General features: G+C 70.3%; 47 protein-coding genes (1 of these 47 running past the window's edge). 23 read left to right on the plus strand and 24 right to left on the minus strand.

The window, feature by feature from the left end:
- Window positions 1-207: 207 nt before the first annotated feature.
- The 5 genes from AC07OC_RS22660 to AC07OC_RS22680 all read right to left on the minus strand — a co-directional run bounded on the left by AC07OC_RS22660 (window position 208) and on the right by AC07OC_RS22680 (window position 5666).
- Window positions 208-975, minus strand: coding sequence for a class II glutamine amidotransferase (locus AC07OC_RS22660; protein WP_218296735.1), 768 nt, complete (start codon window positions 973-975; stop codon window positions 208-210).
- Window positions 976-1004: 29 nt separating this feature from the next.
- Window positions 1005-2501, minus strand: coding sequence for a DHA2 family efflux MFS transporter permease subunit (locus AC07OC_RS22665; protein ID WP_218341185.1), 1497 nt, complete (start codon window positions 2499-2501; stop codon window positions 1005-1007).
- A 180-nt stretch (window positions 2502-2681) separates the two neighbouring features.
- A complete protein-coding gene (locus AC07OC_RS22670; RefSeq protein WP_370627859.1) occupies window positions 2682-2888 on the minus strand; it encodes a 4-oxalocrotonate tautomerase in 207 nt (68 codons plus the stop codon).
- 24 nt (window positions 2889-2912) lie between these two features.
- Entirely contained in the window at window positions 2913-3191 is a 279-nt protein-coding gene (locus AC07OC_RS22675) for a cysteine-rich CWC family protein (protein ID WP_218341186.1), read from the minus strand.
- Between the two features lie 264 nt (window positions 3192-3455).
- Window positions 3456-5666, minus strand: a complete 2211-nt coding sequence (locus tag AC07OC_RS22680) for a malate synthase G (protein WP_218341187.1) — start codon at window positions 5664-5666, stop codon at window positions 3456-3458.
- A gap of 232 nt (window positions 5667-5898) precedes the next feature.
- Between AC07OC_RS22680 and AC07OC_RS22685 the strand changes: the two genes are divergently transcribed.
- The 3 genes from AC07OC_RS22685 to AC07OC_RS22695 all read left to right on the plus strand — a co-directional run bounded on the left by AC07OC_RS22685 (window position 5899) and on the right by AC07OC_RS22695 (window position 9686).
- Window positions 5899-7824: an acyl CoA:acetate/3-ketoacid CoA transferase gene (locus AC07OC_RS22685; RefSeq protein WP_218341188.1), complete on the plus strand. Its 1926-nt coding sequence runs from the start codon at window positions 5899-5901 to the stop codon at window positions 7822-7824.
- A gap of 132 nt (window positions 7825-7956) precedes the next feature.
- Window positions 7957-8880, plus strand: coding sequence for a LysR family transcriptional regulator (locus tag AC07OC_RS22690; protein WP_218296741.1), 924 nt, complete (start codon window positions 7957-7959; stop codon window positions 8878-8880).
- 161 nt (window positions 8881-9041) lie between these two features.
- Window positions 9042-9686, plus strand: coding sequence for a LuxR C-terminal-related transcriptional regulator (locus AC07OC_RS22695; RefSeq protein WP_218296742.1), 645 nt, complete (start codon window positions 9042-9044; stop codon window positions 9684-9686).
- 217 nt (window positions 9687-9903) lie between these two features.
- On the opposite strand, the gene AC07OC_RS22700 is transcribed toward AC07OC_RS22695, so the two are convergent.
- Entirely contained in the window at window positions 9904-12585 is a 2682-nt protein-coding gene (locus tag AC07OC_RS22700) for a hybrid sensor histidine kinase/response regulator (RefSeq protein ID WP_218296743.1), read from the minus strand.
- A 234-nt stretch (window positions 12586-12819) separates the two neighbouring features.
- Here AC07OC_RS22700 and AC07OC_RS22705 point away from each other — a divergent pair, with 234 nt between their 5' ends.
- Window positions 12820-14175, plus strand: coding sequence for a dicarboxylate/amino acid:cation symporter (locus AC07OC_RS22705; RefSeq protein ID WP_218296744.1), 1356 nt, complete (start codon window positions 12820-12822; stop codon window positions 14173-14175).
- 115 nt (window positions 14176-14290) lie between these two features.
- Here the strand turns inward: AC07OC_RS22705 and AC07OC_RS22710 are convergent, their stop codons facing one another.
- Both AC07OC_RS22710 and AC07OC_RS22715 read right to left on the minus strand, forming a co-directional pair.
- The gene (locus tag AC07OC_RS22710; protein WP_304505099.1) at window positions 14291-16549 is read right to left on the minus strand and encodes an IPTL-CTERM sorting domain-containing protein; all 2259 of its coding nucleotides are present in this window, start codon (window positions 16547-16549) and stop codon (window positions 14291-14293) included.
- A 67-nt stretch (window positions 16550-16616) separates the two neighbouring features.
- Window positions 16617-17645 (minus strand): IPTL-CTERM sorting domain-containing protein, encoded by a 1029-nt coding sequence (locus AC07OC_RS22715; RefSeq protein WP_218341189.1) that lies wholly within the window; start codon window positions 17643-17645, stop codon window positions 16617-16619.
- A gap of 157 nt (window positions 17646-17802) precedes the next feature.
- Between AC07OC_RS22715 and AC07OC_RS22720 the strand changes: the two genes are divergently transcribed.
- The 5 genes from AC07OC_RS22720 to AC07OC_RS22740 all read left to right on the plus strand — a co-directional run bounded on the left by AC07OC_RS22720 (window position 17803) and on the right by AC07OC_RS22740 (window position 26821).
- Window positions 17803-18507, plus strand: a complete 705-nt coding sequence (locus AC07OC_RS22720) for a response regulator (RefSeq protein WP_218341190.1) — start codon at window positions 17803-17805, stop codon at window positions 18505-18507.
- Entirely contained in the window at window positions 18470-20446 is a 1977-nt protein-coding gene (locus AC07OC_RS22725; RefSeq protein ID WP_218341191.1) for a sensor histidine kinase, read from the plus strand. Before AC07OC_RS22720 ends, AC07OC_RS22725 begins: the two co-directional genes overlap by 38 nt.
- A gap of 159 nt (window positions 20447-20605) precedes the next feature.
- Window positions 20606-23869 (plus strand): IPTL-CTERM sorting domain-containing protein, encoded by a 3264-nt coding sequence (locus AC07OC_RS22730; protein ID WP_494602312.1) that lies wholly within the window; start codon window positions 20606-20608, stop codon window positions 23867-23869.
- A gap of 157 nt (window positions 23870-24026) precedes the next feature.
- Window positions 24027-26282, plus strand: coding sequence for an IPTL-CTERM sorting domain-containing protein (locus tag AC07OC_RS22735; protein WP_494602314.1), 2256 nt, complete (start codon window positions 24027-24029; stop codon window positions 26280-26282).
- 83 nt (window positions 26283-26365) lie between these two features.
- Entirely contained in the window at window positions 26366-26821 is a 456-nt protein-coding gene (locus AC07OC_RS22740; RefSeq protein WP_218296750.1) for a DUF2214 family protein, read from the plus strand.
- Window positions 26822-26869: 48 nt separating this feature from the next.
- Here AC07OC_RS22740 and AC07OC_RS22745 read toward each other — a convergent pair whose 3' ends face one another.
- Complete coding sequence (locus AC07OC_RS22745; RefSeq protein WP_218296751.1) at window positions 26870-27199, minus strand: PsiF family protein; 330 nt, start codon at window positions 27197-27199, stop codon at window positions 26870-26872.
- Between the two features lie 109 nt (window positions 27200-27308).
- On the opposite strand from AC07OC_RS22745, the gene argS reads away from it, so the two are divergent.
- The 9 genes from argS to AC07OC_RS22790 all read left to right on the plus strand — a co-directional run bounded on the left by argS (window position 27309) and on the right by AC07OC_RS22790 (window position 36073).
- A complete protein-coding gene (gene argS / locus AC07OC_RS22750; protein ID WP_494602316.1) occupies window positions 27309-29018 on the plus strand; it encodes an arginine--tRNA ligase in 1710 nt (569 codons plus the stop codon).
- 9 nt (window positions 29019-29027) lie between these two features.
- Window positions 29028-29672 carry an SPOR domain-containing protein gene (locus tag AC07OC_RS22755; protein ID WP_218296753.1) on the plus strand — a complete coding sequence of 215 codons (645 nt, stop codon included), beginning with the start codon at window positions 29028-29030 and terminating at the stop codon, window positions 29670-29672.
- Window positions 29673-29751: 79 nt separating this feature from the next.
- The gene (locus AC07OC_RS22760) at window positions 29752-30408 is read left to right on the plus strand and encodes a thiol:disulfide interchange protein DsbA/DsbL (protein ID WP_218296754.1); all 657 of its coding nucleotides are present in this window, start codon (window positions 29752-29754) and stop codon (window positions 30406-30408) included.
- Window positions 30409-30618: 210 nt separating this feature from the next.
- The gene (gene lptA, locus AC07OC_RS22765; RefSeq protein WP_218341195.1) at window positions 30619-31275 is read left to right on the plus strand and encodes a lipopolysaccharide transport periplasmic protein LptA; all 657 of its coding nucleotides are present in this window, start codon (window positions 30619-30621) and stop codon (window positions 31273-31275) included.
- Window positions 31272-32057, plus strand: a complete 786-nt coding sequence (gene lptB, locus AC07OC_RS22770; RefSeq protein WP_218296756.1) for an LPS export ABC transporter ATP-binding protein — start codon at window positions 31272-31274, stop codon at window positions 32055-32057. Before lptA ends, lptB begins: the two co-directional genes overlap by 4 nt.
- An 88-nt stretch (window positions 32058-32145) precedes the next feature.
- Complete coding sequence (locus tag AC07OC_RS22775) at window positions 32146-33735, plus strand: RNA polymerase factor sigma-54 (RefSeq protein WP_218296757.1); 1590 nt, start codon at window positions 32146-32148, stop codon at window positions 33733-33735.
- A 91-nt stretch (window positions 33736-33826) separates the two neighbouring features.
- The gene (locus tag AC07OC_RS22780) at window positions 33827-34309 is read left to right on the plus strand and encodes an acyl-CoA thioesterase (protein ID WP_218341196.1); all 483 of its coding nucleotides are present in this window, start codon (window positions 33827-33829) and stop codon (window positions 34307-34309) included.
- Entirely contained in the window at window positions 34306-35598 is a 1293-nt protein-coding gene (locus AC07OC_RS22785; RefSeq protein WP_218341197.1) for a THUMP domain-containing class I SAM-dependent RNA methyltransferase, read from the plus strand. Before AC07OC_RS22780 ends, AC07OC_RS22785 begins: the two co-directional genes overlap by 4 nt.
- On the plus strand, window positions 35588-36073 hold the full coding sequence (locus AC07OC_RS22790) for a putative toxin-antitoxin system toxin component, PIN family (RefSeq protein ID WP_218341198.1): 486 nt from the start codon (window positions 35588-35590) through the stop codon (window positions 36071-36073). Before AC07OC_RS22785 ends, AC07OC_RS22790 begins: the two co-directional genes overlap by 11 nt.
- A 333-nt stretch (window positions 36074-36406) precedes the next feature.
- Here AC07OC_RS22790 and AC07OC_RS22795 read toward each other — a convergent pair whose 3' ends face one another.
- Genes AC07OC_RS22795 through AC07OC_RS22805 form a run of 3 tightly spaced genes read right to left on the minus strand, consistent with a single transcriptional unit; the run spans window position 36407 to window position 39388 of the window.
- A complete protein-coding gene (locus AC07OC_RS22795) occupies window positions 36407-36835 on the minus strand; it encodes a GNAT family N-acetyltransferase (protein WP_218341199.1) in 429 nt (142 codons plus the stop codon).
- Between the two features lie 13 nt (window positions 36836-36848).
- Window positions 36849-37649, minus strand: coding sequence for a BUD32 family EKC/KEOPS complex subunit (locus AC07OC_RS22800; RefSeq protein ID WP_218341200.1), 801 nt, complete (start codon window positions 37647-37649; stop codon window positions 36849-36851).
- A complete protein-coding gene (locus tag AC07OC_RS22805) occupies window positions 37646-39388 on the minus strand; it encodes an FMN-binding glutamate synthase family protein (protein WP_218341201.1) in 1743 nt (580 codons plus the stop codon). Before AC07OC_RS22805 ends, AC07OC_RS22800 begins: the two co-directional genes overlap by 4 nt.
- A gap of 157 nt (window positions 39389-39545) precedes the next feature.
- Between AC07OC_RS22805 and AC07OC_RS22810 the strand changes: the two genes are divergently transcribed.
- Window positions 39546-40370: a YecA/YgfB family protein gene (locus tag AC07OC_RS22810; RefSeq protein WP_218341202.1), complete on the plus strand. Its 825-nt coding sequence runs from the start codon at window positions 39546-39548 to the stop codon at window positions 40368-40370.
- 111 nt (window positions 40371-40481) lie between these two features.
- On the opposite strand, the gene AC07OC_RS22815 is transcribed toward AC07OC_RS22810, so the two are convergent.
- Window positions 40482-42359, minus strand: coding sequence for a patatin-like phospholipase family protein (locus AC07OC_RS22815; protein ID WP_218341203.1), 1878 nt, complete (start codon window positions 42357-42359; stop codon window positions 40482-40484).
- Window positions 42360-42578: 219 nt separating this feature from the next.
- The gene (locus AC07OC_RS22820; protein ID WP_218341204.1) at window positions 42579-43472 is read right to left on the minus strand and encodes an alpha/beta fold hydrolase; all 894 of its coding nucleotides are present in this window, start codon (window positions 43470-43472) and stop codon (window positions 42579-42581) included.
- Between the two features lie 437 nt (window positions 43473-43909).
- On the opposite strand from AC07OC_RS22820, the gene AC07OC_RS22825 reads away from it, so the two are divergent.
- The gene (locus AC07OC_RS22825; protein ID WP_255591576.1) at window positions 43910-45181 is read left to right on the plus strand and encodes an IPTL-CTERM sorting domain-containing protein; all 1272 of its coding nucleotides are present in this window, start codon (window positions 43910-43912) and stop codon (window positions 45179-45181) included.
- Window positions 45182-45321: 140 nt separating this feature from the next.
- Here AC07OC_RS22825 and AC07OC_RS22830 read toward each other — a convergent pair whose 3' ends face one another.
- The 4 genes from AC07OC_RS22830 to AC07OC_RS22845 form a co-directional block, all read right to left on the minus strand.
- Window positions 45322-45849, minus strand: a complete 528-nt coding sequence (locus AC07OC_RS22830; RefSeq protein ID WP_218341205.1) for a CinA family protein — start codon at window positions 45847-45849, stop codon at window positions 45322-45324.
- Window positions 45846-46376, minus strand: coding sequence for a phosphatidylglycerophosphatase A family protein (locus AC07OC_RS22835; RefSeq protein WP_218341206.1), 531 nt, complete (start codon window positions 46374-46376; stop codon window positions 45846-45848). The genes AC07OC_RS22830 and AC07OC_RS22835 overlap by 4 nt, the downstream gene beginning before the upstream one ends.
- Window positions 46377-46540: 164 nt before the next feature.
- Entirely contained in the window at window positions 46541-48217 is a 1677-nt protein-coding gene (locus AC07OC_RS22840; protein WP_369643602.1) for a DUF4139 domain-containing protein, read from the minus strand.
- Window positions 48218-48284: 67 nt separating this feature from the next.
- The gene (locus AC07OC_RS22845; protein WP_218296769.1) at window positions 48285-49169 is read right to left on the minus strand and encodes a LysR family transcriptional regulator; all 885 of its coding nucleotides are present in this window, start codon (window positions 49167-49169) and stop codon (window positions 48285-48287) included.
- 135 nt (window positions 49170-49304) lie between these two features.
- Between AC07OC_RS22845 and AC07OC_RS22850 the strand changes: the two genes are divergently transcribed.
- Window positions 49305-50345, plus strand: a complete 1041-nt coding sequence (locus AC07OC_RS22850; RefSeq protein ID WP_218341207.1) for an NAD-dependent epimerase/dehydratase family protein — start codon at window positions 49305-49307, stop codon at window positions 50343-50345.
- Window positions 50346-50384: 39 nt separating this feature from the next.
- Window positions 50385-51563, plus strand: a complete 1179-nt coding sequence (locus AC07OC_RS22855) for an Acg family FMN-binding oxidoreductase (protein WP_218341208.1) — start codon at window positions 50385-50387, stop codon at window positions 51561-51563.
- 120 nt (window positions 51564-51683) lie between these two features.
- On the opposite strand, the gene AC07OC_RS22860 is transcribed toward AC07OC_RS22855, so the two are convergent.
- From AC07OC_RS22860 to AC07OC_RS22880, 5 genes are all read right to left on the minus strand, one after another.
- Window positions 51684-52037: a hypothetical protein gene (locus AC07OC_RS22860; RefSeq protein ID WP_218296772.1), complete on the minus strand. Its 354-nt coding sequence runs from the start codon at window positions 52035-52037 to the stop codon at window positions 51684-51686.
- 95 nt (window positions 52038-52132) lie between these two features.
- Window positions 52133-52684 (minus strand): RNA polymerase sigma factor, encoded by a 552-nt coding sequence (locus AC07OC_RS22865; RefSeq protein ID WP_218341209.1) that lies wholly within the window; start codon window positions 52682-52684, stop codon window positions 52133-52135.
- 135 nt (window positions 52685-52819) lie between these two features.
- A complete protein-coding gene (locus AC07OC_RS22870; protein WP_218296774.1) occupies window positions 52820-53023 on the minus strand; it encodes a YgaP family membrane protein in 204 nt (67 codons plus the stop codon).
- Between the two features lie 126 nt (window positions 53024-53149).
- Window positions 53150-54133, minus strand: a complete 984-nt coding sequence (gene thiL / locus AC07OC_RS22875; RefSeq protein ID WP_218341210.1) for a thiamine-phosphate kinase — start codon at window positions 54131-54133, stop codon at window positions 53150-53152.
- A gap of 109 nt (window positions 54134-54242) precedes the next feature.
- Entirely contained in the window at window positions 54243-55139 is an 897-nt protein-coding gene (locus AC07OC_RS22880) for a LysR family transcriptional regulator (protein ID WP_218296776.1), read from the minus strand.
- 338 nt (window positions 55140-55477) lie between these two features.
- On the opposite strand from AC07OC_RS22880, the gene AC07OC_RS22885 reads away from it, so the two are divergent.
- On the plus strand, window positions 55478-55879 hold the full coding sequence (locus tag AC07OC_RS22885) for a tautomerase family protein (RefSeq protein ID WP_218341211.1): 402 nt from the start codon (window positions 55478-55480) through the stop codon (window positions 55877-55879).
- Window positions 55880-55897: 18 nt separating this feature from the next.
- Here AC07OC_RS22885 and AC07OC_RS22890 read toward each other — a convergent pair whose 3' ends face one another.
- Window positions 55898-56108, minus strand: the 3' portion of a protein-coding gene (locus AC07OC_RS22890; RefSeq protein ID WP_218341212.1) for a YbdK family carboxylate-amine ligase. The gene runs 914 nt beyond the window's last position; 211 of the gene's 1125 nt are visible here — the last part of the coding sequence; its start codon lies off the right edge, out of view — the gene reads right to left on this strand; its stop codon occupies window positions 55898-55900.

The following is a 56108-nucleotide window of genomic DNA, read 5'->3' on the forward strand; positions in this document are numbered from 1 at the left end:
GTGAAAGTAGGTCATCGTCAGGCTCTTACAGCCCAGAAAACCCCAGTCAGCAATGACTGGGGTTTTTTGCTTTGGGGAACGGCGAAAAGCACGTTGTGGGTAGTGCGTCTTCCGTGACACCACTGGCATTTATCGAAGCTAAGTCCGGCAGGCGCGGGCGGTACACCCCGAGGTTCGAGGGAAGGGCCTGCACGAAAGCCCGGTGGCTCAACCGCCTTGCCGCTGTCCGTCCACGAACACCAGCAGTTCTTCCTTGCCGAAGGCCGTCCACTCCTCATTGGTGGTGAGGGGGGCCGTCACGATCACGGCCACGCGGTCCGTGGCCGTGGTCCGGGTGGCGAAGTCGATGCGCACGTCCTCGTCCGACAACTGTGCCTCGCTGAACGGGTGTTTGCGCTCGATGTAGTACAGCCCTGTGGATGCATGGGCCCACAGCGCCTGGCCGTTGGAGAGCAGGAAATTGAAGGTGCCATGCGGCGCGATGCGCGCGGCCAGCTCTTTCAAGGTGATGGTCAGTTCGGCAATGCTGGGCACGCTGGCATGGGACTTGGCCAGCTCCTGCATGATCCAGCAGAAGGCGTGCTCGCTGTCGGTATCCCCCACCGGATGGAAATGCGCATGCAGGCGGGGCCGGAAGTCCTTCAAGTCACCGTTGTGGGCGAACACCCAGTACCGGCCCCACAGCTCGCGCACGAAGGGGTGGCAGTTCTGCAGGCTCACCACACCCTGGGTGGCCTTGCGGATGTGCGCGATCACGTTGCGGCTCTGGATGGGGTAGCGGCGGATCAACTCCGCCACGGGCGAATTCACGGCGGGCAGATGGTCCACGAAGTGCCGCAGTCCCCGGTCTTCGAAAAAGGCGATGCCCCAGCCGTCGGCATGGTCGGCCGTGTTGCCGCCGCGCTGTGCGAAACCGGTGAAGCTGAAAGTCACGTCGGTCGGCGTGTTGCAGTTCATACCGAGCAGTTGGCACATGGTCGAGCGAAGTCCGGATCAATCGGCCATCAGGCCGGGGGTGAAGGGGAGGATGTATCGGCCGGCGCCGCAGGTGCTTCGCGCAGTTGCCACGCGGCCACCAGGGCCAGCAGGCACAGCGCGGTCAGCATCAGAAAGGTCTCGCCAAAGGCGTCGATGCGGGCCGTGTTGCTCGCGCCCGCGGTCAGCGACGCACCATGCGCCCCCAGGCGCCACTCCAGCACGATACCGCACAGGCTCACGCCGGCGGCTCCGCCGAGCATGCGCAGGAAGCCGATGGCGCTCGATCCCTGCGAGATCAGCGACTTGTCCAGCGGCCGCATGGCCCCCAGGTTGAGCGACGGCAGGATGAAGCCGAGTCCGATGCGGCCCAGGATCGCAAAAGCCACCAGCATCCACAGTGCGGAGCCCAGGCCCACCAGCACCATGAGCCCGAACGACAGGGCCAGCAGGGCCAGGCCGATGCTCACCAGCAGGTGCGTGGGCTGCCTGTCGGCCAGCCGTCCCACCAGGGCGATGGTGATGGCCAGCACGAAGCCCGCGGGCAGCATGATGGTGCCCACGTGCGAGGCCGAGAGCGACAACCCCAGTTGCATGAACACCGGCAACAGGTAGGTGGAGCCGAACAGCGCCGTGCCATAGATGAACGCCACGATGCTGCCCATGGCGAACTGCCGGTACTGGAACAACCGCAAATCCATCAGCGGCTTGCGCCCCTGCCGCAGCTGCCGGCGTTGCCAGCCGATGAACAGGCCCGTGGCGACCACGGCACCGGCCAGCAGCAGGATGGCCTCCGATGCGGTGCCCCCATGCAGTGCCACCAGCCCATTGAGCAGGCACAGCGTCCCGGCCGTGCCCAGCGCCAGGCCGCGCCAGTCGAGCGCCTCGCCCTGGCGGTTGGCGGCCACGCCGCCCGGCGCGGTGACGGGCACGAATTTGTAGGCGAGCCAGAGGGAGGCCAGGCACAGCGGCACGACCATGAAGAAAATGGAGCGCCAGCCGAACCAGTCGACCAGCAGGCCGCCGATGCTCGGTCCGATGGCGGGCGCCAGCACCACGCCCATGCCGAAGATGCCGCTGGCGCGGCCTTGCTCGTGGGGCTGGAAGGCGTAGAGGATGATGACGGCGGGAATGGGCTGCACGACCCCGGCCGCCAGCCCCTCGGCCACCCGGGCGGCCAGCACCAGGCCGAAATCACGGGCCAGCCCGCCGCCGATGCCGCCGGCCAGCAGCAGGAGCATGGCGCCCACATAGGTGGCGCGGTAGCCATAGCGGGACAGGAGCCACGGCGTGGTCAGCATCGAGACCGTGGTGGCCACCATGAAGCCCGAGGTGACCCATTGGGCGCGCTCCTGACCCAGGGTGAAGTAGTGGCTCATGTCGGGGATGGCCACGTTCACGATGGTCGACGACATGATCGACGCCATCGTGCCGACCATGACGGACAGCAGCAGCAGCCAGCGGTAACGTTCGCCATGGCGTTCGCGCAGGGCGGCGAGGGAACCAGAAGAAGGCTGTGTTGTCATGGATCGGTGGGCTGGCGTTCAGTTGCGAAGAAGCACGGGCTCTTCAGTGGGCTGGCGCAGTCCCAGGCCAGCGCAGTCAGGGACGGGCCGCCCCGCACCGAGGACCGGGCCCTCCCTTTCTCGGATTGCTGCAAAGCAATTCGAGAGCAGGGGGCAGGCGCCCAGTGCCTCGGGGGGATGTCAGCTCCTCTCCGACCAGAGCTTGCCGCCCGTGGCCCAGTTCTCCCGCTTGACGTCGGTGATCAGGATGTCCACCGACTCGGGCGAACCGCCGAGCACCTCGACGGAGACGCGGGTGATCTCTTCCACCAGCTTGCGCTTTTGCTCGACCGTGCGGCCTTCCATCATTTCGACGTGGTACGTGGGCATATCAGCCTCCTTGGAGATAGTTGCAGAAAACAAAAGCGGAAATCATATCGGCGCCGGCGCCGGCGCGTCTTCAGAGGCGCCGGGCCGGGGCGCCGGTGGAGCGCCCCGCGCGCCGCACGCAGGACAGATACACACCTGGCCCCGTGCTGGGGCCGGCAGAGCCGCCAGCGCTTCCGGGTTGATCACCCGCGCCATGCACCAGCAGCTCTCGGCGGGCTGGCCCGCCGCGATGGCGCACTGGTTCGGCTGGCCGCACAGGGGGCAGCTGGAGGAGGGGGAGGAAGACGGCGCAGCGGATGGCGGGGCACTGGAGGGCGGCATGATGGCGGGCGGCACGCGCCCGCTGTGGATGGGAGGCGGCTGCGGGCCCAGTGTAAGGCGCCTGCGGCGTCCCGTCTTCCGCGCAGCGGGAAAGCCTGGGCGCTGGTGCCATGCGCCGCGGGCGGTCCGTGCCGCGCACCACTGACACGTGGCCCGCCGCAGCCAGGGCAATCCATAAAAAAACAGCTGCCAGCGCTTGATGGGCAGGCGCTGGCAGCTATCAATAGGTGAGCGTGGCGCGCTTTGCGCGCGGCGTTCCCGGAATCAGGTGGCCTGTGCGGCCTTGAGCTTCAGGCGCCAGGCATGCAGCAGGGGTTCGGTGTAGCCGCTGGGCTGCTCCTGGCCCTTGAAGACCAGGTCGCAGGCGGCCTGGTAGGCCATGCTGGTGGCGAAGTGGCCCGCCATCGGCTGGTACAGCGGGTCGCCCGCGTTCTGGCCGTCCACCACCGCGGCCATGCGCTCGAAGGTCTCGCGCACCTGCGCTTCGGTCACCACGCCGTGCAGCAGCCAGTTGGCCATGTGCTGGCTGCTGATGCGCAGCGTGGCACGGTCTTCCATCAGGCCCACGTTGTGGATGTCGGGCACCTTGGAGCAGCCCACGCCCTGGTCCACCCAGCGCACCACGTAGCCCAGGATGCCCTGGGCGTTGTTGTCCAGCTCCTGCTGCTTCTCGGCGTCGCTCCAGTTGGGGGCGGCTGCCACGGGCACGGTGAGCAGGCCGGTCAGCAGGTTGTCGCGCTCGGCGTTCACGTCGGTCTTCTCCAGGCCGATCTGGATCTCGGCCACGTTGACCTGGTGGTAGTGCAGCGCGTGCAGCGTCGCGCCGGTAGGGCTGGGCACCCAGGCGGTGTTGGCGCCGGCCTTGGGGTGGGCGATCTTTTGCTTGAGCATCTCGGCCATCAGGTCGGGCATGGCCCACATGCCCTTGCCGATCTGTGCCTTGCCGCGCAGTCCGCAGGAGAGGCCCACCAGTACGTTGTTCTTCTCGTACGACTGGATCCAGGCGCTGGTCTTCATGTCGCCCTTGCGCACCATGGGGCCGGCGTGCATGGCGGTGTGCATCTCGTCGCCGGTGCGGTCCAGGAAGCCGGTGTTGATGAACGCCACGCGCGCCGATGCGGCGGCGATGCAGGCCTTGAGGTTGACGGAGGTGCGGCGCTCTTCGTCCATGATGCCCAGCTTGACCGTGCTGTCGGGCAGGCCCAGCAGCTTCTCGACGCGGCCAAACAGCTCGGCGGCAAAGCCCACCTCGGCGGGGCCGTGCATCTTGGGCTTGACGATGTAGACGCTGCCCTTGCGGGAGTTGCGGATACCGTTCGCGCCGTGGCCTTGCAGGTCGTGCAATGCGATGGCCGTTGTGACCACTGCATCCATGATGCCTTCTGGGATCTCGCGCTGGGCGCCCTGCGCGTCGGTCCAGAGAATGGCCGGGTTGGTCATCAGGTGGCCCACGTTGCGCAGGAACATGAGCGAGCGGCCGTGCAGGCGCACCTCGCCACCTTGCGGGCCCGTATAGATGCGGTCAGGGTTCAGCCCGCGCGTGATGGTCTTGCCGCCCTTGGCGACCTGCTCGGTCAGCGTGGCCTGGATGATGCCCAGCCAGTTGCTGTAGCCCAGCACCTTGTCCTCGGCGTCCACGGCGGCCACGGAATCTTCCAGGTCCAGGATGGTGGAGAGCGCGGCTTCCAGCACCAGGTCGCTCACGCCCGCGGCATCGGTCTGGCCGATGGGCGTGGAACGGTCGATCTGGATGTCCAGGTGCAGGCCGTTGTGCTGCAGCAGCACCGACGAAGGTGCCGCGGCGTTGCCCTGGTAGCCCTTGAACTGCGAGGGATCCTTCAGGCCCGTGGTGCTCCCGTTGGCGAACGAGACGACCAGCTGGCCGCCTTCCACCTTGTAGCCCGTCGAATCCTTGTGCGAACCCGCAGCCAGCGGCGCGGTGTCGTCCAGCACCTGGCGCGCGAACGCGATCACCTTGGCGCCGCGCACGGGGTTGTAGCCCTTGCCCTTTTCGGCGCCGCCTTCTTCGCTGATGGCATCCGTGCCGTACAGCGCGTCATACAGGCTGCCCCAGCGCGCGTTGGCGGCGTTCAGCGCATAGCGGGCGTTCAGGATGGGCACCACCAGCTGCGGGCCGGCCTGCGTGGCCAGCTCGTCGTCCACATTGGCGGTGGTGGCCTTCACATCGGCGGGCTGGGGCACCAGGTAGCCGATCTTTTCCAGGAAACCACGGTAGGCCACCATGTCCTTGATGGGGCCGGGATTGGCCTTGTGCCAGGTGTCCAGCTCGGTCTGCAGGCGGTCGCGCTCGGCCAGCAGGGCGATGTTGCGCGGGGCCAGGTCGGCCACGATGGCGTCAAAGCCCTTCCAGAAGGCGGCGGCATCGACACCCGTGCCGGGCAGCACCTTGTCTTCGACAAAGCGGTACAGGGAGGTGGCCACTTGCAGGCCGTGGACTTTGGTGCGATCGGTCATGGGGTGCCTAGAAAGTTGTGCAAACGTGGATCAATGAAAAAGAAAACGGGACCTGCATGAGCAGGCCATGGACAGACTGTATTGCAAATATTTGCCCACATAAATACGCTGAAAATCTCTAAACCAGTGACTTTTACGCACAACTGGTGGCCGTCCGTAGTCGCCCGGAATGGTGCTTTGGCCGGTTACCCACTACGCTGCGCACACAACAAACCCACCGGGAGACAAACCCATGCAGGCACCCCTGGCCGCTGGCGCGCTGAACGCAGCCTACAAGAACAAGATCGTCAGCGCCGCCGACGCGGTGTTGCTCATCCACGATGGCGACACCGTGGCCACGGGCGGCTTCGTCGGCATCGGCTTTGCCGAGAGCATCGCCGTGGCGCTCGCCCAGCGCTGGGAGGCCACACAGACCCCGCGCGACCTCACCCTGGTCTACGCCGCAGGCCAGGGCGACGGCAAGCAGCGCGGCCTCAACCACCTGGGCCATGCAGGCCTGCTCAGGCGCGTGATCGGCGGGCACTGGAGCCTGGTGCCGCGCATCCAGAAGCTCGCGGTGGACAACCAGATCGAGGCCTGGAACCTGCCGCAGGGCGTGATCACGCACCTGTTCCGCGACATCGCCGCGGGCAAGCCCGGCACGCTCACGCGCGTGGGCCTCGACACCTTCGTGGACCCGCGCCACGGCGGTGGCAAGCTCAACGCACGCACCACCGAGGAGCTGGTGCGCGTCCTGCCCATCGACGGGCAGGACTACCTGTTCTACAAGGCCTTCCCGATCCACGTCGGCATCATCCGCGCGACGACGGCCGACGCGGACGGCAACCTCACCATGGAGCGCGAGGCGCTCACGCTCGAAGCGCTGGCCATCGCCATGGCCGCGCGCAACTCGGGCGGCGTGGTCATCGCGCAGGTCGAGCGCATCGCCGAGCGCGGCACGCTCAACCCCCGGCAGGTGAAGGTGCCCGGCGTGCTGGTGGACGCCGTGGTGCTGGCCACCGAGCCCGCGCACCACCACCAGACCTTTGCCGAGCCCTACAGCGCCGCGTTCGCGGGCGAATTGCGCGTGCCCGTGGACACGCTGGAGGCCATGCCCCTGACCGAGCGCAAGATCATCGCCCGCCGCGCGGCGCTGGAGCTGCGCCCGCACCAGGTGGTGAACCTGGGGATCGGCATGCCCGAGGGCGTGGCCAACGTGGCGGCCGAGGAGCGCATCATCGACCTGGTCACGCTCACGGCCGAGCCCGGCGTGATCGGCGGCATCCCTGCCGGGGGCCTGAACTTCGGCGCGGCCGTGAACCCGCAGGCCATCATCGACCAGCCCAACCAGTTCGACTTCTACGACGGCGGCGGCCTGGACATCGCCATCCTGGGCCTGGCGCAGGCCGACCAGCACGGCAACCTCAACGTGAGCAAGTTCGGGCCGCGCCTGGCGGGTGCGGGCGGCTTCATCAACATCAGCCAGAACGCCAAGACCGTGGTGTTCGTCGGCACGTTCACGGCGGGGGCGCTGCAGGTGGAGGCGGTCGACGGCCACCTGCACATCCTGCACGAAGGCGGCGCGCGCAAGCTGGTGCGCGAGGTCGAGCACCGCACCTTCAGCGGCGCCGAGGCGCTGCGGCGCGGCCAGCGCGTGCTGTACGTCACCGAGCGCTGCGTGTTCCGCCTGGTGCCCTCGGGGGAGGAGGGCGGTGGCGGCGCGCTGGAGCTGATCGAGCTGGCGCCCGGCATCGACCTGCACCGCGACGTGCTCGCCCACATGGCCTTCACGCCGCGCATCAGCCCGGGCCTGCAGGCCATGGACATGCGCGTGTTCGAGCCCGGCCCGCTGGGCCTGCGCGAGCAGCTGCTCAACCGCCCGCTGGTGCAGCGCTTCGAGCTCGACGCCGCGCGCAGGCTGCTGCACATCGACTTCTCGGGCCTGCAGATCAACACGGCCACCACCATCGACGCCATCGAGCACGAGGTGCGCCGCCTGCTGGCACCGCTTGCCGCCCAAGGCGAGCGCGTGGAGGCCATCGTGAACTACGACCACTTCACCATCGCGCCCGACCTAGCGGATGCCTACACGGCCATGGTGCAGGGGCTCACGCGCGACCACTACGCGGACGTCAAGCGGTATGGCACGGTGGGTTTCCTCAAGTCGCGCCTGTTCTGAATGCTATAAAAACAATAGCTATTGGCGCAATGCCCCCGGGCGCTGGACGCTGTTTTTGCTTCAAGGCCGGGGGCGTAAGGCCCGTGCGGCGCCGGGCTTGCATGCCCTCGGATGTCTCCATAATCACTGCCCATGGACAAACTCAAGGCCTTCGAATCCTTTGTGTCGGTGGCCACGCGCGGCAGCCTCACGGCCGCCGCCAAGGCCGAGGGCGTGGCGCCCGCCATCATGGGGCGGCGGCTCGACGCGCTGGAAGAGCACCTGGGCGTGAAGCTGCTGGTGCGCACCACGCGGCGCATCAGCCTCACGCACGAGGGCAGCGCGTTCCTGGAAGACTGCCAGCGCCTGCTGTCCGACGTGGCCAATGCCGAGGCCAGCGTGTCGGAAGGCGGGGTCAAGGCCACGGGCCATTTGCGCATCACCGCGCCCGCGGGTTTTGGCCGCCGCCATGTGGCGCCGCTGGTGCCGCGTTTTCGCTCGGCGCACCCGGACGTGACCATCTCGCTGAACCTCAGCGACCGCGTGGTGGACCTCGCGGGAGAAGGCTTCGACTGCGCCGTGCGCGTGGGCGACCTGCCCGACTCGTCGCTGGTGAGCGTTCGCATCGCCGACAACCGCCGCCTGTGCGTGGCCACGCCCGAATACCTGGCCCGGCGCGGCACGCCGCGCGCGCCGGCCGAACTCGTGCAGCACGACTGCCTCACGCTCTCCAGCGACGCATCGCAGACGCGCGGCTGGGCGTTCCGGGTGCCCCTTGCGGATGGCGCCACGGAGGTCATGCATCTGAAGCCCGGCGGGCCGCTCGACTGCTCCGACGGCCAGGTGCTGCACGACTGGTGCCTGGGCGGCTGGGGCATCGCCTGGCGCAGCACCTGGGAGGTCGAGGCCGAGATCGCCGCTGGTCGCCTGGTCGCGGTGCTGGAGGACTTCGCCGCGCCGCCCAACGGCATCTACGTGGTGTTCCCCCAGCGCAAGCACCTGCCGCTGCGCGTGCGGCTGTGGATCGACTTCCTGAAACACCAGTACGCGCAGCCCGCGTTCTGGAAAGGCGAATGACTTCCCTGGGCCGCTGCGCGCCTTCCTCCGACGCGAAGCGGGATGCCTTCGGGGGCCAAGCCGGTTCCACGGTAGCGCTGGCCTTGGCGCGCCCCATGCGTTGGCCCGCTCCGTGCGACGTGTGGTGCTGATGGACCGCCCCGTGGCAGACTGCGCACTCCATGGCCGAGCCCACGCTTCTCGTCGCTGACGACCACCCGCTGTTCCGCGCCGCCGTGCTGCACGTGCTGCATGAGCGTCTGCCGCAGTTCCGCACGCTGGAGGCGGCCAGCGCCGCCACGCTGGGCACGGCGCTGCAGGAGCACCCCGAGGTGGAGCTGGTGCTGCTGGACCTGAGCATGCCCGGCGCGCGCGGCTTCTCCTCGCTGCTGCACGTGCGCGGCGAGTACCCCGAGCTGCCGGTGGTCATCATCTCGTCCAACGACCACCCGCGCGTGATCCGCCGCGCGCAGCAGTTCGGCGCGGCCGGTTTCATCCCCAAGTCCGCGCCGGCCGAGGCCATGGGCGAGGCCATCGAGGCCGTGCTCGACGGCGGCAGCTGGTTCCCGCCCATGGCGGCCGAGCGCTCCGAGGCCGACGCCGAACTGGCCGCGCGGCTCGCGCAGCTCACGCCCCAGCAGTTCCGCGTGCTGCTGTGCCTGGCCGACGGCCTGCTCAACAAGCAGATCGCCGCCGCGCTGGGCCTGGCGGAGAACACCGTGAAGGTGCATGTCACGGCCATCCTGAAAAAGCTCGCGTGCTACAGCCGCACGCAGGCGGCGGTGCTGGTGAAAAGCCTGGAGACGGAAGACGGCGTGTCTTCCTGAGGTCGGGATCTGAATCAAAACGGCCGCTGTCGCCTATTCATCAAGCGCTGGCAGCTACTAAAAGCGTAGCAATGAGCGCAGCCTCCCCAACCGGGCGCAGCACCATGTGCGAGACGCCGTGCGAGGGCCGCCAGCACACGGTGCCTGCACTGGCGTCGTCCCCCTTCCCGTAGCGCGCAGCGCGCAGAGAGAAAGAAGGGGGAAGCCGCGCAGCGGCTCAGGGGGATGCTCCCTGTCTCAGCAGCGTCTGGCTCACCAGCGCCCGCAGCGCCGGCGCCCGCACCGGCTTGGCCAGAAAGCCCCAGCCGCGTTCGGCCGCCTGCCGGCGCAGCGTGGCGTCGTGCTCGGCGGTGACCAGGATCACCGCTGGGGCCTGGCCCCAGCGTTCGCACAACTGGGCGTAGACATCGGGGCCATGGTGGCGGGCGCCCAGGTGCACGTCCAGCAGCACCAGCTGCGGCGCCTGGCCGCGTTCGGCCTGGGCCAGCGCCTCGGGCGCGCCGCCGGCCAGCGGCACCTGGCAGCCCCAGCGCTCCAGCAGGGCGCGTGTCGCGGCGCAGGTGGGCCCGTCGTCCTCGATCACCCAGGCGCTGCTGCCCTGCAGCGGGGCGTCTTCCTGCGGCTGCCGTGGAGCGGCCGTGGCGGCGGCGGCTGGCTGTTGCCGCGCGGCGGCGGGGTCGCCCAGCGGCACGCGCACCCAGAACACGCTGCCGCGCCCCAGCTGCGAGCGCAGCCCGATCTCGTGCCCCAGCAGGCGGCCCAGGCGCTCGACGATGGCCAGGCCCAGGCCCGCGCCCCGGTCGTCGGCGCGGCCTTCGTCCAGGCGGCGGAACTCCTCGAAGATCTCGCGCTGCAGCGCCTCGGGGATGCCCGGGCCCTGGTCGTGCACCTCGATGCGCAGGTGGTCGCCGGCCCTGCGGCAGCCCACCACGATGCGCCCCTGCCGGCTGTAGCGGATGGCGTTGGAGACGAAGTTCTGCAGGATGCGGCGCAGCAGGTTCTCGTCGGTGCGCACCACGGCGCGCGTGGGCACGCAGCGGAGCTGCAGGCCCTGGCCCTCGGCCAGCACGCCGAAGTTGTGGGCCAGCACCTGCAGCAGCGGGCCCAGGGCCACGTCGTGGATGTGCACGTCCAGTTGCCCCGACTCCATGCGCGAGATATCGAGCAGGCTGCTCAGGATCGCGTCCTGCGAAGCGAGCGCGCCGTCGATGCTGTCCACCGTGCGCCGCTCGGCGTCGTCCTGCAGGTGGCTGCGCAGCAGCGAGGTGAACATGCGCGCGGCGTTCAGCGGCTGCAGCAGGTCGTGCACGGCGGCCGCGACGAAGCGGGTCTTGTAGCGGTTGGCGCGCTCGGCCTCGCGCCGCGCGGCGTCCAGGTCGCGCGTGCGGTCGGCCACGCGCTGCTCCAGCGCATCGGCGAGGCTGCGCAGTTCGCGTGCGGCGTTCTTGTAGCTGGTGATGTCGGCATAGCTGGTCACGAAGCCGCCCTCGGGCAGCGGGTTGCCGCGGATCTCGAGCACCGTGCCATCGCCCTTGGCGCTCTCGTGCAGATGGGGCAGGCCGCTGCGCAGGTGCGACAGGCGCCGCTCGATCGCCTCGTCGGCCGGGCCGGGGCCCAGCAGGCCGCGGCGCGCGTTGTGGCGCAGCAGGTCCGCGATGGGCTGGCCCACGCGCATCAGGTCGGCGGGGTAGCGAAACAGCTGCACGTAGCGCGAGTTCCAGGCCACGAGGTTCAGGTCGGCATCGATGATGACCACGCCCTGGGGCAGGTGCTCCAGGCTGCGCGACAGGCCCGTGTCGGTCTGCTGGGCGGCCTGCTGCGCCGCCTGCACGATGCCGTCCTGGGCGGTGCGCAGCTCCTGCGCGTGCTGCTGCAGCACGGTCTCCAGCTCCTGGCGGCTGCGCTGGCGCAGGTTCGCCAGGCGCTGCCGCTGGCGCACGAACAGCACCAGCAGGGCCAGTGCCAGCCACCCGCCGCCGCCGGCCGCCGCGGCCCAGCGGCTGTCGGCGATGCTGCTGTGCGTGTCGTGCACCAGGTGCAGCTGCCAGGGCGTGCCGGGCAGCGGCTGGGTCTGCCACAGCACGCGGCCGGGCAGGGGCGGCAGGTCGGGCGACAACAGGCGCACCAGGCGGCCGCCGTTGTCCATGTGGTCGTCCACGCGCCAGGCCAGCGGGCGCAGCGGCTGGTTCGAATACTGGCGCGTGGCGTTGAGCTCGCGGCGCTCCTCGTCGCCCAGGGGCTCCAGCAGGCGGTAGCGCCACGCGTCCTGGCTGGCCAGGAACACCACGCCGTGCGCGTCGGAGGCCAGCACGATGTCCGGCGTCTGCAGCCACTCGCGCTCGAGCTCCTGCAGCGCGATCTTGATCGCCACCAGACCCAGCGTGTGGCCGCTGGCGTCGCGGATGGCCTGCGACAGGAAGTAGCCCGGCTCGCCCGTGGTCACGCCGATGCCGTAGAAGCTGCCGCGCCCCTGCGCCAGCGCCTCCTGCACATACGGGCGAAAGCTGTAGTCCACCCCCACGTTGCTGGTGGTGGTGCGCCAGTTGCTGGCCGCCACGGCCAGCCCTTCGCGGTTGAGCAGGGTGAGCGTGGACGACTGGCTCGCGCCGTTGGCCTGCTCCAGCTTGAGGTTGAGCTGCTCCACCTCCGCCGGGCTCAGGGCGCGGGTCAGCGCATCCTGCAGCTGCGCGTCCAGCGCCAGCACCTCGGGCAGGGTGCGGTAGCGGTCGATGCGCTGGGCCAGCGTCTGGCCGTACAGGGTCAGCTGCTGCTGCACGCTGTCGCTCTCCTCGTGCAGCGAACGCTGCCACGCCCACTGCCCGGCCACGAACATGCTGCCCGCCATGCCGGTGAGGAGGATCAGCAGGGTCCAGAATTTGCGAAGGCGCGGCGTCGTCATGGGGCAGAAATCAGGGGGCCGGGAGCGTGCCCCGGGCTGTGATGGTGAGGGCAGCGAGTGTGCCTCACCTCGCTGGCGCCTAGGGGTTTTCCCTATATTGGGGCACGGGGCGCCCTCTGGCGGTGCCACCGACTAATACCAATAGGTTATCGGCTGAATCCGGGGGCGGCTGTACAAACGGCACCCTCGACGCACCCCGCTGGTGCAGTCACCGTGATTTCAGGAGACATCCCCATGCACGCCATTACCGCCCCCACCGCCCATCCCGTGCGGCTTCCCTTTTACCGGCAACTGTACTTCCAGGTGGTGGTCGCCATCGTCCTCGGGGTGCTGCTGGGCCACTTCGAGCCGGCCTACGGCGAGGCGCTCAAGCCGCTGGGCGACGCGTTCATCAAGCTGGTGAAGATGATCATCGCCCCGGTGATCTTCCTGACCATCGTGACCGGCATCGCGGGCATGTCGCAGCTCTCCACCGTGGGCCGGGTGTTCGGCAAGGCCATGGCGTACTTCCTGTTCTTCTCCACGCTGGCGCTGGTCGTCGGCCTGGTGGTGGCCAACGTGGTGCAGCCCGGCGCGGGCATGAACATCAACCCCGCCGACCTGGACCAGACGGCCGTGAAGACCTACGTGGCCAAGTCGCACGAGATGTCGCTCACCGGCTTCGCGATGGACATCATCCCCAAGACGCTGGTCAGCCCCTTCGTGGGCGACAACATCCTGCAGGTGCTGCTGGTGGCCGTGCTGTTCGGCATCGCGCTGGCCATGGTGGGCGAGGCCGGCCGCCCGGTGCAGAATTTTCTGGAAGCGCTGACCACGCCCGTGTTCAAGGTGGTGGGCATCGTGATGAAGGCCGCGCCCATCGGCGCGTTCGGCGCCATGGCCTTCACCATCGGCAAGTTCGGCCTGGGTTCGCTCGTCAATCTGGCCTGGCTGGTGGGCTCGTTCTACATCACCTCGCTGCTGTTCGTGGTGGTCATCCTGGGCTTCGTGGCCCGGCTGTGCGGCTTCTCGGTGCTCAAGCTGTGCCGCTACCTCAAGGCCGAGCTGATGCTGGTGCTGGGCACCTCGTCGTCCGAATCGGCCCTGCCGTCGCTGATGGAGAAGATGGAAAAGGCCGGCTGCAGCAAGTCGGTGGTGGGCCTCGTGGTGCCCACGGGCTACTCGTTCAACCTGGACGGCACCAACATCTACATGACGCTGGCCGCGCTGTTCATCGCCCAGGCCACCAACACCGAACTCTCGCTGGGCCACCAGGTGGCGCTGCTGCTGGTGGCCATGCTGTCGTCCAAGGGCGCGGCGGGCGTGACCGGCGCGGGCTTCATCACCCTGGCCGCCACCCTGGCCGTGGTGCCCGAGGTGCCGGTGGCCGGCATGGCGCTGATCCTGGGCGTGGACCGCTTCATGAGCGAGTGCCGCTCGCTGACCAACTTCATCGGCAACGCGGTCGCCACCGTGGTCGTCTCGCGCTGGGAAAACGCGCTGGACCACGAACGCCTGGACGCCGCGCTGAATGGCCATCCGCTGCCCGCCCCCGGGGTGGTGCCCGCCGCCGAGGTGCCCCTGGGCGCGGTGGCCCGCTCCGCGGCCTGATACGTCGCCGCTCGCCGCCGCAGCGGCGCAGGCCCCGGGGCTTGCGCCGCTTTTTTTTGCTATTGATGTAATAGCTACTTGCGCTTGCTGGACAAGCGCTGGCCCCCGTCTGTGTTCAGGCGAATGCCTTGCGCCGCTGCGCCACCATGCCTGCCGAGCCCGCCAGCAGCGTGAGCAGCAGCAAGCCCCATCCGCCCAGTGCCGGGATGCCATGGGCGCTGGGGGGGGCGGCGGCCAGGGGCATCGCCGGGTCCAGGATCTCGCCGTTCTGCAGGCCATCGTCATCGCCCACGCCGCCGTCGGTCACGTCAAAGCCCACGGTGTTGCCGTTGATGAGCAGGTTGCCGGGCGTGATGAAGTTGCCATGGCTGTGCTTGATGAAGTCGTCCACCGCTTGCGGCCAGATGGTGGTGACGCGCACCGTCGCGCCCGGGGTGCAGCCCACCAGCTTGAAGCGGAATGCGCCTTGCGGCGCGGTGCGGCCTGGCGGCGTTGCGGCCGCCGCGATGAACCCGGTGGCCGCCGGGTCGAAGCGGCAGCCCGCCCCCCCGCCGGTGAAGCTGGCGCTGGCCGCGCCCCCCGCGCCGCCGGCCGGCACGGTGGTGCCGGTGGCGGTGGTGATGGCCGCGTACTGCACCTGCACGCTGCGCGGGGCCTGCACGTTGGCGAGGGTGCAGGTGCGGCTGGGCAGGTCCACGCCGTCGCAGCCGGTAAAGCCGGTGAAGGTGAAGCCCGCGTGGGGCGCGCTGGCGGTGCAGGTGGCGCCGCCGCCGTGGTTCACGCTCGCCGGGCAGGTGACGATGCCGCCGCCGGCGGGCGATGCGCTGGCGCTGAGGGCATGGGTGTTGATGGCGAAGCTCGCCGTCACGCTGCGCGCCTGGTCCAGGGTGACGGTGCAGGTGGTGGCGCTGCCGGCGCAGTCGCCGCCCCACACCACGTGCCAGTCGGTGACGGGCGTGGCCGTGAGGGTCACCACGCCGCCCGCGAGGTAGCTGGCCTGGCAGGTGCCGCTGCTCGCAATGCAGTTGGTGATCTGGCCTGCCGTGGGGGCGGGCGGGGCCGTGGCGCCCACGCTGCCGCCCGTGGACAGCACGGTCAGTTGCAGCAGCTTGTCGTCGCGCAGGTCGGCGTCGGCGCGGTCAGGGCCTGCGTTCCGGCCCCGCATCCCGGCGCCGGCCGCGTTGCCGCTGACGCTGTGTTCGCAGCCGGACGCCAGGGTCAGTTGGCCATCGTTCCACAGCCCGCCCACGGCCTGGCCGCCAGCGAAGCTGGCAGGGTGACCACTACCGCCACCGCCCGCGGCCAGGTTGGCGCTGATGGCGCAGCCCGCGCCCTGCACCGTGAGTTGCGCGCCCGGCGCGTTGTAGATGCCGCCGGCCGCCGCGCCGCCGGCGCTATTTCCGCCGCCGCTAATCCATCCCCCGCCCCCGCCGCCGCCCACCCAGACGCCGCCGAGCGCGGCATACCCCCCGCCGCCGCCCGTGTCACCAGCATTTCCTGGAAAGCCCGTGCTGCCGGTGCCGCCGTTTCCTGCAAGGGTTGCGCCTGCGCCGCCGCTGCTGCCGTTGCTGCCGTTCCCGGCGTCGGTGTTCCCACCGCCGCCGCCATAGCCGCCACCTCCTGCGCCGTACCATCCGCCACCGCCACCGCCGCCCGCCCAGCCACCGCCGCCGGCACCGCCACCACCGGCGCCCCCGCCCCCCGCGCCCCCGCCATGGCTGCCGCTGCCGCCATTGCTGAAACCCTCCCCACCCGTTGGCGCATCGATGGCGCCGCTACCGCCTCCATTGAGGCTGCTGCCATTGCCTCCGCTGCCGCCCGCGCCCTTGATCTCGCCCGGCTGGCCGATGTTCAGCCCCACGCCGCTGCCCCCGCCGCCGCCGCCCATGCCGCTCTGCCCGCCGCCCGTGGCGTAGTTGCCCTGCACCTGCACGCCGTCGAGCGTGAGCGTGCCATCGTTGCGGATGCCCGCGCCCCAGGACGAGCCCGACTGCGCCGTGCCGCCCACGTCGATCCCCTTGCCTGCCAGCAGCCCGCGCGTGATGACCAGCCCGCGCAGGGTGGCGGTGGCGCCCGCGTTGACCCACAGCACGCGGCCCCGAAGCTGCCCGTCCAGCGTGACGCCGGGGCCGTCGATGGTGACGCTCTTGCCGATGACGAGCTGGCCCAGCAGCGCCACGCGGGACACGCCGCCCGCGAAGGCGATGGTGTCGCCGCTGGCGTTGGCATCGGCGAGCGCCTGGCGCAGGCTGCCCGGGCCGCTGTCGTTGCCGTTGGTCACGGTGAGGCTGGCCGCCTGGGCGGCGCCAGCGGCCACCAGCGCGGCGGCGCAGGCCAGCCCGCGCAGGGGATGGGGGCACGGGGTGTGGAACATGGTTTGTTTGCTTTTGTTTTGATAGCTGTTTGCGCTTGCTGAGCGGGCATTGAAGGGTGTTTTGGCCTTAAACGCCGCGTCGCCGCCGGTGCAAGCCCAGCGCGGCCACCAGCGCAGACAGCAGCGCCAGCGCCCAGGGCGCATCCACGGGGATGGCCGCGGGCGGCGCAAGGGGGTTGACGAAGCGGCCCGCGGCTGCGGGGCAGCTCGTGTCGCTCTCCGGCCAGTACTGGTTGCCCGTGCCGGTGAAGGGGATGGCGCTATAGCAGTTGTCGCCGGGCGTGTTGTCGGTGATCTGGTTGTGGTTCAGCGTGAACGTGTGCCCGGCCGGAGCACTGAACCGGACGCCCGCGCCCCTGTTCGCGCCGCCTGCGGCGGGGCTGGCGTTGTTGGCAATGATGCTGCCGGTGACCAGCGTGTTCACGCCGCTGTAGAGGGCGCCGCCCTGCTGGCCGGCGATGTTGCCCGTGAAGCGGCTGTTCGCCACCGTCAGCGAGCCGCTGCCCGTGCTGTAGACGGCGCCGCCCAGGCTGGCGGTGTTGGCGGTGAACTGGCTGTCCGTGATGGTCACCGTGCTGTCGCGGCTGAAGAGGCCGCCGCCGTTGGCCAGGGCCGTGTTGCCGGTGATGACGCTGTGGTCGATGTTCAGGGTGACGCCGTCCGCGTAGATGCCGCCGCCATCCGTCGGGCCGCCGCCGGCGGTATTGCCGCCGGCCAGCGTCAGCCCGCGCAGCGTGAGCGTGGTGCCCGCCAGCGTGGCGGTGACCAGGGGTGTGGCGCCGCCGCCGTCCAGGGTCACGCGCCCGCCGCCGTCGATGGTGGTGTTCGAGGCCTGGTAGATGTCCAGCGCGCTGCCCAGCGTGATGGTGCTGCCTGCGGGAAAGGCGGCGGGGTCGAACGCGATGGTGTCGGCGCCGCTGCCCTGCGCGCAGTCGGCGTCCCAGACGGTATCCGTCACCGCGCTGCCGAGGGCCTCGGTCAGGCTGCACAGGCCGTCGCCCCCCATGACGGTCGTGGTGTTGACGGTGATGGTGGCCGCGGGGGCCAGGCTGGCGGCCAGCAGGCAGGCGGCGGCGAGGGCGATTCGTTTGGGCATGAAAAAGGCTTCCAGCGCCCACGCAGAAAGCGCAGGCAGCTATGAAATTGAAAGCATTGGCGTGAAGTCACCGATGGTAGGGATTGGCCATGCGCCTGTCTGTCCTCAGAACTGATGACATGGCGCTGCTGCCCGGCGCTTGCCCATAATCCAGCCCATGGCCCCCGACACCGCCCCGCCTCTGCCCGCCCCCTGGCCCGCGCGCCTGCCTGCTCCTTTGCGGGTGGGCGTGGTCGAGGACGACCCGGCCTGCTGCGACACCTTCATCGCCATGATCGGCGCGCAGCCCGACCTGGCGCTGGCCATGGCGGCGGCCAGCCGGGCCGAGGCGCTGGCGCTGCTGCCCCAGTCGCCCATGGATGTGCTGCTGGTGGACCTGGGCCTGCCCGACGGCTCGGGCCTGGACGTGATCCGCGCCGCGCGTGCGCAGTGGCCCGGCTGCAGCGTGCTGGTGAGCACCATCTTTGGCGATGAAACGCACGTGCTGCGCTCCATCGAGGCCGGGGCCATGGGCTACCTGCTCAAGGACGTGAGCGCCGCCGAGCTGGCCGAGGAAATCCGCAGCATCCACGCGGGCGGCAGCCCCATCAGCCCCATGGTGGCGCGCAAGATCCTGGCGCGCGCCGCCGCCAGCCTGCCGCCCGCCACCGAGCCGCCCGCCGCGCTGCTGTCCGCGCGCGAGCAGGAGGTGCTGCGCTGCGTGAGCAAGGGCTTCACCACCGAGGAGACGGCCCGCACCATGGGCGTCTCCCGCACCACGGTGCTCACCTTCGTGCGGCGCATCTACGCCAAGCTGCAGGTCAACACGCGCGCCGAGGCCATCCATGCCGCCCACAGGCAAGGCCTTCTGGCGAACGGGTAGGTGGTGCGCCGCGCTGCTGTTGGCCGCCTGGCTCGCGGCCTGCGGCGGCGGCAGCGCTACCGATAACCCCACGCACCTGCGGCAGGCCGCCTTCCGCATGGAGCCCGGCGCGGGCTGGGAACCTCCGCCCGCGCCGCCCTTCGCTGGGGAGGAGGAGAAAGGCGCGTGGGCCAGCGTGCCGCTGCCCCACGCGCGGGAGCGCAGCCTGGCCGAGGGCGGCGCCTCGCTACGGGCCCCGCCCGACGTGGCCTGGTACCGGCTCGACCTGCCCCCGCCCGGTACACCCGGTGCCCCCAGCGCATCGGGCGCGCCGGGCCAGGACTTGTTTCTGTACCTGCCGCGCTGGCAGACCATCGGCATCGTCGCCATCTATGTCGATGGCCGCATGGCCTACCGCACGCGCGGCAGCCGCGTGTGGAACAGCTTCAACCGGCCCCTGTGGGTGGCGCTGGGCAACCAAGCCGCCGGTGGCGAGCCGCCCCGCACCGTGTGGCTGCGCATGGCCAGCCAGCGCGGCGTGGGCGGGGCCGTCTCCAGCGCCTGGGTGGGCACCGAGCAGAACCTGCTGTGGCGCTACAGCGTGCGCCGCTTCGTGCAGAACGACTTCATCAGCCTGACCGGCGCCGCCTTTCTGGCCATTGGCCTGTTCGCGCTGGCCGTGGGCTGCGTGCGCCGCCGCGAGCCCATCTACCTGCTGTTCTTCGCCATCTCCGTCACCACCTTGCTGCGCAGCCTGCACTACGTGGTGGACGACCGGCCCCTGCCCGTGCCCGACGACTGGTTCGGCTGGATGACCGTCAATTCGCTGGGCTGGGCCATGGTGTGCACCTTCGCCTTCGCCTTCCGCGTGCACGGGCGGCGCATGCCCGCGCTGGCGCTGGGCATCGCGGGGCTGGTGTCGCTGGGCACCGTGCTCACCCTGCCGCTGCCGCCGCTGCTGCCGTACCTCGATGCCATGCTGCCGCTGGTCTATCTCGTCATCACCGTGCTGACGGCGGTGGTGGCCGCGTCGGGCCTGTGGGCCTCGTGGCGCGCGCGGTCGCGCGAGGGGCTGGTGCTGTTCGCCTGGTTCTCGCTGAACGTGCCCGCGGGCGCGCACGACCTGCTGATGGTCAACTACCGCATCGACATGGAGCATGTCTATCTGGCGCCCTACAACGCCATCGGCCTGTTCGCCATCTTCCTGGCCATCGTCTGGCGGCGCTACGTGGGCGCCATCCACGCGGTCGAGGTGGCCAACGCCGGGCTGGAAAGCCAGCTCGCCGCCCGCGAGCGCGAACTGACCGCCAGCCACGAGCAACTGCGCGCGCTGGAGCGCCAGCAGACCCTGGCCACCGAGCGCCAGCGCATGATGCAGGACATGCACGACGGCATCGGCTCGTCGCTGATGAGCGCGCTGCGCATGGTCGAGCGCGGCCAGGCCAGCACGGCCGACACGGCCCAGGTGCTCAAGGACTGCATCGACGACCTCAAGCTCGCCATCGACTCGCTGGACCCCGCCGATGCCGACCTGCTGGCGCTGCTGGCGGCCGTGCGCTTTCGCCTGGCGCCCCGGCTCAAGGCCGCGGGCATCACCCTTGCCTGGAACGTGCAGGACCTGCCCCCGCTGCCCTGGCTCGACCCGCAGTCCGCGCTGCACGTGCTGCGCATCCTGCAAGAAGTGCTGGCCAACATCCTCAAGCACACCCAGGCCACCCTGATCGACGTGGCCACCGCGCCGCAGGCGCAAGCCGGGCAGGGCGGCGCGGGCGTGGTGGTGCGCATCCGCGACAACGCAGGCGCCTTCGTGCTGTCCGAAGGCCCGCCCGCCGCCCTGGCCGGGCAGGGCCTGCTCAACGTGCGCCACCGCGCCCAGGCCCTGGGCGGGCGCTGCCAGTGGGCGGCATGGGAGGGCGGGGGCGAATTCACCCTGTGGCTGCCGCTGGCGCGCGGTGATTGAATAACTACTCTTTTGATAGCTGCCGGCGCCTGCCTGCTAAGCGCTGGAGGCCTGTTGGGCATCAAACCCCGGCAAGGCCTTGTCCTCAGTTCTGAGGACATACAGGCGTGTTGCAATTTCTTAACATTCCGGCGGTTCGTCACACACCAAGGCCCCGCCATGCCCCGCCGCCCCTGCGCCCTGCGCGCCCTGCTGCTCCAGCTCGTGTTCATCGCCATCGCCTGCCTGGCCGCCTGGCCCGCCGCGCACGCCCAGGCGGGCACCTGGGCGGTCAGCGGCAGCCTGGGCGATGGGCGCCAATGGCACACCAGCACCCAGCTGCCCAGCGGCAAGGTGCTCGTCGCGGGCGGCTATGGCGGCGGCAGCCTCAGCCACCTTGCCAGCGCCGAGCTGTACGACCCCGCCGCCGGCCAGTGGGCCGCCACCGGCCCGCTCGCCCACGCGCGCCGCGGCCACACCGCCACCTTGCTGCCCCATGGCAAGGTGCTCGTGGCGGGTGGCTACGACGGCAGCGCATTCATCGCCAGCGTCGAGCTGTACGACCCCGCCACCGGCTTGTGGAGCGGTGCCAGCGCGCTGGCCCAGCCGCGCACGGAACACACCGCCACCCTGCTGGCCGATGGCCGGGTGCTCGTCGCGGGCGGCCACGCCAGCGGGGGGCAGGTGGCCCAGGCCGAACTGTACGACCCCGCCACCGGCGCCTGGTCCCCCGCCGGGCAGTTGGCCGAAGCGCGCCAGGGCCATACCGCCACCTTGCTGGCCGACGGCAGGGTGCTCGTCGTCGGCGGCGGCAACGGCACCGGATACCTCGCCACCGCCGAGGTGTACCGCCCGAGCGACAACACCTGGGGCTCCGCCGCCCCGCTGCCGCAAGGGCCGCGCAGCGATTTCACCGCCACCTTGCTGCCCGACGGCAGGGTGCTTGCCGTGGGCGGAAACAGCGGCAGCGAGCAGCTTGCCAGCGCCGAGCTGTACGACCCCCAGGGCGATACCTGGGCGCCTGCCGCCTCGCTGAACAGCAAGCGCTTGTTCCACACCGCAACGCTGCTGCCCGGCGGCAAGGTGCTCGTGGCGGGAGGCTTCGGCAGCGGCAGCGCTCTCCAAAGCGCCGAACGGTACGACCCTGACACCAACCAATGGACCGCCGCCGGCGGCCTGAACGACGGGCGCTGGCGCCACATCGCCACCCTGCTGCCCCAGGGCAAGGTGCTCTTCATCGGGGGCGCCAGCGACCTCGGCGCGCTGCTCGCCAGCACCGAGCTCTACGACCCCGCCATCGGCACCTGGGCGGGCACCGGCGCGCTGCCAGGCCAGCGCACGGAGCACACGGCCACCCTGCTGCCGGACGGCAAGGTGCTCGTCGCGGGCGGGGGCGCCGGTTATGGCACCGGGCAGCTCATCGGCGCCGCCGCGCTGTACAACCCCGCCACCGGCGCCTGGGCCGCCACGGGCCCGCTGGCCGCCGCGCGCGCCTACCACACCGCCACCTTGCTGCCCGGCGGCAAGGTGCTCGTCGTGGGCGGCCTCGGCAGCGCAGGCGCCGTGCTCGCCAGCGCCGAACTCTACGACCCCGCCACGGGCACCTGGAGCGGCACCGGCGCGATGGCCAGCCCCCGCTTGCGGCATGCCGCCGCCCTGCTGCCCAGCGGCCAGGTGCTGGTCGTGGGGGGCTGGGGCAGCAACATCAGCAACAGCCAAACCGCCACCGCCGAGCTGTACGACCCCGCCACCGGCCTCTGGTCCGCCACGAGCGCGATGAGCGCCGCACGCCAAGGGCCCACGGCCACCCTGCTGCCCACCGGCAGGGTGCTCGTCGCGGGGGGGAGTGGCAGCGGCGGCCCCCTGGGCAGCGCCGAGCTGTACGACCCCGCCTCGGGCACCTGGAGCGGCGCCGGCGCGATGGCCAGCCCGCGCTGGACACACACCGCCACCCTGCTGCCCCAGGGCAAGGTGCTTGTAGCGGGGGGGTACAGCGGCGCATACCTCGGCAGCGCCGAACTCTACGACCCCGCCCTGAACGCATGGAGCCCCACCGGCCCGCTCAACACCGGGCGCGCCAGCCACACCGCCACCCTGCTGCCCGGCGGCAAGGTTTTGGCCGCTGGGGGCTTTGGCGGCGGCTACCTGGGCAGCGCCGAGCTGTACGACCCCGCCACGGGCGCCTGGGCCGCCACCGGCGCGCTGGCCGCTGCGCGCGCCTACCACACCGCCACCGTGCTGCCCGACGGCACGGTGCTTGCCGCCGGGGGGCGCGACGGCGTCACGGCCACCAGCGGCATCGCCACCGCCGAGCGCTACGACCCTGCCGGCGGCGCAGTGCCCCCGGCCCGCATTCCCGCATTGACCGGCGGCCCCGTCCGGTTGAGCGGCGCGGCCTTCACCCTCACCGGTTTGCGGCTGCGCGGCGACAGCGAGGCCAGCGGCGGCAGCACCAGCGCATCGCCCACCCCCTTGCCGCTGGTGCAGTTGACGCGGCTGGACAACGGCGCGCACACCTGGCTCGCGCCCACCGGCTCCACCGCCGCCAGCATCGACGTGGCCGCGCCGGGCGTGCTGCCCAGCGGCCGGTATGCGCTGCGGGCGTTCGTGAACGGCATGGCGTCCAACGCGCTGCTGCTGGGCACGCAGGCCCAGCCCACGCTGGCCCTGTCCGCCAGCGCCGTGGGCGCCAGCGTCACCTTCACCGCCACGCTGAACGGCGCATCCGCCAGCCCCACGGGCCAGGTGGCGTTCAGCGTGGATGGCGCGCCGCTGGCCTGCACCACGGCCACCTTCAGCGGCGGCGTGGCCACCTGCGCCACCAGCAGCCTGGCCATGGGCCTGCACAGCATCACCGCCAGCTACACGGGCGACGCCGACAACGCGCCCGCCACCGCCAGCCCGCTGGCGCACACCGTCAACACCGCCGCCGTGCCCGTGCCGGGCGGCGGCGGCAGCACGGCGCAGGTCGGCATCACCGGCGGCCCGCCCGGCTGCACCGTGAACACCCTGGGCCTGAGCGCGGCCACCGGCGCCGACAACCTGCCCGCAGGCGCGACCGCACCGCTGGGCGTGCTGCGCTTCACGGCCACGGGCTGCGCGGGTGCCACGCTCGCGGTGGCCATCACCTACCCCGGCGGCAGCCTGGCGGGGCTGGTGCCGCGCAAGTTCGGCCCCGCCGCGGCCGGTGCCACGGCGCTCTGGTTCCCGCATGGCGCGGTCAGCGGCGACACGGTGAGCTTTGCCGTCACCGACAACGGCACGGGCGACAACGACCCCGCCCCCGGCGCCATCGCCGACCCGCACGCCATGCTGCTGCTGGCCGCCGGGCCCGCCGGCGCGCAGGCGATTCCGGCGCTGTCCGAAGGGGGCTTGCTGTTGCTGTCGGCCCTGCTGGCCCTGGTGGCGCTGTCAGCGGGCCGCGTGGGAAGGCGGGTGGTGTGAATCACTTCTCTTTTTGTAGCTGCTGGCGCTTGATGGGTGGGCGCTGGGGGCTATTTTTTGCATAGAACCCTGGCAGGGCCTTGTCCTCAGTTCTGAGGACATACAAAAGCGGCAGGCAACGGCAACATGGCGCATCTTCATCGCCACCAGCCCACCCATGCCATTCCCCTCCACCACCGCCCGCCTTGCGGGCCTGCTGCTGGCCGCCGCGGCTGCGCTGCCGGGCGCGGCCCCTGCGCAAGTCCTGTACGAAGGCTTTGACGACACCTTCACGCTATCGGGCAATGGCTGGGTCATGCAGAACAACAGCGCCCCGGTGGGCGCCATGGGCTGGTTCCAGGGCACCCCCACCTCTGCCTTGCCGGACCCCGGCCCGTTCGACGCCTACAGCGGCGCAGCCAATGCCTACATAGCGGCCAACTTCAGGAACACGGGCAGCAGCGGCACCATCAGCAACTGGCTGGTCATGCCGAACCGCACACTGAGCAATGGCGACGTGCTGACCTTCTACACGCGCAAGCCGGTCCCCAACCCAACGGACTACCCCGATCGCCTGGAAGTGCGCATGAGCACGCAGGGCGCCAGCACGGACGTGGGCACCACCGCCACCGACGTGGGAGACTTCACCACGCTGCTGACGAGCATCAACCCTGGCCTGGCGGCGGGCGGCTACCCCGCCGCCTGGACGCAGTACCGCATCACCGTGTCCGGGCTGGCCGCCCCCACCTCGGGCCGCGTCGCGTTCCGCTACTTCGTGACCGGCGCCGGCACCTTCGGCGCGAACGGCGACTACATCGGCATCGACGACGTGACGCTCTGCCCCGCCCCCGCCATGACGGCCACCGGCACGCCCGCCAACGGCACGGCCGGGGCCGCTTATGCCTACACGCTGGCGCAGGCCGGGGCGGTGGGCGGGTCGTCCTTCGCGGTCGCGGCGGGGGCGTTGCCGCCGGGTCTGGTGCTGTCGGCTGCAGGCGCCATTTCCGGCACCCCCACGGCCACGGGCACGTTCAGCTTCACGGCCACGGTGACGGACAGCCGCCACTGCTCGGCGTCGCTGCCCACTTCCATCACGGTGCAGGCAGGCAAGCCGCCCCCGCCGGCCAGCGCCACCGCCACCGCGGGCGACGCCGAGGCGACGGTGGACTGGAGCCCGGAACGGTGGGCGGACGCCTATGGGGCCCCCATCACCAGCTACACCGCCACCGCCGTGCAAGACCCCGCCAGATCCTGCACCGTGACCGGCTCCGGGCACAGCTGCACCGTGGCGAACCTGGCCAATGGAACAAGCTACACGTTCCGCGTGGTGGCGCACAACGGATCCCCCACGCAACCCGATTCGGACGCCGCCGTGACCAACGCGGTCACGCCCCTGGGCGCGCAGAGCATCACCTTCCTCCCCGCCACCATCCCCGCGCAGGCTGCGGGCACCACGCTGACCCTGGGCGCCACGGCGACGTCGAACCTGCCCATCACCTACAGCGCCACGGGCGCGTGCAGCGTGGCGGGCAGCGTGGCCAGCTTCAGCGGCGCGGGCTCGTGCACGCTGACGGCCAGCCAGCCGGGCGGCGGGGCCTGGGCGGCGGCGGCGCCCGTAGCGCGTACCTTTGCCGTGATGGCGGCGCCCACGCTGGCGCTGGCGGCCAACGCCAACCCCAGCGCACTGGGGGCCAGCGTCACCCTCACCGCCACGTTCGGCAGCGCCAGCAACCCCACGGGCACGGTGAGCTTCAGCGCGGACGGCCTGCCGCTGGCCTGCGCGGCCCCGCCCGCCATCACGGGCAGCGTGGCCGCCTGCACCGTCAGCGGGCTGCTGGTGGGCGCGCACGCCATCACCGCCAGCTATGCGGGCGATGCCAATAACACCAGCGCCACGGGCGGGCCTCTGGGGCTGACGGTGGGCCAGGCCAGCCTGGCGGTGCCCGGCGGCGGCATGGCGCAGGCCAGCATCTCCGGCGGCCCGGCGGGCTGCACCGTGGGCAGCCTGGCGCTGACCGCCGCCGCCCCGGGCGACAACCTGCCCGCAGGCGCGACCGCACCGCTGGGCGTGCTGCGCTTCACGGCCACGGGCTGCGCGGGTGCCACGCTCGCGGTGGCCATCACCTACCCCGGCGGCAGCCTGGCGGGGCTGGTGCCGCGCAAGTTCGGCCCCGCCGCGGCCGGTGCCACGGCGCTCTGGTTCCCGCATGGCGCGGTCAGCGGCGACACGGTGAGCTTTGCCGTCACCGACAACGGCACGGGCGACAACGACCCCGCCCCCGGCGCCATCGCCGACCCGCACGCCATGCTGCTGCTGGCCGCCGGCGCGCAGGCGATTCCTACGCTGTCCGAATGGGGCCTGCTCGTGCTGGCGGCGCTGCTGGGGCTGGCAGCGCTGCGCAGGTTTCAAGCCGGATCGGCCTCCAGCGCTTGATGAGAAAGCGCTGAAAGCTATCAAATCAGGAGTTTTTTGCCGGATGCGCTAGCATTGCCAGTCCCATTCTCACGAGGCGCCCCATGACCACTGAAGCCCTGCTGGCCTACGCCCACTTTCTGGCCATCCTGACCATGACCGTCTTCCTGGCCAGCGAGGCGGCCCTGTGCCGCAAGGAGTGGCTCAACGCCGCGGTGGTGGAGCGCCTGGCGCGGGTGGACATGGTCTATGGCATCTCCGCCATCGCCGTGCTGGCCACGGGCCTGGCGCGCACCTGGTGGGGCATGAAGGGCGCGGGGTGGTACTGGTCGCAGCCCCTGCTGCACACCAAGGTCACGCTGTTCGTGGTCATCGGCCTGATCTCCATCGTGCCCACGGTGCGCTTTCTGCGCTGGCGCAAGCAGCTGCGCGCCACGGGTGCGCTGCCCACCGAGGCCGAGGTGCGCGGCACGCGCCGCCTGGTGATGATCGAGGCGCACCTGCTGGTGGTGATTCCGCTGCTGGCCGTGTTCCTGGCGCGGGGCGTGGGCACGCGCTAGAAAGCACAAAGCCCCGCGTGCGGGGCTTTGTTTGGGGGCCAAGGTGTGTCAGGCGGGCTTGTTGCTCAGGCATTCCTTCATGAAGGCCTTGCGCTCGTCGCCCTTGAGGGTCTTGGCCTTGGGGTCTGCGTTGCAGGTCTTCATCTTGGTCTGCTGCTTTTCCTGCTTGTTGGCAGACAGGCATTCCTTCATGAAGGCCTTGCGCTCGTCGCCCTTCTTTTCCTTGGCGTCGGCATTGCAGGTGGCCATCTTGCTCTGCTGCGCGGTGGGCGCCTTGGCCGGCGCGGAGGCCGCGGCAGCAGGCGCGTCGGCGGCATGGGCCGTGGCCAGGGAGAGGGTCAGGCCGATGGCCGTCATCAGGGAAAGCAGTTTCTTCATGTAATGCTCCTGCGGGTAGGGGGATGGACGGCCCGGTGGACACCGGGCCATTCAGCATAACGCCACAGCGGCGGGATGGGATGACGGGGCGCCCCCGTAGAATCCCCGCATGCTCTCCGTCAAACAGGAATTGCTCGCGGCGCTCGCCGGCGAGCTGGAAAAATTGTCGCCCGGCACTGCCGGGCGCGCTGCGTTCGAATCCCCCAAGGTGGCCGCCCACGGCGACTTCGCCTGCACGGCGGCCATGCAGCTGGCCAAGCCGCTCAAGCTCAACCCGCGCGCGCTGGGCGAGCAGCTCAAGGCCGCGCTCGAGGCCACGCCCGCGTTTGCCCGCTGGGTCGATGCCATCGAGATCGCCGGCCCCGGGTTTCTCAACATCCGCCTCAAGCCCGCCGCCAAGCAGGAAGTGGTGCGCGAGGTCCTGGGGGCCGGAGACCGCTTTGGCTACCAGGCCGACAACGGCCAGAGCGTGCTGGTCGAGTTCGTCTCGGCCAACCCCACCGGCCCGCTGCACGTGGGCCACGGCCGCCAGGCGGCGCTGGGCGACGCGATCTGCAACCTCTTTGCCACCCAGGGCTGGAAGGTGCACCGCGAGTTCTATTACAACGACGCGGGCGTGCAGATCCAGACGCTGACCACCAGCACGCAACTGCGCGCCAAGGGCTTCAAGCCCGGCGACGAGTGCTGGCCCACCGACCCCGAGAACCCGGCGTCCAAGGCGTTCTACAACGGCGACTACATCCAGGACATCGCCAACGACTTCCTCGCGAAGAAGACCGTCAAGGCCGACGACCGCGAGTTCACCGCCAGCGGCGACGTGGACGATGTGGAGTCCATCCGCCAGTTCGCCGTGGCCTACCTGCGCAACGAGCAGGACAAGGACCTGCAGGCCTTCAATCTGAAGTTCGACGAGTACTACCTCGAGTCGAGCCTGTACACCAGCGGCCGCGTCGAGGCCACCGTGGGCAAGCTCGTGGCCAACGGCAAGACCTACGAGCAGGACGGCGCGCTGTGGCTCAAGAGCACGGACTACGGCGACGACAAGGACCGTGTCATGCGCAAGAAGGACGGCACGTACACCTACTTCGTGCCCGACGTGGCCTACCACATCGCCAAGTGGGAGCGCGGCTTCACCAAGGTCGTCAACATCCAGGGCACGGACCACCACGGCACCATCGCCCGCGTGCGCGCCGGGCTGCAGGCGGCCGGCGTGGGCATTCCGCAGGGCTACCCCGACTACGTGCTGCACACCATGGTGCGCGTGGTCAAGGGCGGCGAAGAGGTCAAGATCAGCAAGCGCGCGGGCAGCTACGTCACGCTGCGCGACCTGATCGAATGGACCAGCAAGGACGCGGTGCGCTTCTTCCTCTTGAGCCGCAAGCCCGACACCGAGTACACCTTCGACGTGGACCTGGCCGTGGCGCAGAACAACGACAACCCGGTGTACTACGTGCAGTACGCCCACGCGCGCATCCAGTCGGTGCTGCGCGGCTGGGCCGAGCAGGGCGGCGGCGATGTGGCCTCGCTCCAGGGCGCGGACCTGTCGGCGCTCGAAGGCCCGCAGGCCCAGGCGCTGATGCTGCAGCTGGCCAAGTACCCCGAGATGCTCACCGCCGCCGCCGACGGCGAGGCGCCGCACGACGTGACCTTCTACCTGCGCGACCTGGCCGCCAGCTACCACAGCTACTACGACGCCGAGCGCATCCTGGTGGACGATGAAACCGTCAAGCGGGCCCGGCTGGCCCTCGTCGCCGCCACCGCGCAGGTATTGCACAATGGCCTGGCCGTGCTGGGCGTGTCGGCTCCGGCCAGAATGTAAGCAGTCACTATGAAGAAACAACAGACGGGTGGGACCATCATCGGCTTCATCGTCGGGGTCATCGTGGGCCTGGGGGCCGCACTGGCGGTGGCCGTGTACGTGACCAAGGTGCCGGTGCCCTTCCTCAACAAGGGCAACGGGCGGGGCGTGGACATGGATGCCGCCGAATCCCAGAAGAACAAGAACTGGGACCCGAACTCTCCGCTGTACGGCAAGAACCCCGCGCGTCCTCCCGCGCCGGCGGTGGCGGCGGCTTCCGCGCCCGCCTCCGCGGCGGCGCCCGAGGTGCGAGCGGCCGCCTCCGCGCCCAAGCCGGTTGCCAGCAAGCCCGAGGCGGCCAAGGCCGAAAGCAAGCCCGGCGCCGACCCGCTGGGCGATCTGGCCGTCGCCAAGGCCGCCGCCAAGGGCAACCTGGACCCGTTCGACTACTTCGTGCAGGCCGGGGCATTCCGTACCCAGGCCGATGCGGATGCCCAGCGCGCCAAGCTGGCCATGCTGGGCTGGGAGGCCCGGGTGAGCGAGCGCGAGCAAAATGGGCGGGCCGTGTTCCGCGTGCGCGTGGGCCCGTTCACCAAGCGCGATGATGCCGAGCAGCTCAAGGAAAAGCTCGACGGCGCCGGGGTGGAGTCGGCCCTGGTGCGGGTGCAGCGCTGAACTGCCGCGCAGCGGGAGCTGAACTTTTTGCGGGGGCATGGCTCACATCCCCCAGACCAGAACCAGGAGAGTCTTTGCCATGAAACGCCGTGAGTTTTCTTTGTCCGCCGCCTCGGCGGTTGCCGCTTCCGCCCTGACGCTGCCAGTGGCCACCCCCGCGCTGGCCCAGGCCCGCCAGTTCAAGGAGGGCAAGGACTTCAAGCGGCTGGACAAGCCCGTGGCGCCCGATGCGCCCGCCGGCAAGGTCGATGTGATCGAATTCTTCTGGTACAGCTGCCCCCACTGCCACGCCTTCGAGCCCACGCTCGACGCATGGGTGAAGAGCGCCCCCAAGGACATGAGCATCCGCCGCATGCCCGTGGCCTTCAATGCCAGCTTCGTGCCGCAGCAAAAGCTCTACTACACGCTCGAAGGCATGGGCAAGCTCGACGCGCTGCACGCCAAGGTGTTCCGCGCCATCCATGTGGAAAAGCAGAAGCTGGCCAAGGACGACGAAATCCTGGCCTGGGTGACCCAGCAGGGGGTCGATGCCGCCAAGTTCAAGGAGGTCTACGGCTCCTTCACCGTGTCCAACCAGGTGCGCCGTGCGTCGCAGCTGCAGGACGCGTATGGCGTGGAAGGCGTGCCTTCCATGGGCGTGGCCGGCAAGTACTACACCGATGGCACCATGGCCGGCAACATGCAGAACGTGCTGCAGGTGGTGGAGCACCTGGCCGCCACGGCGAAAAAGGGGTGACGCCTCCTTGAAGGAAGCGTGGCCCTCGTGAGCCGCCTTCCTGCCCAGGGGAACGCACCCGGCGGCCCGGCAGCGCCGGCTCCACGGGTGCAGGCGGCGGCTTCCAAGCGCCGACGGCCTCGGATGTCCCAAGAAGAAGCCCGCGGATGCGGGCTTTTTTCATGGCGCGCGCCGTGGGGTGGCTACAATGACCTGCAAGATTCGTGCCCTATGAACTACCGCATCCTCCCCCACCTCCTGCTTGTCGCCCTGGCCTGCCATCTGGGCGCGGCGCACGCCGAAAAGGCCGACCGCGCCAAGCCCATGAACATCGAGGCCGACGCCTTGCGACACGATGAGCTCAAGCAGACCAGCGTGTTCTCGGGCCGCGTGGTCATGACCAAGGGCTCCATCGTGCTGCGCGGCGCGCGGCTGGACGTGCGCCAGGACGCCGACGGCTACCAGTACGGCGTGGTCACGGCCGAGGCGGGCAAGCGGGCCTTCTTCCGCCAGAAGCGCGATACCGTGGCGGGGGCGCCGGACGAGTTCATCGAAGGCGAGAGCGAAGTCATCGAGTACGACGGCAAGGCCGACAACGTGCGCTTCATCACCCGCGCCGAACTGCGCCGCTACCGCGGGGCGGTCCTCAGCGACGAGATCACCGGCGCCGTGATCGTCTACAACAACCTCACCGATGTGTTCACCGTGGACGGCAAGCGCACCCCCGCGACCAATGCGGCGGGCGATGCGCCCGCGCCCGGCAGCCGGGTGCGCGCGGTGCTCGCGCCCAAGGACCCGCCCGCCGGTGCCGCCGCGCCGGAGGCCGCGCCCCCGGCATCGGCGCCGGTGCTGCGCCCCAGCAACAGCCTTGGCGGCGGCTCCAAGTGAGCGCGCAGCCCGTCAGCCCCGGTCCTGACACCCAGGCGGGCAGCCGCCTGGAGGTGCAGCACCTGGCCAAGTCGTATGGCAGCCGCAAGGTCGTCAAGGATGTGTCGCTGGTCGTGCAAAAGGGCGAGGTCGTGGGCCTGCTGGGGCCCAACGGCGCGGGCAAGACCACCTCGTTCTACATGATCGTGGGCCTGGTGCGCAGCGACGCGGGCGACATCCGCATCGACGGCCATTCGGTGGCCCACATGCCCATCCACCGCCGCTCGCGGCTGGGGCTGTCCTACCTGCCGCAGGAAGCCTCCATCTTCCGCAAGCTCACGGTCGAAGAGAACGTGCGCGCGGTGCTGGAGCTGCAGCGCGCGGACGACGACGGCAAGCCGCTGTCGCGCGAGGCCATCGAAGAGCGTCTCACGGCCTTGCTGCAGGAGCTGCGCGTGGACCACCTGCGGGCCTCGCCCGCCATGGCCCTGTCGGGCGGCGAGCGCCGCCGCGTCGAGATCGCCCGCGCGCTGGCCACGCAGCCGCGCTTCATCCTGCTGGACGAGCCCTTTGCGGGCATCGACCCCATCGCCGTGATCGAGATACAGCGCATCATCGGTTTTCTCAAGGCGCGCGGCATCGGCGTGCTCATCACCGACCACAACGTGCGCGAGACGCTGGGCATCTGCGACCACGCCTTCATCATCAGCGATGGCCAGGTGCTGGCCCAGGGCACGCCATCCGAGATCGTGGACAACGCCGAAGTGCGCCGGGTGTACCTGGGCGAACATTTCCGCATGTAGACATGGCCTCCACGCTTGTCACTTCGTGTACTGCGCTGCCCCCCGAGGGGGGCTTCGCGCCTTGGGGCGGCCCGGCGGCGCTCAATCAATGAAACCTGGACTCTCGCTGCGCGTCTCGCAGCATCTTGCATTGACCCCCCAACTTCAGCAGTCCATCCGGCTGCTGCAGTTGTCCACGCTGGAACTCTCGCAGGAAGTCGAGCAGATGCTCGACGAAAACCCGTTCCTCGAACGCAACGCCGACGAGGCGCCGCGCGAGGAGTTTGGCCTGGAAGCCGCCGATACGCCGGCCCAGGCCGACGACTACAGCGCGGATGATGCTATTTTTTCAGGAGCTACCAGCGCAAGCAGTACCAGCGCTGAGGCTCAAAATGATGCTGAAACTCCGAGCGCGGGCGCCGACGAGCCCGACTGGAGCGGCGACGGCACGGTGGAGATGGCGCCCAACGACGCCGAGTGGGGCGGCGACGCCCCCGCCCGCAACCGCAACGACGCCGAAGGCGACGAGGCCGACGCCACCGAGCTGGCCCGCACGCACGAATCGCTGACCGCCTTTTTGCACCGACAGGCGCTGGCGCTGCGCCTGTCCGAGATCGACCGCGCCGCGCTGCGCTTCCTGATCGAATCGCTCAACGACGACGGCTACCTGGAGGATCCGCTCGAAGAGCTGGCCATCAGCCTGGCCGGGCCCGACGACCTGGAGCAGATCGAGGAACTGGTGCACCGCTTCACCGTGGCACAGCGGCTGCTGCAGAGCCTGGAGCCCGTGGGCGTGGGCGCGCGCGGCCTGGCCGAGTGCCTGACGCTGCAGCTCAAGGCGCTGGCCGCCGACGAGGACAGCGACATCGACCCCGACACCGTGCAGACCGCGCTGCGCGTGTGCCAGCAGCCGCTGGAGATGCTGGCGCGGCGCGACGTGCGCCGCCTCACGCAGGCCTGCGGCGACAGCGAGGAGCGCACCCGCGCCGCCATGGCGCTGATCGCCCGGCTGGAGCCGCGCCCGGGGCGCCGCTTCGCCGACGTGGAGCGCAACATCATCATCCCCGACGTGATCGTGCGCAAGGCCGGGCGCGCCAATGGCCGCGACGGGCAGCACAACTTCATCGTGCAGCTCAACCCCGACGTGATGCCGCGCCTGCGCGTGCACGACATCTATGCCGGCGCCCTGCGCGGCCACAAGGGCGGCGAGGGCCACCAGGGCATGCAGCAGCGCCTGCAGGAGGCGCGCTGGTTCATCAAGAACATCCAGCAGCGCTTCGACACCATCCTGCGCGTCTCGCGCGCCATCGTGGAGCGGCAGAAGAACTTCTTCACCCACGGCGAACTCGCGATGCGCCCGCTGGTGCTGCGCGACATCGCCGACGAGCTGGGCCTGCACGAGTCCACCATCAGCCGCGTGACCACGGCCAAGTACATGGCCACGCCCATCGGCACCTACGAGCTCAAGTACTTCTTCGGCTCGGGCCTGGGCACCGAGACCGGCGGCAATGCGTCGAGCACCGCCGTGCGTGCCCTCATCAAGCAATTCGTGGCCGCCGAGAGCCCGACCAAGCCGCTGTCCGACAGCCAGATCGCCGAGATGCTCAAGGAGCAGGGCATCGAGTGCGCGCGCCGCACCGTCGCCAAGTACCGCGAGGCGCTCAAGATCGCGCCGGCGAATCTGCGCAAGGCGCTGTAGGCGCCGTGCGGGCGTGTGCACGGCGCATGCGCCTGGTGGCCCGTTTTTCCGCTCCGTTGCTGTCTTTCCCTCTTACTTCGCCACCCCGTCCATGGCCCGCATCGTCTTCGACCTTCCCGCGCACTTCGGTTTCGCCACCGAAATGCAGATCTACATCAGCCACGTCAACCAGGGCGGGCACCTGGACAACGCGCAGCTGCTGAGCCTCGTGTCCGAGGCCCGGGTGCGGTTTTTCCAGTCACTCGGCTACCCCGAGGCCGACGTGGGCGGGCTGTCCATCGTGGTCGGAGACATCGTGGCGCAGTACAAGTCCGAGGGGTTCCACGGCGAGACCATGCGCGTGGAGATGGCGCCTGCGGACTTCAACCGCTATGGGTTCGACCTGGTCTTTTGCATGACCGAGAAGACCTCGGGCCGCGAGGTGGCGCGCGGCAAGATCGGCATCGTTTTCATCGGCAAGGCCGGCCGCAAGGTGGCGCCGATCCCGGACTCCATCCGCCAGTTGCTGCTGGCCCGTGCGGGCACGCCGGATTCACACGCACTTTCCGAGCGCGTATCCTCACCATCGTCATGAATCAACTCCAACTTTTTCTCCCTTGCGCCGCCGGTGTGGAGGGCTTTCTGGCCGACGAGGTGCATGGCATCACCGGCCTCACGGGGCAAGACCTGCTGGTCGGCCGTGGCGGCGTGCTGCTGCGCGCGTCCTGGCGCGAGGCGCTGCTGCTCAACCTGCACAGCCGCCTGGCCCAGCGCGTGCTGGTGCAGCTGGCGCACCGCCCCTACCGCTCTGAAAACGACCTGTATGCCGCCGCCAGCGACGTGGCGTGGGAAATCTGGTTCACCACGCGCCAGACCTTCAAGGTCGAGGTGACGGCCCAGCACAGCCCGCTGCAGAGCCTCAACTTCGCAGGCCTCAAGGTCAAGGACGCCGTGGCCGACCGGTTTCGCGCCAAAAGCGGCGTGCGCCCCGATGTGAACACGCAGTGGCCCGACGTGCGCATCCACCTGCACCTGACCACGGAAGAAGCCACCATCTACATCGACACCTCCGGCGAGCCGCTGTTCAAGCGTGGCTGGCGCGAGGACAAGGGCGATGCCCCGCTGAAGGAAACCCTGGCCGCCGCCATGATCGCCGCCAGCGGCTGGGACCCGCACGGTGACAACCCCCAGCCGCTGTACGACCCCTGCTGCGGCAGCGGCACCATCGCCATCGAGGCCGCGCAGATCGCCTGTCGCATCCCGGCGGGCATGCTGCGCCGCTTTGCGTTCGAGAAACTGCTGCCCTACCAGGCCCATGTCTGGACTGCTATTAAAAATGAAGCTGAAGGCGCAATACAGACAAGCGCTGTGCCCATATTTGGCAGTGATGTGGCCCACCGCATGGTCGATTTTGCCCAGCGCAACGCCGAACGTGCGGGCGTGGCCGACGCCGTGCAACTGCGCGGTGGCGACGCCCTGCAGCGCATGCCGCCGTGCGACCAGCCCGGCGTGATGCTGCTGAACCCGCCCTATGGCGAGCGCATCGCCGCAGCCGGTGCCGCTGGCCAGAATGCCAACGAACGCGCGGCCGAGCGGGCCCTGGGCGCCAGCGTGGGCCGCGAAGCTGCGCATACCGATGATGGTGGCGAGTTCTTCAGCCAGCTGGCCGCCCACTGGAAGAAGAACTACAGCGGCTGGACGGCCTGGATGCTCACGCCCGACCTCAAGCTGCCCGGCAAGATGCGTCTGAAGGAGTCGCGCCGCGTGCCGATGTGGAACGGCCCCATCGAATGCCGCATGTTCCGCTTCGACATGATCAAGGGCGCCGTGCGCGACCGCGCTGCAAAGGCGGCGCCAGAAAACGGCCCGGGCAATGCTGGTTGAACTGCGCCTGCCCGCCGAGGCCCCGGCGGGCGAGCCCGCGCGCACCGTGGTGGTGGACACCAACGTCGCGCTGGACCTGCTGATCTTCAGCGACCCGCGCACCGTGCCGTTGCGCACGCTGCTGGCCCAGGGGCGCCTGACCTGGATCGCTACGCAAGTCATGCGCGACGAACTGGAGCGCGTGCTGGCCTATCCACACATCGTGGAGCGCATGAACTACTACCGGGTGGATGCCGCGCAGGTGCTGAGTGCGTTTGACGCGCAGGTACTGCTGGTGGAGATTGCGCCGAAGGTGGCCTATGTGTGCAAGGATGCGGACGACCAGAAGTTCATTGACCTGGCGGCAGCGCACCGGGCGATTTTGCTGAGCAAGGACAAGGCGGTGATTTGTATGCGCAAGCGGTTGCTGAGCCTGGGCGCGGATGTGGCGACGGAGTTGGTGCTGGAAGAAGCGTCCGTCGCTGCAGTGGCTTGATGCGGCCGTCACTGGAAGGATCGGTATGGGACCATTGGGTTTTCTCGTCCTCTCAGGCTTCTTCGCATACCTTGCATTCGATGCGCGTCAGTTCGAGCGAACGTCGGACCATAAGATCTGGGCTGTACCGCCATCTTCTGGTCGGGCTGTCGGAGTGGACCCCCTGTCACGCGCTGAACAGGAGGGGTTGCAGGCGAACAAGTTCACTGCCATCGGTGGCATTCCTGGCCTCTACTGGGCCTTTGTTGTGCTCTCGCTGGGGTGTCTGGGCGTGGCCATCTGGCTGTGGTTCGTCTAGCGCTTCTGAAGATCCAGTCTCCCTGCCCGGCGACATCAAGGTGCGAGTACCTTCTTCATGTACACCAGCTGAAAGCCCTGGATGTAGTTGTCGATGTGTCCGAACTCATCATAGCCCTGCTTGAGGTAAAAGCCCCGCGCTTGCCACTCAAAGGTACTCAGCGTCGCGCTGTGCGCACCCAGCTCGCGGGCTTTCTGTTCCGCCGTAGCCAGCAGGCTTCGGCCCAGCCCTTGGTGCCGGGCCGATTCGTCGACAAACAGAAGTTCCACATTCAGCCACTGCAGAAACACGAATCCGCGCAGCCCGCCCAGCAATTCACCCTTGGTGTCACGTGCGCTCACCCACACTGGCTGCGTCTGGCCGTATTCGCCAACAAATCCGTAGTTGAACTGCCGCATCCGGCGGCCGAGGACGCCGGAGTGGACTTCTTCTGCTGTGGGGGTGTAAATCTCATAGTCGTTCATCGCGCTAGTCTTGTCATGCCAACAGGTCATACGCCGCCCGCACCCGCTGCAAGTCCCGCCCCAGCTTGCGGCTCGCAGGCAGTTGCCGCATCCACCCCATCCGGCGAACGCTGGTCGCCAGCACCTCCCGCATCTCCGTGCTCCCCTGCGCCACCCACGCCGCCCAGCGCTCGCGCCCCTCGCCCAGCGTGCCGCTCTGGTGCAGATAGATGGCCGTGGAGTGCGCATAGCACAGCGCATCGCGCACGTGGCATACCGGCAGCGGCAGCACGGACGCAGGATCGTCCTCGAAGTCGATGCAGGCCACTTCGCCATCGGGGCAGCGCACCAGGTTGCGCGCAAAGGCCTGGCTCAGGCACGTGCCCTGGCGGTGCACATGGGCGAGTGTGTCCAGCCCCTGTTGCCACAGTGCCAGCACGGCCGCCGTGTCGCCCGCCTGCACGGCATGGTCGATCTCGTTGCCCAGCGAATGGGTCTCCTCCCCCGTGCGGCCCAGGTGCCGCATCGCGAAGCCATCTCGCTGCGCGGCCAGCACCACGGGCACGCGCACACCCCGCGCCGCCAGGTCCGTGAGGCGCCGCACCTCGGTGGCGATGGCGGCGGTGCCGCCGGGGTTGGGCACGGGGCGCAGCACCGGGAGCCGCAGCAGGCCGGCCAGCACGGCCATGGCGCGGTAGCGCCCCGTGCCGTGGGGCGCGCCCGCGCGCTTGATCCAGATCTGTTCGCCGCCCAGCACGTGGGCCATCACGGCGTGGGGCTGCGTGGCCAGGTGCTGCTGCAGGAAGGCGCCGTAGTCGGGGGTGTCCATCGTCATACGGCCGCGTCCCCTGCCACCGCGGCGGCGGTGCCTGCCGCCGCCGCATGGACCAGCTCCACATGGTGCGGGATGGAGGGCTCCAGCGCGGGCTCGCTGGCCTGGAAGCTGTGCGCGCTGGCCAGGGGCCAGTACAGGCGGAAGACGTTGTGCTGCGCGTCCAGCGGGCCCAGCAGCGCGCCGGGCAGCATGCGCGTGATGAGGTTGGACAAGAGGCGCACCTCGGTGTCGCTGATGCGGCGCACGATGTGGTGGGCCGTGATGTCCTTGGGGTGGGTGAGGCCGGCGGCCTGCACCAGCTCCTGCAGCGCGTGTAGCGTGCTGCGGTGGAACTGCGCCACGCGCGTGGCCTTGTCGGGCACCACCAGGGCCTGCTGGCGCAGCGGGTCCTGCGTGGTCACGCCCGTGGGGCAGTGGCCGGTGTGGCAGCTTTGCGCCTGGATGCAGCCCAGCGCCATCATGAAGCCGCGCCCCGCGTTGCACCAGTCGGCGCCCAGCGCCATCATGCGGGCGATGTCGAAGGCGCTGATGACCTTGCCCGCGCAGCCGATGCGCACGCGGTCGCGCAGGTTCACGCCCACCAGGGTGTTGTGCACCAGCAGCAGGCCCTCCTGCAGCGGCGCGCCCACGTGGTCGCTGAACTCCACCGGGGCCGCGCCGGTGCCGCCCTCGGCGCCGTCGACCACGATGAAGTCGGGCGTGATGCCCGTGACCAGCATGGCCTTGACGATGGCGAACCACTCCCACGGGTGGCCCAGGCAGAACTTGAAGCCCGTGGGCTTGCCGCCCGAGAGCGTGCGCAGCCTGGCGATGAACTGCATCATCTCCACCGGGTTGCGGAAGGCGCTGTGGCTGGCGGGCGAGATGCAGGCCTCGCCTTCCTTCACGCCGCGCGCGGCCGCGATCTCGGCCGTGACCTTGGCCCCGGGCAGCACGCCGCCGTGGCCGGGCTTGGCGCCCTGGCTCAGCTTCAGCTCGATCATCTTGACCTGCGGGTCGGTGGCGTTGGCCGCAAAACGCTCTTCGCTGAACGTGCCGTCGGGATTGCGGCAGCCGAAGTAGCCCGAGCCGATCTCCCAGATCAGGTCGCCGCCGTGCACGCGGTGGTGCTGGCTGATGCTGCCCTCGCCCGTGTCGTGCGCGAAGCCGCCCTTCCTGGCGCCCTGGTTGAGCGCCAGGATGGCGTTGGCCGACAGCGCGCCAAAGCTCATGGCCGAGATGTTGAACACGCTCGCGTGGTAGGGCTGGGTACAGGGCGCCACGGACGGCGACGGTGCATCCGGGTTGCCGCCGATCCACACGCGAAAGTCGTGCGACGGCAGCTGTGTGGGCGCGAGCGAGTGGTTGACCCATTCGTAGCCCTGCGCGCCCACGTCCAGGTGGGTGCCGAAGGGGCGGTTGTCCGGGTCGCCCTTGGCGCGCTGGTACACCAGCGAGCGCTGCGCGCGCGAGAACGGCGCGGCCTCGCTGTCGCTCTCGATGAAATACTGGCGCACCTCGGGGCGCACATATTCGAGCATGAAGCGGATGTGGCCGATGACCGGGTAGTTGCGCAGGATGGCGTGGCGCGACTGCTGCAGGTCGTACACGCCCACGGCCACCAGGGCGGCGAACACCAGCACCACGGGCAGTCCCACGCTAAAGGCCACCAGCGCGAACAGCGACAGCAGCAGCCCGAAAACGCACAGCGCGAAGGCCGTGTAGCGCACCGGGTACAGGGAGTTGAGTTGGTGGATCATGGGGGTCCTGATTCTGCGGGATGCCGGGCGCCAGGCGGCGAGAGGGCTACACTGGCCGCCTTTTCGCAGGCCCGGCCGCAAGCGGCGGACCTGCGCAGCATCATAGAAGTAAAAAATTGTTCTTCTTCGCCCCTGAGCGATTGACCGGAGCCCTGCCATGACCGATACCACGCCTGCCGCCGCCCCCCTGGGGCTGGGCCCCGACGAACTCGAAGAGATCGACAACATCCTGGACGACCTGCGTTCGCGCGGCGAGGAAATCCCGCAGTGGGAGTTCTGCGACGGTTTCATGACCGCCGTGATCTGCAGCCGCCGCCCCATCGCCCCCGCCGAATACCTGCCCATGCTGCTGGGCGACGGCGCCGAGCTCGATGTGGCCGAGGGCGAGCCCCTGCCGCTGCTGCCCGCCTTCGCGGATGCCACCCAGCAGGCGCGTTTCCTCGCGCTGTGGGACCGCCGCTGGAACGAGATCGTGGCGCAGCTGGACACCAAGGTCGAAACGCTGGATGACGACCGCACCTTCCAGCCCGAGGCCATGGACATGCGCGGCGCGGTGGCCAGCCTCACCGACGAGCAGCGCGCGGAGATGGGCGACGACCAGGAAATCCCGTCCTTCGGCCAGGTCTGGGCCCTGGGCTTCATGTTCGCCGTGGAGAACTGGCCCGAGGACTGGGCCGCCCCGCGCGACAAGGAGGCCGCCCGGTGGCTGGACGACGCGCTGGACAGCATCGTCGCGCTGACCGAGGACGACACCGGCAAGCCCGAGGTCTGCATGTACAGCGAGGACGGCCCGCCCAGCACCAGCCAGGCGCGCGTCGAGGCCTTCGGCGAAGCCATCTGGGCCGTGTACGACCTGCGCCAGATCTGGAAGAGCATGGGCCCGCGCGTGGAAACGGTGCGCAAGGCCCCCGAGCCGGGCCGCAACGACCCCTGCCCCTGCGGCAGCGGCAAGAAGTACAAGAAGTGCCACGGTGCGGCCTGAGTCCCGGTCTCTATCGGTCGGGTTGCTATTAAATAAATAGCAATTGGCGTTTGTCACGCAAGCACCACGGCCTTTTTTGATTTGAAACCCGCGCACCGCGCGGGCTGCTTCTCAGGCCGCCCGCAGCCCGCCGATGCGCTGGCGGCGCACGGCATCCAGCGCGTCGAGCACCTCGGTACCGTGCGCATAGCCCTGCTGCACGATCTGCTCGAAGCGGTTCCACTGCAGCATGCCCACGCGGTCCATGGGCGGGTTGAAGTACAGGTCGGTGAGCTGCTGCGACTGGCGCTGGCGCGACATGCTGTACAGGATGGTCACGTTCATCAGGTAGCTCGCCAGCGACGGCAGCCGGTAGCGCCGCTTGGCGCGCGGCCGCAGCTTGTCGCGCAGCAGGGCCCAGCTCGTGGGCACGTCGTCCAGGTCGATGCGCCGGGGCTTCCTGAAGTTCAGGTCCACGCCGATCACCGTGCCCACGCCGCGCATGCCGCGCATCACGTCCACCGGAAAGTTGTTGAACGTGCCGCCGTCGCACAGCAGGTCGCCCTCGTGCACCACGGGCGGCAACGCGCCGGGAATGGAGATGCTGGCCAGCAGCGACTTCACCAGGCTGCCCCGGCGCACGACCTGCTCGCTCGCCCTGGAGTAGTTGGTGGCCACGCAGTAGTAGTTCTTCCACAGGTCCTCGATCTGCGCGGGGAAGCCCACCAGCCGCTCCACGGCCGCGTGCAGGATGTGGCGCAGGCGCCGGCCCTTGATGAGCGACAGCAGCGGCAGCAGGTTGAAGTCGCCCGTGGGGTTGGTGCGAAAGGCCTCGCGCGCATTGGCCATCACGGCCTCCAGAGGCTGGTCGGAGGCGACGTACGCCGCCATCACCGAACCGATGCTGGTGCCGCCCACGCAATCGATCTCCACGCCTTCTTCCTGCAGCGCGCGGTAGACGCCCAGGTGCGCGAAGCCGCGCGCGCCCCCACCGGCCAGCACCAGGCCCACGGCCGTGCGGCTCTGGATGCGGGCCAGGCGCGCCATGTCGCGGTCGAGGGCGGGGCGCACGTGCAGATGGTCGGCCACGGGGCGGCGGTCCAGCCAGCGCTGGGTGCCTTGCGGGCACCGGGTGCCGGCCGGGTGCAGCAGCACCAGGATCTCGGCGGCCTCGGCCAGCGGCGCGCGGCGCAGCAGGCACTGCTCCTCGATGGCGTGGAGGGCGGGCTCGGCCTGCGCGTCGGCCAGCAGCAGCAGCTCGTCGCAGTGGCGGCTCACGCGGCGCGTCCAGGGCGTGGGCTCGGGGTCGGCCACCAGCAGCACGAAGTCGTTGCGCGCCTCGATCTCGTCGAGCAGCATGGCGATGCGCCGGTTGGCCGTGGCGTCGGCGCCCTCGCGCTGCGCGATGCCGGCCTCGCGCAGTTCGGCGTCCACCGTGGCGGAATCCACCACGCGCACGCGGCCGATGAGGCCCAGCTGGCGTGCCATGCCCTGGCCGAAGCCCTGCAGGTCCACCCCGGCGCTGATCGGCAGCAGCCCCATGGCCACGGGGCGCTCCAGCGCGGCCACGTTGGCGGCCGTCCCGGACTGCAGGCGCTGGATGATCTGGCGCGTGAGCGCGATGGACACCTGCGCGCTGCTGGCCAGCAGGGTCTTGAACACGTCCTTGGTCAGGCGCACCAGCACCGAGTCGCGCACGGCCACCACGGTCGCGGCGCGGGGGGCATCGGTGAACAGGCTGATCTCGCCGATCACCTGGCCGCGCCCCATGTCGGCCACGCGGCGCTGGTGGCCGTCGTCGCCACGCACATAGGCGCGCAGGCGGCCGCTCACCGTGAGGTACATCGATTCGCCCGGCTCGCCCTGCGCCATCAGCGTGCTGCCGCCGGGCACCTCCACCCATTCCAGGTGGGCCCGCAGCAGCTCCAGCGCCTCGGGCTCGATGCCGTGCAGAAAGCTGCGCAGGTGCTCGGTGAGCAGTTGGTTCTGGGTGGCGGTGAAAGGGGGCATGGTCGCGCAATCGGCAGGGCTTGTTTTGGGGGGGCGCTGCGGAAAACGGGGTGCCTGCGCACAGGCCTTCGCAACGGATTCCGCAGCTGCGAAGCGGCGGATTCTAGGAACGCCGGAGCCCCTGCGCGTGCCCGGCGGCAGGCGCCGGCCGGGGCCTGCGTGAACAAATGCACGCCTGCCGCGGCGATTGTGGTCCGTGCGCGGCCCGGGCCCGCGCCGTCAGCGCATGAAGGCGCGCAGCGCGCCGGCCGTGGCCTCGGGCAATTGCTCGGGGATGAAGTGCCCGGCGGGCACGGCCTGGCCGGTCACGGCGCCCGCGCACTGCGCCTGCCACAGTGCCAGCGGATCGAACAGCCGGTGCACCACGCCGTGCTCGCCCCACAGCACCAGCGTGTCGCAGGCGATCTTCTCGCCCTGCGCGCGGCCCGTGCGGTCGTGGTCCAGGTCGATGCCCGCGCTGGCGCGGTAGTCCTCGCACGCGGTGTGGATGGCCTCGGGCGTGCAAAAGCAGCGCTCGTAGTCGGCCAGGGCCTGGGGTTCGATGTGGGCCAGGCCCGCGCTGCCCCAGCCGCCCAGCTTGGCGTGCAGGTAGGCGCGCGCGTTGCCGCCGATCATGGTCTCGGGCAGCGGCGCGGGCTGGATCAGGTGGAACCAGTGGTAGTAGGCCCGCGCGAAATCCATGTCGGTGCGGGCGTACATGTCGAGCGTGGGCGCGATGTCGATCACGCACAGCCTGCGCACGCGCGCCGCGTGGTCCAGCGCCAGGCGGTGCGCCACGCGGCCGCCCCGGTCGTGGCCGCACAGGAAGAACGCCTCATGGCCTAGCGCCGTCATCACCTCGGCCATGTCCTGGGCCATCGCGCGTTTGCTGTAGTTGCTGTGGTCGGGCAGGCCGGGGGCGTGCGACGAGTCGCCATAGCCGCGCAAATCGGGCATGACCAGGAAGTAGTCGCGCGCCAGCTGCTGCGCCACGCGGTGCCACAGCGCATGCGTTTGCGGAAAGCCGTGCAGCAGCAACAGTGCCGGCCCGTCGGGTTTGCCGCCCGTGCGCACAAAGATATCTGCGCCGCCCGTGGCGATACGTTGGGTGTTGAATCCTTGGAGCCAGTGCATGGTGTGCGCCGCGAATGAGGTGCGCCCATGCTACACCGCAGCGCTACAGGGCAAGAGCGCGCTGACGGTGGACGCGGTGATGGGTGCGCGCGAGGGGCGCGTTGGCGACCGGGTGCCCCACCTCGCGCCCCGGGCCGCCGCCGGATCGTCTTTGCTTACGTAAAGTTACACTGGCGGCCGGCGCGCGCGGTGGCACCCCGGGGTGTCCGCATGCAGCCGGCAGCAGCCTGGGGCGCGGTGCGCGGCAGCCCCGCGTGGCACCGGGTTTTTCCTCGCAGGTTCTGAATTCCACCGGTGGTTCGGCAAGGTGCTCGGCGCAAAAAAAGAAACAGGCCCTGTGGGCCGAAAAAGGAATGGTTGTGGGTACGACAGAGATGGCCTGTACAGGCGGGGCGGGGCTTGGGGTGGGCGTGATTTCAAGGGGGCGGGGCCGGCTGATGGCACGGCTGCTGCTGCCGTGGTGCCTGTGCCTGGCGGCACCGTTTGTGCTGGCGGCTCCGGCGATGGTATCGGTCGTGCCCAGCGACTCCCCGGTGTCGGGCGGTGACGCCTTTCATTTGACGGTGACCTACGACGTCGCCATGGACACCGCCGTCACTCCGGTCATCTCGTTTCCCACGGTGGGTGAAGACCCCGGGGCGTTTCTGGTGCCCACCACCTCGACCTGGCTCGATGCCACGACGTTCCGGCAGAACTATGGCACCGCCAGCATGGTCGTGAACATCAGCCCGGTGGACGTGGCGGTCAGCGGCGCGAAGGACACCGTGGGCGCGGTCCAGTCCCCCGGCTTTCAGGCCGACGTGTTCGAGATTCTCTACATCCCTCCCCCGCATGTCGTCGACATGAAGGGTGTCATCGATGGCGGCATCCTGGTGCACCCGGCCGGCAGCGGCCATGTCCTCACCGACGCCGACATCGGGAAAACCGTCACATTCGTTATCCGGTATGACATTGCCAGCGACTATGGCGGGTGCCCCAATGGGGTGCCGCTCAACTATCTGTGCACGAACCTGGTGTTCACCAACACGGGTGGCACGCCGCTCACGCTCGGCAATGTCACATCCACATGGGCGAACCGCAACCGCTACATAGTGACCTGGACGATTGCCGATGGCGACGAGCAGTTCGACAGCATCAACGTGCTGATCGCCGGCGGCGTGGGGCGCAAGGACGACCCCGACAACAAGAACACCGATTTCGAACTCACGGGCGTGTTCAGCATCGACACCAGGAACCCCAGCGTCCTGGCGGTCGCGCCCAGCACCGCCGTATTGCGCAGCGACCTGACCACGCAGCGGGGCGGCAGCATTCTGCGCGCCGGGGAGCTCTTCACGCTGACGATCACTTTCAGCGAACCCATGGACACCGCCAGCACGCCGGTGTTGAGCTTCCCCAACCAGCCGGGCCTGGCTGCCGTACTGACGCCCACGGGCGGCAGCTGGACGGACAGCACGCACTACGTGCAGAGCTTCACCGTGGGCGCGGGCAATCTGGTGCTCCCGGCGGTCGACGTGCAGGTGACGGGAGCGCGCGACGCCCACGGCAATCCGCAGAACCTGGGCCTGCTGTCGGGGGTGTTTGCCGTGGCTCTGGGGGCGGCCATGGCCGTGCCCACGCTTTCGTCGTGGGGGCTGGTGCTGCTGGCAGGTCTGCTCGGGCTGGCAGCGATCCCTGCAAGGCGGCGCGGTGTTTTTCGCGGCCGCGCATAGGCCGACCCGCCTGCGGGCGTCGTCTCATGCGGATGTGCGTTCAACCGTATAGCCCAAGCGGAAGCCGCAGGCAGTGCGGTACCGCGGCAACGCGAATCAACGGCGTGAGACGGCGTGAGACGGCGCAAGGCAACGCCGCCTCAGGCGGGCAACCAGGCCAGCAGCCGCTGCAGCGCATAGCGCACCGTGGCCGTGCGGATGGCGGCGCGGTCGCCCGCAAAGTGCTGCATCTCGCTGTGGGTTTCGCCATTCACGCACCAGGCAAACCACACCGTGCCCACGGGCTTGGCGTCGCTGCCGCCCGTGGGGCCGGCCACGCCGGTCACGGCCAGGCTGACCTGCGCCTGGGAATGGGTGAGCGCCCCGTCGGCCATGGCGCGGGCCACGGACTCGCTCACGGCGCCGTCCTGTTCGATCATGGCGGCGGGCACACCCAGCATGTCGACCTTGGCGGTGTTGGAGTAGGTGACAAAACCACGCTCGAACCACTGGCTGGAGCCCGCCAGGTCGGTGCAGGCCGCCGCGATCATGCCGCCCGAGCAGCTCTCGGCGGTGGCCAGCAGGTGGCTGTGTTTCAGCAGCCGCAGGGAAATTTGCGTCAAATTGGCCTCCAGCGCTGATGTATCAAGCGCCAGCAGCTCTTCATTCGATAGCGATGCGGTTGTCATAGGAACCTCCACAGTGCAATGGCCAGCAGCGTGCAGAAGGCTGCCACAAAGTCGTCCCACAAGATACCCCAGCCGCCGCGCCAGCCAAAGCCCTTGAACAGGCTGTCGGCCCAGCCCACGGGGCCGGGCTTGGCGGCATCGAAGAAGCGGAACAGCGCGAACGCCGCGAGCTGCCCCCACCAGCCCATGGGCATGGCCAGCCACAGCACCAGCCAGAAGGCCACGACCTCGTCCCACACGATGCTGCCGGGGTCGGCCACTGCCATGTTGCGGGCGGTGGTGGTGCAGGCCCACCAGCCCACCACGGTGCTCCCTGCAATCAGCAGGCCCATGTGCTGGGGCGACAGCCATTGCTGCAGCACCAGGTAGCTCAGCCAGGCCCACAGCGTGCCCACGGTGCCCGGCGCCACGCGCGACAGCCCGGCGCCAAAACCCAGCGCGATGAAGTGGGCCGGGTGAGAAAACATGAACGCCACGGTGGGGCGCCGAGGAGCGGGTGTGTGGGCGGAAGGAGAGCTGGGGGTCATATCAACAATCAACGGTGCTTCGTGCAACCCACGGCGTATGGAGCTGGCGCGCACAAGGCCAGCGTACCTGTGAAACTGGCTTTGCCAGGCCACCGGGTGCGTCCCCTTCCCGCGCAGCGAGAGAGGGGTGAAGGCGCGAGGCGCCTCAGGGGGGGCCTCATCATTTACTGGCGCTCTTGCAGCTCCACATCCTTGGGATACCGGATCGTGTGCTCGGCGCTGAACTGCGCCGTGGCGCCCGCGCCCAGGGCCTGCTGCCAGGCCACGGTGCCGGGCGTGCGGTTCCAGGCCATGTCGGCGGGCTGGGGCTGGTAGCGCGATTCGACCTCGATCTTCTCGTTGCGCGAGACCGGCGCGGCATGCAGCACCTGCAGCGTGATGCCGGTCTTGTGGCGGTTTTCCACGCTGTAGGCGCGGCGGGTCTTGCGCTCGGTGCGCGAGCCGGTGAAGCCCGTGCTGCCGGTCAGGTCCTGCGCGGGCTCGGCCCGAACCGTGACCAGTTCATCGCGGCCGAACGACAGGCTGGTGCTGCCCGCCGGAGCGCCCGGGCTGGGCGTGCCGAAGTCGATGCGCCCGCTGCCCACGAACGCGCCGTCGCGGTACAGGCCCGCCGGGCCCGCGGGCCACACGCCGGGCGGCTGGGCGATGTCGGCCACCAGGTAGGCGGCTTCTTCCACGGCGGGGGCCGTGCGGGTGATCAGCGTGGCGGGCGCGGCGTGGCTGCCCAGCGCCAGCGTCACGCGCTGGCCGCTCGATGGCACGGTGATGCGCTGCGGCACCGCGAATTCGGTGGCGAAACCCTTGTCGGTGGCGCTCACGTCGAACGTGGGCATGGCCTCCTCGGCCACATTGCGCGCGCGGGCCGCGGGCGCGGGGGCGGGCGGGGCCATGGCCATCATGGGGGCCGCCGCGGCCACGGGCTGCGGCGGCGGTGCCACGTCCAGCGTCCAGGCGCGCGGCAGGCGGCCCTGGGTGGCGCGGCCGGGCTGGCCGGTGGAAAGGGTCAGCTGCACGTTGCCCCAGTCCTCGCCGCTGTTTTGCGCCACCAGCGCCTGGCGCTCGACCAGCACCTTGGCTTGGCCGGCGTCCAGCGTGGCGCGGTAGGTGGGCTGCCAGCCCGGGCCGCGCACCTGGTAGGACAGGCGCAGCTCGGCCTCGCGCTCGGTGGCGAGGTTGATGGTGACCGACACCACGCGCGCGCGCTGGCTGGCCACGCGCTCGCGCTCGGCCACCAGGGGCTTGAGCGCCAGTTCCAGCGATTCCTGCTTGCGCTGGAGCTGGTGCGCGCGCGCAAAGCTGTCCTGCCCGGACTTGCGCAGCACCTCGGCCGTCGCGGTGATCTGCGCGGGTGCGGGGGCGAGGCCGCCGGTGCGGCCCGCCGCCGCCGCATCGCCGGGGGCGGGCCCCGCGTGGGCCACGCCGCGCAGGTAGCTGTCCACCAGCTGCAGCGCCGAGGCCTCGGCCTTCACGCCGGCGATCTGGTCCTCCAGCTCGCGGATGCGGCCGTCCAGGGGGCTGGCGCAGGCGGCCACCACATCGCGGTCTTCGGTGAGCACATTGAACTCGCCCACCCGCACGCCGGGGTCGGCGTTGATCTGCAGGCTTTGCGCATCCAGCGACGCGGGCAGGCAGGCCAGCGTGAGGCTGCGCGCGCCGGCGGGCACCTTGGCCACCCGCTCCACGGTGGCGCTGCCCGGATAGACGGTGACGCGCGTGATGCGCGAGGTGTCCTGGGCCAGGGCCGCCGGGGCCACGTTGCACAGCACGGCCAGGCCGGCCAGGCACGCGTGCCGCAGCGGGCGTGGAGCGCGCAAGCGCAGGGCGATGGGGAAGTGGATCACGGGGTTCCTCGGGCGCGGTGGACAAACGGAAATGGGATGCTAGCAGCCGTGTGGCGTTGCCGGATGCTCACAGCATCCCCGGGACCTCGTGCGCCAGGAAGTCATACACGGCGCGGATTCTGCTGCTGGTGCGGATCTCGCGGTGGACCGTGAGCCAGATGGGCAGCTCGGGCAGGGGCAGCAGGGGCAGCACGGCCACCACCTCGGGATCGGTGCGGGCCAGGTAGCGGCCGACGAAGCCGATGCCCAGTCCCGCGCGCACGGCCGCCCAGTAGGCCATGAGATCGTCGGTGCGGAAGGCGAAATGCTGGCGTTCCACCGGGTAGCCCATGGCCGCGAACCCCTGCGGAATGTCCTCGTGCCGGTCGTTGCCGATCAGCTCGTGCTGCAGCAGGTCGGCCGGCTGGCGCGGCACGCCCTTGCGGCGCAGGTAGTCGCGGTGGGCGTAGGCGCCCAGGGTCACCGCCCCGATGCGCCTGGCCACCAGGCTGGCCTGGCTGGGGCGCACCATGCGCAGCGCGATGTCGGCCTCGCGGCGCAGCAGGTTGGTGACCTCGTTGCTGGCCACCAGCTCCACCTGCACCTCGGGCAGCGCCTGCCGCATGCGCGCGAGCACGGGGGGCAGCAGCGCGCAGGCCACGGGCTGGCTGGCGGTGATGCGCACGGTGCCGCTCACCCCGGCCTGCGCGCCCGACACGCTGCGCGCGAGCTGGTGCGCGCCGGCCTCCATCGCGCGCGCCGATTCGGCCAGTTGGAGCGCCGTGGCCGTGGGCAGCAGCCCGCGCCCGGTGCGCTCGAACAGCACCACGCCCAGCTGTGCCTCCAGCTCGGCGATGTGGCGGCCGATGGTGGGCTGGCTCGCGTTCAGCACGCGCGCCGCGCCCAGCAGGCTGCCCTGGTCGAGCGCGGCCAGGAAGGACTGCACGAGGCTCCAGTCGAAGGTCTGATTCATGGGGCGGCGGCGTGCTCCGGTTTCTGCGGGCCTTGCTATTCAAAAATGAATTGCTGATATGAAAAGTTAGGCAATTGTGTAGTTCGCCGCGCATTTCCACAATCACCCCATTCCTTCTTTTCACAAAGGCCCCCAATGACCACCAGCGCCACGCCCAGCACCGCCGCCCCGGCGGCTTCCACCGTGCTGATCCTTGGAGGCCGGGGCCGCCTGGGGCAGGCCGCCGCCCGCGCTTTCGCCCAGGCGGGCTGGCAGGTGCTGGCGCAGGTGCGGCCGGGCGCCCAGGGAGCGGCGCTGCCGGCCATCCCCGGCGTGTGGTGGCTGCCCGCGGCGGTGCAGGACACCCCCGCGCTGGCGGCGCAGGCCCGGGGCGCCCAGGTGGTGGTGCATGCGCTCAACCCGGCCTACACGCACAAGGCCTGGCGCGACGAGGCGCCCGCCCTCATGGAGGCGGCGGTCGCCGTCACGCGCACGCTGGGCGCCACGCTCATGCTGCCCGGGAACGTCTACAACTTCGGCGAGGCCATGCCCGCCGTGCTGCGCGAGGACACGCCACAGGCCGCCACCGGCTTCAAGGGCCGCCTGCGCGTGCAGCTTGAGCAGCGCCTGGCCGCCGCCACGCGGGACGGCGGACTGCGGGCGGTGGTGGTGCGCGCGGGCGACTTCTTTGGCAGCGGCACGGGCAGCTGGCTCGACCAGGCCATCGCCAGGGAGCTGCCCCGGGGCCGCATCACGTGGCCCGGCCCGCTGGACGTGGCCACGCCCTGGGCCTACCTGCCCGACCTGGCGCGTGCCTTCGTGCGCGTGGCCCAGGAGCGGCATCGCCTGGCCGCCTTTGAATGCCTGCAATTCGCGGGGCACCACGCCAGCGCCCGGCAATGGCTGCACAGCTTCACGGCCATTGCCGCGGAACAGGGCTGGCTGCCCGATGCCGGCGCGCTGCGGGTAGGGCGGCTGCCCTGGCCGCTGCTGCGCATCGCGGGCGCCGTGGCGCCCACGTTCGCCGCGCTGGCGGCCATGCGCTACCTGTGGAGCACGCCGCACCGGCTGGACAACACGCGCCTGCGCGCGCTCATCGGCGATGAACCCCACACGCCCTTCGACCAGGCGGTGCGCCAGGCGCTCGCCGACCTGGGGCTGCTGGCCCCGCAGGCGCGCCGTGCCGCGCTGGCCTGACCCGTGTCTGTCTTTCTCACCCCTCCAAGGAGCGTCTCCATGCATCGCCGCAACTTCATTCGATTGGCCGGTGGTGGCACCATCGCCGCCGCCACGGGCACGCTGGCCGCGTGTGGCGTGGCCGGCCCGCACTACCCCGCCGAGGCGGTCGAGGCCTGGCAGGGCCCCGTGGGCGAGACCGAGGTGCGCCGCCGCGCCGTGGCCTACGCCATCACCGCGCCGAACCCGCACAACCTGCAGCCCTGGGTGGTGGACCTGCGCGAGGACGGCGTGATCACCCTGCGCACCGACCGCGAGCGCGTGCTGCCGCACACCGACCCGCTGGGCCGACAGATCCTGATCGGCCACGGGGCGTTCCTGGAGCTGCTGGTGCTGGCATTGGCGCAGCAAGGCGCGGGCAGCGAGGTGCAGCTGTGGCCGCAGGGCCCGCTGCCCGAGGCGCTGACCGCCTGGGACGACCGGCCCGTGGCGCGTGTCACCCTCCAGCCCGCGGGCCAGCCCGATCCGCTGTTTGCGCAGGTGCTGCAGCGCCGCACGTCCAAGAGCGACTTCGACACGGCCCGCCCCGTGGCGCCCGAGGTGCTGGCCGCGCTGCTGGCCAGCCAGCGCCCCGGGGCGCCGCTGCAGGCCGGGGGAACGGTGGACGATGCCCGCCTGGGGCCGCTGCGCGCGCTGTGTTGGGAATCCGCCCAGGTCGAGCTGCTCACCCCGCGCACGATGATGGAGAGCATCCACCTCACGCGCGTGGGCCCCTCCGAAATCCTGCGCCACCGCGACGGCATCTCCCTGAACTCGCCCTTCGTGCGGGCGGTGGCGGCGCTGGGCATGTTCGACCGCACGGCGCCGCCCGCCGAAGGCAGCGCGGCCTACAAGAGCGCGATGGGCCGCTTCGAAGGCCACAGCCGCACGGCCATGGGTTTTGTGTGGATCGCGGGCGGCAACACGCGCGCCGACCAGGTCCAGGCGGGCCGGGCCTACGCGCGCCTGCAGCTGCGGGCCACGGCGCTGGGCGTGGGCATGCACCCCATGAGCCAGGCGCTGCAGGAGTTCGCCGAGATGGCGCCGCACTACGAGCGCGTGCACCAGCTGGTGCTGGGGCGGCCCGCGCCGCGCAGCGCGGACGATGCCACGGTGCAGATGTTCTGCCGCATCGGCTACCCGCAGGGCGAGGTGCCCGCCACGCCGCGCCGGCCGCTGGCGCAGTTCGTGCGCGCCTGAGCGGGGCGGCCGCCGCGCAAGGAAGGCCTGTTTGCCGGCCGGCTGGTTGGCTGGAGGGCCGGGGCGGCTTCCCGTTCCCGCCGGGCGGCGGCGTCGAACCGGGGCTTCGCGCGCGGCGCGTCAAGCGGGAAAGGGCGGCCCGTGGGGCTGCAGGCACATGGGCGTTTCGTCGAAGGCCAGCCAGCCCAGCGTGTCGCACAGCGCCTGCACCCACGCGGTGTAGTCGGTGCGCAGCGAGCAATGCATGGCCAGCGGGCCTTCGGAGACGTTCTCGGGAAGGTGGAACTCCACCCCGTGGCCCAGCACCGTGGCATGGCCCCAGGTGGGCAGGGCCCATTCCAGCCCCGGCAGCACCTGGGCGAGCGATGCCTTGATGTGCTCGATGTCGCGCAGCACCAGCACGGTGTCGGGCGAGAGGTCCTCCGTGCGCAGCGGCAGCCGGGCGGGTTGAAAGAACAGGTAGGTGTAGGCCATGGGGCGTGATGTTGCACGCTGCGGGCCTGGCGTTGCAAAAGCCCGCAGGGCGCTGCGTGAACTATTGCGCAGCGCGGCCGCTTTGGCGCCTGGCCTCAAGGCCCCGGGGTGCCGGCGGGCGCGGAAAGGTACTCCCGCACCAGGGCCCGCGCGCGGTGCAGGCGGCTCTTGGCCGCTTCGCGCGTCACGCCCAGGCGCTGGGCCATCTCCTCGATGGTCAGCTCCTCGAAGTCGCGCAGGAGCAGCGCGTCGCGGTAGAGGGGGGGCAGCGAGTCGATGGCCAGGGCCAGGTCGTGGCGCAGTTCGTGGTCGGGCCGGTGCGACCATGCCAGCGTGTCCTCCACCTGCGCCAGGGGCTCGGCCTTGAGCCACGCGAGCATGGGCCGCATGCACAGCCGCTGCACGATGCGCACCACCCAGCCGCCAAACGCCGCCACCTCGCGCAGCGCGCCCACCCGGCGGTAGACGATGATGAGCGCCTCCTGCACCACGTCGTCGGTGGCCGTGGTGGCCGCGCAGTGGCGCAGTGCATAGCGGCGGATGTCGGGGCGGGTCAGGCGCAGCAGCTGCTCCATCGCCACGGCGTCGCCGCTGCGCGCTGCGGGCAGCAGCTGGGCGAGCGTGGGTAGTGGTTGGGTGGGGCTCATCCTCTCAGTTCTCCACGGTGCATTGCGCCACCCGCAGCCCATGAGACCGGCGCGCTGGCTGCGCCTCCCAGCCCGCGCGCAGCGTGAGAGCGGGGGGTGAAGGCGCGAAGCGACTCGAGGGGGGAATGTCTCATGTCATTCCACGGGCCTGCGGCCCACCATGGCGCAGGCGGGGCAGTAGCCCAACGCGCCGCTCAGGATGCTGCCGACGCCCGCGGCGGCCAGCGCCAGGCCCAAGGGGGATGCGGCCAGCCACCACAGCCCCGCAGCGATGAGGGCGACGCCCCCCACAACGCGCAGCAGGCTTTCAGGGCGGGTGATGTTCTTGCGGTACAGCATGGGAATTGGTTCCTTGGTCGGTTGAAGGAGATGCCAGCACAGGGCGCCTCCCCCACCAAGAGCCGCTGGTTTCGCCAAAGGATTCATGGTCCGCGAAAAAAAGTGGCCGCCGGCCGCCGGGGCCAGTCACCGGAAATGGTCGAACGAGGCGTAGCGGTTGTCCATGGGCTGGCCCTGCGCGTCCAGCAGCTGCAGTCCGGGCTCGGCCCGCACGGTGCCGATGCGGGTGACGGGCGTGCCGCTGGCCTGCGACGCGGCGGCCACGGCGTCACGCCGTGCGGGCGGGGCGGTGAAGGCCAGCTCATAGTCGTCGCCGCCTGCCAGCGTGCATTGGTGGATCAATTCCAAGCCAATTTGGCCGTTGGCGCTTGATGAATAAGCGCTGGATGCTATCATTTTTGAAGTAGTGTGCGTGTCGATGCGGGCCCCGACGCCCGAGGCCTTGAGGATGTGCGACAGGTCGCCCAGCAGCCCGTCGCTCACATCCATGGCGCTGCTGGCCACCCCGCGCAGGGCCAGGCCCAGGGCCACGCGCGGGGTGGGGCGCTCCAGCCGCTGGCGCGCGCGGGCCAGCACGCCGGCGGGCAGGGGGGCGTGGCCCAGCAGGGCTTCCAGCGCCAGGCGGGCGTCGCCCAGCGTGCCGCTGACATAGATGTCGTCGCCGGCCCGTGCGCCGCTGCGCAGCAGGGCCTGGCCCGGGGGGACCTCGCCAAACACCGTGATGCAGATATTGAGCGGGCCCTGCGTGGTGTCGCCGCCCACCAGCGCACAGCCGTGGGCGTCGGCCAGCGCCAGCAGCCCGCGCGAGAAGCCCGCGAGCCAGGCCTCGTCCACCCGGGGCAACGACAGGGCGAGGGTGAACGCCAGCGGGCGCGCGCCACAGGCCGCCAGGTCCGACAGGTTCACGGCCAGCGCCTTGTGGCCCAGGGCCTCGGGGTCCACGTCCGCAAAGAAGTGGCGGCCCTCCACCAGCATGTCGCTGGAGATGGCCAGCTGCATGCCGGGCGCAGGCGCCAGCAGCGCGCAGTCGTCTCCCACGCCCAGGGCCACGGCGCCGCCGGGGCGCGCGGGGCGGGTGAAGTAGCGGGCGATCAGGTCGAACTCACCCATGGCAGGGCCTTGTGGTCATGGGGTGTGTGCGGTGTGGATGGTGGGCCGGGGAGGGCCAAAAATCAGAAAACATGTGCGGCAGCAAAAAAGAGCGTGGCATGGTGGTGCGCTAGCGCGGGTCAAACCACCGCGCCCAGTGGTCGATGCAGGCCTGGATCTTGGGCAGCCGGTGCCTGCGGGTGAGGGTGATGGCATGGATCGGGCTGGGCTGCAGGTCCACGCAGTCGGCGAGCACGGGCGCCAGCAGGCCCTGGCGCACGAGGGGCTCGGCCACCACCGTGGCCAGGCGCGCAATGCCCAGGCCCTGCAGCGCCATGCGCGCCGTGATGGCGGTGCTGCCCGAGCGCCAGTGGCCCTCGGCCACCAGCACGCGGGGTTCTCCATCGACGAGGAAGGGCCAATGGTTCAGGAAAGCCACCGCGCTGTTGGCGATGAGGCGGTGCGCGTGCAGGTCGTCGGGGTGTTCTGGCGCGCCATGGGCCTGCAGGTAGCCGGGCGTGGCGTACAGGGCGCGCGCCAAGGTGCCCAGCGGGCGCGCCACCACGGTGTCGGTCAGCGGGGGGCCGGTGCGGATGGCGATGTCGATGCCATCGCGCGCCATGTCGGCCATGCGGTCATCCACCAGCAGCTCCACGCGCAGTTGCGGGTGCTGCCGCTGCAGGCTGTCAAAGCTCGGAATCAACAGGTGCTCGGCCACGACCGAGCTGGACGCCACGCGCACCCAGCCACGGGGCTGGCCGCTCTGGTGGGCGAATTCGCCTTCCAGCTCGTCGAGCGTGCCCGTGATGCGGCGGCAGTAGTCCAGGAAGGTCAGTCCCTCGGGTGTGGGCGCGAGGCCATGCGTGGAGCGGTGCAGCAGCCGCGCGCCGCAGGCTTGCTCGATGCGCGACAGGGTGCGCGAGACCTGGCTCACCGGCGCGCCGCGCTCGCGCGCCACCGCCGAGAGCGAGCCCAGGTCGGCCACGCGCACGAACAGGTGCATGTCTTCAAAGCGGATCTCGCGCATGGGGCGATGGTAACGGCGGGGCCTTGCAATCCGCGCAAAACGGTCTTGCGCCGTGGGCCGTTTCCGCCGCGCCCGGGGCTGCCTACAGTGGCTTCAAGCCCTGCAAAACAGCCCTCGAAAGGAACCGCCATGCACCAGCCCATGCACCCCGCTGAGTACCAGAGGCTGCGCGATTGCGCCCGGCGCGACGCGCTGCGGCTGCGCCAGCAGGCCCTTCGTGACGCCCACGCCTGGCTGGCGCGCACTCTGGTGCGCGCGGGCCTTTGGGTTTTGCGCAGCGCCGGGCTGAACACGCCGTCCCCTGCTGCTCCCACCCCGCAAGAAAGGAAGACAACACCATGCCAACCCTCGTTCTGAAACTGGCCCCGCTGCAAAACCCCGAACGCTACCGGCAACTGGCCGGCGCGCTGACGGACCTCACGGTGGACCTGCTGGGCAAGCGCCGCGAGGTGACGGCGGTGGTCATCGACGACCTGCCCGCCGCGCGCTGGCACATCGGCGGTGCGCCGGCCGAACAGCCCACGGCGTTGCTGGAGATCAGCATCACGCAGGGCACGAACACGCAGGAAGAGAAGGCCGCCTTCATCCAGGCGGCGTTCGCGGAGCTGCAGCGCCAGCTGGCCGGGGACGGCGTGCTGGCCCCCGCCAGCTACGTGGTGGTGCGGGAGCTGCCCGCCAGCGACTGGGGCCAAGGTGGGCGCACGCAGCACTCGCGCCAGCTGGCGGTGCTGCCGGCGTGACGGCGGGGCCGCGCAGGATCAGGCCGTGGCGCCGCGAAAGCGCTGCGCCGCCTGGCGGCTGACCTCGGCCAGCAGTTGCTCCTCGCGCTGGCGCTCGCGCAGCCAGCGCGCATCGTTCTGGCCCGCTTCGACCTCGGTGCGCAGCATGTGCATGGCGCTCGATGCGCCTTGCACGGCGGCGTGGCCGGCGATCTTGTCCATGGTCTTGAGGATGTGCTCGCGCAGCGGC

This window comes from Acidovorax sp. GW821-FHT10E04 (genome assembly GCF_059415185.1).

What these genes read in the sequence shown, in the direction of transcription:
- AC07OC_RS22660 (WP_218296735.1), bottom strand. Translation starts at nt 975, where the DNA reads ATGTGCCAACTGCTCGGTATGAACTGCAACACGCCGACCGACGTGACT.
- AC07OC_RS22665 (WP_218341185.1), bottom strand. Translation starts at nt 2,501, where the DNA reads ATGACAACACAGCCTTCTTCTGGTTCCCTCGCCGCCCTGCGCGAACGC.
- AC07OC_RS22675 (WP_218341186.1), bottom strand. Translation starts at nt 3,191, where the DNA reads ATGCCGCCCTCCAGTGCCCCGCCATCCGCTGCGCCGTCTTCCTCCCCC.
- AC07OC_RS22680 (WP_218341187.1), bottom strand. Translation starts at nt 5,666, where the DNA reads ATGACCGATCGCACCAAAGTCCACGGCCTGCAAGTGGCCACCTCCCTG.
- AC07OC_RS22685 (WP_218341188.1), top strand. Translation starts at nt 5,899, where the DNA reads ATGCAGGCACCCCTGGCCGCTGGCGCGCTGAACGCAGCCTACAAGAAC.
- AC07OC_RS22690 (WP_218296741.1), top strand. Translation starts at nt 7,957, where the DNA reads ATGGACAAACTCAAGGCCTTCGAATCCTTTGTGTCGGTGGCCACGCGC.
- AC07OC_RS22695 (WP_218296742.1), top strand. Translation starts at nt 9,042, where the DNA reads ATGGCCGAGCCCACGCTTCTCGTCGCTGACGACCACCCGCTGTTCCGC.
- AC07OC_RS22700 (WP_218296743.1), bottom strand. Translation starts at nt 12,585, where the DNA reads ATGACGACGCCGCGCCTTCGCAAATTCTGGACCCTGCTGATCCTCCTC.
- AC07OC_RS22705 (WP_218296744.1), top strand. Translation starts at nt 12,820, where the DNA reads ATGCACGCCATTACCGCCCCCACCGCCCATCCCGTGCGGCTTCCCTTT.
- AC07OC_RS22710 (WP_304505099.1), bottom strand. Translation starts at nt 16,549, where the DNA reads ATGTTCCACACCCCGTGCCCCCATCCCCTGCGCGGGCTGGCCTGCGCC.
- AC07OC_RS22715 (WP_218341189.1), bottom strand. Translation starts at nt 17,645, where the DNA reads ATGCCCAAACGAATCGCCCTCGCCGCCGCCTGCCTGCTGGCCGCCAGC.
- AC07OC_RS22720 (WP_218341190.1), top strand. Translation starts at nt 17,803, where the DNA reads ATGGCCCCCGACACCGCCCCGCCTCTGCCCGCCCCCTGGCCCGCGCGC.
- AC07OC_RS22725 (WP_218341191.1), top strand. Translation starts at nt 18,470, where the DNA reads ATGCCGCCCACAGGCAAGGCCTTCTGGCGAACGGGTAGGTGGTGCGCC.
- AC07OC_RS22730 (WP_494602312.1), top strand. Translation starts at nt 20,606, where the DNA reads ATGCCCCGCCGCCCCTGCGCCCTGCGCGCCCTGCTGCTCCAGCTCGTG.
- AC07OC_RS22735 (WP_494602314.1), top strand. Translation starts at nt 24,027, where the DNA reads ATGCCATTCCCCTCCACCACCGCCCGCCTTGCGGGCCTGCTGCTGGCC.
- AC07OC_RS22740 (WP_218296750.1), top strand. Translation starts at nt 26,366, where the DNA reads ATGACCACTGAAGCCCTGCTGGCCTACGCCCACTTTCTGGCCATCCTG.
- AC07OC_RS22745 (WP_218296751.1), bottom strand. Translation starts at nt 27,199, where the DNA reads ATGAAGAAACTGCTTTCCCTGATGACGGCCATCGGCCTGACCCTCTCC.
- argS (WP_494602316.1), top strand. Translation starts at nt 27,309, where the DNA reads ATGCTCTCCGTCAAACAGGAATTGCTCGCGGCGCTCGCCGGCGAGCTG.
- AC07OC_RS22755 (WP_218296753.1), top strand. Translation starts at nt 29,028, where the DNA reads ATGAAGAAACAACAGACGGGTGGGACCATCATCGGCTTCATCGTCGGG.
- AC07OC_RS22760 (WP_218296754.1), top strand. Translation starts at nt 29,752, where the DNA reads ATGAAACGCCGTGAGTTTTCTTTGTCCGCCGCCTCGGCGGTTGCCGCT.
- lptA (WP_218341195.1), top strand. Translation starts at nt 30,619, where the DNA reads ATGAACTACCGCATCCTCCCCCACCTCCTGCTTGTCGCCCTGGCCTGC.
- AC07OC_RS22775 (WP_218296757.1), top strand. Translation starts at nt 32,146, where the DNA reads ATGAAACCTGGACTCTCGCTGCGCGTCTCGCAGCATCTTGCATTGACC.
- AC07OC_RS22780 (WP_218341196.1), top strand. Translation starts at nt 33,827, where the DNA reads ATGGCCCGCATCGTCTTCGACCTTCCCGCGCACTTCGGTTTCGCCACC.
- AC07OC_RS22785 (WP_218341197.1), top strand. Translation starts at nt 34,306, where the DNA reads ATGAATCAACTCCAACTTTTTCTCCCTTGCGCCGCCGGTGTGGAGGGC.
- AC07OC_RS22790 (WP_218341198.1), top strand. Translation starts at nt 35,588, where the DNA reads ATGCTGGTTGAACTGCGCCTGCCCGCCGAGGCCCCGGCGGGCGAGCCC.
- AC07OC_RS22795 (WP_218341199.1), bottom strand. Translation starts at nt 36,835, where the DNA reads ATGAACGACTATGAGATTTACACCCCCACAGCAGAAGAAGTCCACTCC.
- AC07OC_RS22800 (WP_218341200.1), bottom strand. Translation starts at nt 37,649, where the DNA reads ATGACGATGGACACCCCCGACTACGGCGCCTTCCTGCAGCAGCACCTG.
- AC07OC_RS22805 (WP_218341201.1), bottom strand. Translation starts at nt 39,388, where the DNA reads ATGATCCACCAACTCAACTCCCTGTACCCGGTGCGCTACACGGCCTTC.
- AC07OC_RS22810 (WP_218341202.1), top strand. Translation starts at nt 39,546, where the DNA reads ATGACCGATACCACGCCTGCCGCCGCCCCCCTGGGGCTGGGCCCCGAC.
- AC07OC_RS22815 (WP_218341203.1), bottom strand. Translation starts at nt 42,359, where the DNA reads ATGCCCCCTTTCACCGCCACCCAGAACCAACTGCTCACCGAGCACCTG.
- AC07OC_RS22820 (WP_218341204.1), bottom strand. Translation starts at nt 43,472, where the DNA reads ATGCACTGGCTCCAAGGATTCAACACCCAACGTATCGCCACGGGCGGC.
- AC07OC_RS22825 (WP_255591576.1), top strand. Translation starts at nt 43,910, where the DNA reads ATGGCACGGCTGCTGCTGCCGTGGTGCCTGTGCCTGGCGGCACCGTTT.
- AC07OC_RS22830 (WP_218341205.1), bottom strand. Translation starts at nt 45,849, where the DNA reads ATGACAACCGCATCGCTATCGAATGAAGAGCTGCTGGCGCTTGATACA.
- AC07OC_RS22835 (WP_218341206.1), bottom strand. Translation starts at nt 46,376, where the DNA reads ATGACCCCCAGCTCTCCTTCCGCCCACACACCCGCTCCTCGGCGCCCC.
- AC07OC_RS22845 (WP_218296769.1), bottom strand. Translation starts at nt 49,169, where the DNA reads ATGAATCAGACCTTCGACTGGAGCCTCGTGCAGTCCTTCCTGGCCGCG.
- AC07OC_RS22850 (WP_218341207.1), top strand. Translation starts at nt 49,305, where the DNA reads ATGACCACCAGCGCCACGCCCAGCACCGCCGCCCCGGCGGCTTCCACC.
- AC07OC_RS22855 (WP_218341208.1), top strand. Translation starts at nt 50,385, where the DNA reads ATGCATCGCCGCAACTTCATTCGATTGGCCGGTGGTGGCACCATCGCC.
- AC07OC_RS22860 (WP_218296772.1), bottom strand. Translation starts at nt 52,037, where the DNA reads ATGGCCTACACCTACCTGTTCTTTCAACCCGCCCGGCTGCCGCTGCGC.
- AC07OC_RS22865 (WP_218341209.1), bottom strand. Translation starts at nt 52,684, where the DNA reads ATGAGCCCCACCCAACCACTACCCACGCTCGCCCAGCTGCTGCCCGCA.
- AC07OC_RS22870 (WP_218296774.1), bottom strand. Translation starts at nt 53,023, where the DNA reads ATGCTGTACCGCAAGAACATCACCCGCCCTGAAAGCCTGCTGCGCGTT.
- thiL (WP_218341210.1), bottom strand. Translation starts at nt 54,133, where the DNA reads ATGGGTGAGTTCGACCTGATCGCCCGCTACTTCACCCGCCCCGCGCGC.
- AC07OC_RS22880 (WP_218296776.1), bottom strand. Translation starts at nt 55,139, where the DNA reads ATGCGCGAGATCCGCTTTGAAGACATGCACCTGTTCGTGCGCGTGGCC.
- AC07OC_RS22885 (WP_218341211.1), top strand. Translation starts at nt 55,478, where the DNA reads ATGCCAACCCTCGTTCTGAAACTGGCCCCGCTGCAAAACCCCGAACGC.